At 54.2% G+C, this 56,471-nt stretch carries 50 protein-coding genes (1 of these 50 only partly in view); 32 read left to right on the top strand and 18 right to left on the bottom strand.

Annotation, left to right across the window (positions count from 1 at the left end; all coding sequences use genetic code 11):
• Positions 1-1,294, bottom strand: the 5' portion of a protein-coding gene (locus tag BM323_RS12765; protein WP_008108507.1) for a bifunctional cytidylyltransferase/SDR family oxidoreductase. The gene continues 92 nt to the left of window position 1, outside the view; the window shows 1,294 of its 1,386 coding nt (coding positions 1-1,294); the start codon lies at positions 1,292-1,294; its stop codon lies off the left edge, out of view.
• Between the two features lie 4 nt (positions 1,295-1,298).
• On the bottom strand, positions 1,299-3,125 hold the full coding sequence (locus tag BM323_RS12770) for a glycosyltransferase family 25 protein (RefSeq protein ID WP_008108506.1): 1,827 nt from the start codon (positions 3,123-3,125) through the stop codon (positions 1,299-1,301).
• Between the two features lie 334 nt (positions 3,126-3,459).
• On the opposite strand from BM323_RS12770, the gene fhuA reads away from it, so the two are divergent.
• Genes fhuA through fhuB form a run of 4 tightly spaced genes read left to right on the top strand, consistent with a single transcriptional unit; the run spans position 3,460 to position 9,378 of the window.
• Positions 3,460-5,664, top strand: coding sequence for a ferrichrome porin FhuA (gene fhuA, locus BM323_RS12775; RefSeq protein WP_008108503.1), 2,205 nt, complete (start codon positions 3,460-3,462; stop codon positions 5,662-5,664).
• Between the two features lie 55 nt (positions 5,665-5,719).
• A complete protein-coding gene (fhuC, locus tag BM323_RS12780) occupies positions 5,720-6,514 on the top strand; it encodes a Fe3+-hydroxamate ABC transporter ATP-binding protein FhuC (protein ID WP_008108501.1) in 795 nt (264 codons plus the stop codon).
• A 9-nt stretch (positions 6,515-6,523) separates the two neighbouring features.
• Positions 6,524-7,402 (top strand): Fe(3+)-hydroxamate ABC transporter substrate-binding protein FhuD, encoded by an 879-nt coding sequence (gene fhuD / locus BM323_RS12785; RefSeq protein WP_008108500.1) that lies wholly within the window; start codon positions 6,524-6,526, stop codon positions 7,400-7,402.
• Positions 7,402-9,378, top strand: coding sequence for a Fe(3+)-hydroxamate ABC transporter permease FhuB (gene fhuB, locus BM323_RS12790; RefSeq protein WP_008108499.1), 1,977 nt, complete (start codon positions 7,402-7,404; stop codon positions 9,376-9,378). Before fhuD ends, fhuB begins: the two co-directional genes overlap by 1 nt.
• A 59-nt stretch (positions 9,379-9,437) precedes the next feature.
• On the opposite strand, the gene hemL is transcribed toward fhuB, so the two are convergent.
• Positions 9,438-10,718, bottom strand: a complete 1,281-nt coding sequence (gene hemL, locus BM323_RS12795) for a glutamate-1-semialdehyde 2,1-aminomutase (protein WP_008108498.1) — start codon at positions 10,716-10,718, stop codon at positions 9,438-9,440.
• 200 nt (positions 10,719-10,918) lie between these two features.
• Between hemL and erpA the strand changes: the two genes are divergently transcribed.
• Complete coding sequence (gene erpA, locus BM323_RS12800) at positions 10,919-11,266, top strand: iron-sulfur cluster insertion protein ErpA (RefSeq protein WP_007893884.1); 348 nt, start codon at positions 10,919-10,921, stop codon at positions 11,264-11,266.
• A gap of 35 nt (positions 11,267-11,301) precedes the next feature.
• Here the strand turns inward: erpA and BM323_RS12805 are convergent, their stop codons facing one another.
• From BM323_RS12805 to mtnN, 3 genes are all read right to left on the bottom strand, one after another.
• Positions 11,302-11,553, bottom strand: a complete 252-nt coding sequence (locus BM323_RS12805) for a hypothetical protein (RefSeq protein ID WP_008108497.1) — start codon at positions 11,551-11,553, stop codon at positions 11,302-11,304.
• 108 nt (positions 11,554-11,661) lie between these two features.
• Positions 11,662-12,471, bottom strand: coding sequence for a vitamin B12 ABC transporter substrate-binding protein BtuF (btuF, locus tag BM323_RS12810; RefSeq protein ID WP_008108496.1), 810 nt, complete (start codon positions 12,469-12,471; stop codon positions 11,662-11,664).
• Positions 12,464-13,162 carry a 5'-methylthioadenosine/S-adenosylhomocysteine nucleosidase gene (gene mtnN / locus BM323_RS12815; protein ID WP_008108495.1) on the bottom strand — a complete coding sequence of 233 codons (699 nt, stop codon included), beginning with the start codon at positions 13,160-13,162 and terminating at the stop codon, positions 12,464-12,466. Before mtnN ends, btuF begins: the two co-directional genes overlap by 8 nt.
• 97 nt (positions 13,163-13,259) lie before the next feature.
• On the opposite strand from mtnN, the gene dgt reads away from it, so the two are divergent.
• The 4 genes from dgt (at position 13,260) to BM323_RS12835 (ending at position 18,909) form a co-directional block, all read left to right on the top strand.
• Positions 13,260-14,753 (top strand): dGTPase, encoded by a 1,494-nt coding sequence (gene dgt / locus BM323_RS12820; RefSeq protein ID WP_008108494.1) that lies wholly within the window; start codon positions 13,260-13,262, stop codon positions 14,751-14,753.
• Between the two features lie 136 nt (positions 14,754-14,889).
• The gene (gene degP / locus BM323_RS12825) at positions 14,890-16,338 is read left to right on the top strand and encodes a serine endoprotease DegP (RefSeq protein WP_008108493.1); all 1,449 of its coding nucleotides are present in this window, start codon (positions 14,890-14,892) and stop codon (positions 16,336-16,338) included.
• Positions 16,339-16,522: 184 nt separating this feature from the next.
• The gene (locus BM323_RS12830) at positions 16,523-17,680 is read left to right on the top strand and encodes a CdaR family transcriptional regulator (protein ID WP_008108492.1); all 1,158 of its coding nucleotides are present in this window, start codon (positions 16,523-16,525) and stop codon (positions 17,678-17,680) included.
• Positions 17,680-18,909: an alginate lyase family protein gene (locus tag BM323_RS12835; protein WP_008108491.1), complete on the top strand. Its 1,230-nt coding sequence runs from the start codon at positions 17,680-17,682 to the stop codon at positions 18,907-18,909. The genes BM323_RS12830 and BM323_RS12835 overlap by 1 nt, the downstream gene beginning before the upstream one ends.
• Positions 18,910-18,950: 41 nt before the next feature.
• On the opposite strand, the gene BM323_RS12840 is transcribed toward BM323_RS12835, so the two are convergent.
• The 4 genes from BM323_RS12840 to map all read right to left on the bottom strand — a co-directional run bounded on the left by BM323_RS12840 (position 18,951) and on the right by map (position 24,101).
• A complete protein-coding gene (locus tag BM323_RS12840; protein ID WP_008108490.1) occupies positions 18,951-19,340 on the bottom strand; it encodes a DUF3461 family protein in 390 nt (129 codons plus the stop codon).
• Between the two features lie 293 nt (positions 19,341-19,633).
• On the bottom strand, positions 19,634-20,458 hold the full coding sequence (dapD, locus tag BM323_RS12845) for a 2,3,4,5-tetrahydropyridine-2,6-dicarboxylate N-succinyltransferase (protein ID WP_008108489.1): 825 nt from the start codon (positions 20,456-20,458) through the stop codon (positions 19,634-19,636).
• A gap of 123 nt (positions 20,459-20,581) precedes the next feature.
• On the bottom strand, positions 20,582-23,236 hold the full coding sequence (gene glnD, locus BM323_RS12850; protein ID WP_008108488.1) for a bifunctional uridylyltransferase/uridylyl-removing protein GlnD: 2,655 nt from the start codon (positions 23,234-23,236) through the stop codon (positions 20,582-20,584).
• Positions 23,237-23,306: 70 nt separating this feature from the next.
• Entirely contained in the window at positions 23,307-24,101 is a 795-nt protein-coding gene (gene map, locus BM323_RS12855) for a type I methionyl aminopeptidase (RefSeq protein WP_008108487.1), read from the bottom strand.
• A gap of 318 nt (positions 24,102-24,419) precedes the next feature.
• On the opposite strand from map, the gene rpsB reads away from it, so the two are divergent.
• From rpsB to BM323_RS12965, 21 genes are all read left to right on the top strand, one after another.
• Positions 24,420-25,139, top strand: a complete 720-nt coding sequence (gene rpsB, locus BM323_RS12860; protein WP_007893898.1) for a 30S ribosomal protein S2 — start codon at positions 24,420-24,422, stop codon at positions 25,137-25,139.
• 182 nt (positions 25,140-25,321) lie between these two features.
• Entirely contained in the window at positions 25,322-26,173 is an 852-nt protein-coding gene (gene tsf / locus BM323_RS12865) for a translation elongation factor Ts (protein ID WP_008108484.1), read from the top strand.
• Between the two features lie 154 nt (positions 26,174-26,327).
• Entirely contained in the window at positions 26,328-27,053 is a 726-nt protein-coding gene (gene pyrH, locus BM323_RS12870; RefSeq protein ID WP_007893903.1) for a UMP kinase, read from the top strand.
• A gap of 142 nt (positions 27,054-27,195) precedes the next feature.
• Entirely contained in the window at positions 27,196-27,753 is a 558-nt protein-coding gene (frr, locus tag BM323_RS12875; protein ID WP_036649587.1) for a ribosome recycling factor, read from the top strand.
• 114 nt (positions 27,754-27,867) lie between these two features.
• Complete coding sequence (gene ispC / locus BM323_RS12880) at positions 27,868-29,070, top strand: 1-deoxy-D-xylulose-5-phosphate reductoisomerase (protein WP_175501704.1); 1,203 nt, start codon at positions 27,868-27,870, stop codon at positions 29,068-29,070.
• A gap of 166 nt (positions 29,071-29,236) precedes the next feature.
• Positions 29,237-29,989, top strand: a complete 753-nt coding sequence (ispU, locus tag BM323_RS12885) for a (2E,6E)-farnesyl-diphosphate-specific ditrans,polycis-undecaprenyl-diphosphate synthase (protein ID WP_007893909.1) — start codon at positions 29,237-29,239, stop codon at positions 29,987-29,989.
• Positions 29,990-30,007: 18 nt separating this feature from the next.
• Positions 30,008-30,865 (top strand): phosphatidate cytidylyltransferase, encoded by an 858-nt coding sequence (cdsA, locus tag BM323_RS12890; RefSeq protein WP_008108481.1) that lies wholly within the window; start codon positions 30,008-30,010, stop codon positions 30,863-30,865.
• A 12-nt stretch (positions 30,866-30,877) separates the two neighbouring features.
• The gene (rseP, locus tag BM323_RS12895) at positions 30,878-32,227 is read left to right on the top strand and encodes a sigma E protease regulator RseP (RefSeq protein WP_008108480.1); all 1,350 of its coding nucleotides are present in this window, start codon (positions 30,878-30,880) and stop codon (positions 32,225-32,227) included.
• A gap of 51 nt (positions 32,228-32,278) precedes the next feature.
• The gene (gene bamA / locus BM323_RS12905) at positions 32,279-34,690 is read left to right on the top strand and encodes an outer membrane protein assembly factor BamA (protein WP_008108479.1); all 2,412 of its coding nucleotides are present in this window, start codon (positions 32,279-32,281) and stop codon (positions 34,688-34,690) included.
• 95 nt (positions 34,691-34,785) lie between these two features.
• Positions 34,786-35,286 (top strand): OmpH family outer membrane protein, encoded by a 501-nt coding sequence (locus BM323_RS12910; RefSeq protein WP_008108478.1) that lies wholly within the window; start codon positions 34,786-34,788, stop codon positions 35,284-35,286.
• A gap of 3 nt (positions 35,287-35,289) precedes the next feature.
• Entirely contained in the window at positions 35,290-36,315 is a 1,026-nt protein-coding gene (gene lpxD, locus BM323_RS12915) for a UDP-3-O-(3-hydroxymyristoyl)glucosamine N-acyltransferase (RefSeq protein ID WP_008108477.1), read from the top strand.
• A 190-nt stretch (positions 36,316-36,505) separates the two neighbouring features.
• Entirely contained in the window at positions 36,506-36,961 is a 456-nt protein-coding gene (fabZ, locus tag BM323_RS12920) for a 3-hydroxyacyl-ACP dehydratase FabZ (RefSeq protein WP_007893924.1), read from the top strand.
• Positions 36,962-36,964: 3 nt separating this feature from the next.
• A complete protein-coding gene (gene lpxA, locus BM323_RS12925) occupies positions 36,965-37,753 on the top strand; it encodes an acyl-ACP--UDP-N-acetylglucosamine O-acyltransferase (protein ID WP_008108476.1) in 789 nt (262 codons plus the stop codon).
• A 3-nt stretch (positions 37,754-37,756) separates the two neighbouring features.
• The gene (gene lpxB, locus BM323_RS12930; RefSeq protein ID WP_008108475.1) at positions 37,757-38,905 is read left to right on the top strand and encodes a lipid-A-disaccharide synthase; all 1,149 of its coding nucleotides are present in this window, start codon (positions 37,757-37,759) and stop codon (positions 38,903-38,905) included.
• Positions 38,898-39,524, top strand: a complete 627-nt coding sequence (gene rnhB / locus BM323_RS12935) for a ribonuclease HII (RefSeq protein ID WP_008108474.1) — start codon at positions 38,898-38,900, stop codon at positions 39,522-39,524. Before lpxB ends, rnhB begins: the two co-directional genes overlap by 8 nt.
• A gap of 31 nt (positions 39,525-39,555) precedes the next feature.
• Positions 39,556-43,038 (top strand): DNA polymerase III subunit alpha, encoded by a 3,483-nt coding sequence (gene dnaE, locus BM323_RS12940; protein WP_008108473.1) that lies wholly within the window; start codon positions 39,556-39,558, stop codon positions 43,036-43,038.
• Positions 43,039-43,050: 12 nt separating this feature from the next.
• Positions 43,051-44,010 (top strand): acetyl-CoA carboxylase carboxyl transferase subunit alpha, encoded by a 960-nt coding sequence (accA, locus tag BM323_RS12945; RefSeq protein ID WP_008108472.1) that lies wholly within the window; start codon positions 43,051-43,053, stop codon positions 44,008-44,010.
• Between the two features lie 374 nt (positions 44,011-44,384).
• Positions 44,385-46,532 carry a lysine decarboxylase LdcC gene (locus BM323_RS12950; protein ID WP_008108471.1) on the top strand — a complete coding sequence of 716 codons (2,148 nt, stop codon included), beginning with the start codon at positions 44,385-44,387 and terminating at the stop codon, positions 46,530-46,532.
• A 65-nt stretch (positions 46,533-46,597) separates the two neighbouring features.
• Complete coding sequence (locus BM323_RS12955; protein ID WP_008108470.1) at positions 46,598-46,987, top strand: VOC family protein; 390 nt, start codon at positions 46,598-46,600, stop codon at positions 46,985-46,987.
• A gap of 54 nt (positions 46,988-47,041) precedes the next feature.
• Positions 47,042-48,343: a tRNA lysidine(34) synthetase TilS gene (tilS, locus tag BM323_RS12960; RefSeq protein WP_008108468.1), complete on the top strand. Its 1,302-nt coding sequence runs from the start codon at positions 47,042-47,044 to the stop codon at positions 48,341-48,343.
• A 14-nt stretch (positions 48,344-48,357) separates the two neighbouring features.
• Positions 48,358-48,666, top strand: a complete 309-nt coding sequence (locus tag BM323_RS12965) for a c-type cytochrome (RefSeq protein ID WP_008108466.1) — start codon at positions 48,358-48,360, stop codon at positions 48,664-48,666.
• A 39-nt stretch (positions 48,667-48,705) separates the two neighbouring features.
• Here the strand turns inward: BM323_RS12965 and rof are convergent, their stop codons facing one another.
• A complete protein-coding gene (gene rof, locus BM323_RS12970) occupies positions 48,706-48,969 on the bottom strand; it encodes a Rho-binding antiterminator (RefSeq protein WP_008108461.1) in 264 nt (87 codons plus the stop codon).
• A complete protein-coding gene (locus BM323_RS12975) occupies positions 48,956-49,156 on the bottom strand; it encodes a YaeP family protein (protein ID WP_036622231.1) in 201 nt (66 codons plus the stop codon). The genes rof and BM323_RS12975 overlap by 14 nt, the downstream gene beginning before the upstream one ends.
• A gap of 214 nt (positions 49,157-49,370) precedes the next feature.
• Here BM323_RS12975 and arfB point away from each other — a divergent pair, with 214 nt between their 5' ends.
• Complete coding sequence (arfB, locus tag BM323_RS12980) at positions 49,371-49,781, top strand: alternative ribosome rescue aminoacyl-tRNA hydrolase ArfB (protein ID WP_008108459.1); 411 nt, start codon at positions 49,371-49,373, stop codon at positions 49,779-49,781.
• 30 nt (positions 49,782-49,811) lie between these two features.
• On the opposite strand, the gene proS is transcribed toward arfB, so the two are convergent.
• From proS to metN, 6 genes are all read right to left on the bottom strand, one after another.
• Positions 49,812-51,530 carry a proline--tRNA ligase gene (proS, locus tag BM323_RS12985; RefSeq protein ID WP_008108458.1) on the bottom strand — a complete coding sequence of 573 codons (1,719 nt, stop codon included), beginning with the start codon at positions 51,528-51,530 and terminating at the stop codon, positions 49,812-49,814.
• 89 nt (positions 51,531-51,619) lie between these two features.
• Entirely contained in the window at positions 51,620-52,327 is a 708-nt protein-coding gene (gene tsaA / locus BM323_RS12990) for a tRNA (N6-threonylcarbamoyladenosine(37)-N6)-methyltransferase TrmO (RefSeq protein WP_008108455.1), read from the bottom strand.
• Entirely contained in the window at positions 52,324-52,725 is a 402-nt protein-coding gene (gene rcsF, locus BM323_RS12995) for an Rcs stress response system protein RcsF (protein ID WP_008108453.1), read from the bottom strand. Before rcsF ends, tsaA begins: the two co-directional genes overlap by 4 nt.
• Positions 52,726-52,853: 128 nt before the next feature.
• Positions 52,854-53,669 carry a MetQ/NlpA family lipoprotein gene (locus BM323_RS13000; protein WP_008108451.1) on the bottom strand — a complete coding sequence of 272 codons (816 nt, stop codon included), beginning with the start codon at positions 53,667-53,669 and terminating at the stop codon, positions 52,854-52,856.
• Between the two features lie 37 nt (positions 53,670-53,706).
• Positions 53,707-54,360 (bottom strand): methionine ABC transporter permease MetI, encoded by a 654-nt coding sequence (locus BM323_RS13005; RefSeq protein WP_008108449.1) that lies wholly within the window; start codon positions 54,358-54,360, stop codon positions 53,707-53,709.
• Positions 54,353-55,384, bottom strand: a complete 1,032-nt coding sequence (metN, locus tag BM323_RS13010; RefSeq protein WP_008108447.1) for a methionine ABC transporter ATP-binding protein MetN — start codon at positions 55,382-55,384, stop codon at positions 54,353-54,355. The genes BM323_RS13005 and metN overlap by 8 nt, the downstream gene beginning before the upstream one ends.
• 187 nt (positions 55,385-55,571) lie before the next feature.
• Here metN and gmhB point away from each other — a divergent pair, with 187 nt between their 5' ends.
• Positions 55,572-56,132 (top strand): D-glycero-beta-D-manno-heptose 1,7-bisphosphate 7-phosphatase, encoded by a 561-nt coding sequence (gene gmhB, locus BM323_RS13015; protein WP_008108445.1) that lies wholly within the window; start codon positions 55,572-55,574, stop codon positions 56,130-56,132.
• The last annotated feature ends 339 nt before the right edge of the window (positions 56,133-56,471 follow it).

Here is a 56,471-nt window from a genome sequence, read left to right on the forward strand (position 1 = left end):
CGTCTCGTGCATGTAGCAGTGAGTCTGCCGGTTCCTCACCAAAATTAACGGTTCTCATCGGCGTTGCGGTTCGCTCAGGATTAATGCAGTTCACTTTGACTTTATCCTCAATCCACTCTTCTGCCAGCGCCTGAGTCAAATTGACTACCGCAGCTTTTGCAGAGGAGTAAAGGGCATAAAAGGCCCGTCCGCGCGTATAGGAACTGGATGTAAAATTCAATAACATGCCGGAATTACAGGTTAAGCACTCTTTTGCCGCAATCGCCACGTTTACGGCCCCGAGATAATTAATGTTAATCAGCGCCATAACTTCATGCTGAGTCAGCGTGGAGAGCGGTTTCTTAATTAATACACCTGCAGTGTTGACGATATAATCAATATTGCCATGCTCGGCAATGATGTTATTTAAATAGTTTTTAATGCTGTCGAGCTGAGTGATATCGATATCATTATGTGAACGGCTGGCAATATGCACTTTTGCCCCGCACAGCGTGGCAACTTTCATCATCTCCAAACCAATTCCACTACCGCCACCAAAAATAACCATATGCTTATCGCGCAGGAAATCGAGATTTGCGATATTCAGCGAGTGTGAACTTCTTTCCTGCAGCAATTTCTCTGCGATATAGAGATCAAGTGGATGGGTGATTTTGACATTGTCCTCATCGCCCTCGACGGTAATTACACGCGTTTCAGGCAACATATTACGCAGCACGCCGCAGTCGCAGGTAAACGTAAACTTACCCATGGCCGCCGCTTTCTCATAGGCCTGACGAATTTTATCGAGACGAAATGCCTGAGGTGTCTGGCCACGGCGCATGCTGGCACGATGAGGAATATTGGCAATGCAGCCATCATCGTGCACTTCTACTAAGGTATCTGCTGAGGGGATCACCACATCAACGGCATCAAAGGATTCCAGAGCATCTACACAATTGCGAATTATTGCGTCGCTAATTAATGGCCGCACGGCATCATGCAGTAAGATTTTGCATTGACCGTCATAGTTGATAAGGGTTTTCAGTGCGGAATATGTCGAGTCAAAACGTTCTTTACCGCCGTTCACCACTTTACTAACTTTATGCCACTGATTTTTAGCCACCAGTTCCCACACATAATCGATGTACTCATTTTGCGAGACAATAATAATCTCATCAATGTCGACCGAAGTTTCAAAACGCTCGATGGTGTATTCGATCACCGCACGACCCGCCAACTTAGCAAATTGTTTCGGCTTGTCACTGCCAAAGCGGGTGCCTGTACCGCCAGAAAGTATTATGGCTACATTTTTCATTTTTTTATTCCGCCGCTTGCGGTCTGAGTGATGAACAAATAATTTCAGCGATCTTCTCGCCCGCCGTTTTCTTTTCTATCTGCAGTTCCTCATGCAGCACCTGTTCCCGGCGAATTTTCATTGCATCGCGCCCCGAGACAATATTGTCAACAAAGTTGAAAATATCCTCCTCACACCAGGCCACGTCGTAGGCGTCATAAATGAAATCTGCAGTGCGATTCAAACCGTGGCATGTTTCGTGAGTGAGATAGAGGATGGGTTTTTTTGACGGCAGATATTCCAGCAGGAAGGAACCGGCGTCCGCGATGAGTGCATCGGAACGTGCAAAAGTAAGCGTGTAATCATGCCCGTGATCCCACTCGAGATTGGCGTGTTGCTGTGCTACGCGCAGTAACTGCTGATAAAGGCTTTGTGCCGTTGGGCTGGCTTCGCCTATCCATTGGCTTAGCAGCGGATGAGGGCGAATAATCAGATGAATATCCTGACGCTCAATCAGCTTCAGGAACGCGCTGCCGTAAAGGTTGAAAGTGGTGTACATCTTCTGGTCGCCCGGCAACACGAAATGCGGTGTCCACAGGAAAGTGGTTACTGTGCGTGGCTGCGGCTTGTCTGAAAGAGGGAAACGACGCTGGTAGTGGTCAAATTTGGGATGGCCGGTAACGTGCACATGGCGATTTCCTGCCTGGCACTGCAGCGCAAACTCTGCTTTATGTTTTTCTGAACGGGCGAATATCCACGTCGCCAGATTCTGACAGAGCAAATTATATTGATACACCATACTTTCAGCGCCAATTCCGGTGTCGAGCGCGTAAGGGATGTAGGCGATTTTCACGCCGCGTTCATGCAGGTAGTCGCTGCGAAAGGCTTCGGGTCGCGCTTCGTCGTAAGGGTTTTGCAGGAACACCACATCCGGCTGACGCTCCTCCAATTGATAATCTTCAAAACCTGTGTAATCGAGCCCTCTTTCGCGCAGAATCTCACGCTGAATATCGCCATTAACATCGCTGGCTTTCCAGTTCAGGTAAGGCACAACTACGATGCGGCAATCGAAGGCGGGATTAGCCTGCATCGCCTCAATCACCGATTCAAAGTTTGTCCACCCCGGCGGCCACTGAAAGTAAAAATCGACCTTAATTGGACCGGTAATGGAGGGCGTGAATTTGGCGGGCGCAACGATTTGACTCAACGGCTTTCTGAAGAGGGCGCGGTAATCTACCGTTCTATTTTCGATATCGCTTTTGTCGAGCCGTTGTGCACCGGCGTTGGGGAACATGCCCAGCCACAGATCCTGCTGCATCAGGCTATTCCAGTGCACATCAAGGGCATATTGTGCCTGCGCGCCACCTTGCAATTGTGCCTGCAGCGCTGCGCGAAAGTTATCAATCAGCGTGGCGTAATAGCGGTGATTAACGATATACGCGCAGGCGCACCACGCGAAGTTAGCGCGCACGATATAGTCCACGCTTTTCAGCGGCGTCACGCGACGATAATTGGCCGCCAGAAAAGCCACTTGCCAGTTGATTTGCGGCAGGGCGGCAAAGTAGCGGTTGAGATTGTCATAATTCGCCTGGTTTTCATCAAAGCTGAAGTCATCTTCCAGAATCAGCACCCGCTCCCAGCCGTTATCGCGTGCCATCTCCAGCGCGGCAATATGCGATTGCGTGCAGCCGATGTAGCCCTTTTCATGCTTGATCGCATCCAGACGAACGATTTTTTCAGGGGTTAGACCCAACTTTTTAAGTTGTTTAGTGATGCGGGTTAATCGGTCTTTGCGTTTCTTCAAATTGATGAAAATAACGCGATCAACAATGTTCCAGTTTATAACTGCCATGACGGTTTCTGTAGGAAGGAGAGTGCATGACATAAGCAATTAGCGGGCCAGATTTTAACTTAATGATTTTATTCATTATTGTTAATTGTGAGCTCTATCCGGATGAAATGAATTTCCGCTTTGCGGCAGTGCAATTTCCCGATTGCTGGCCTCAGTTCCCTTCATCGCTAATTTATTATTTGCGATCATGAATATGCGCGATCTGGCTGTAAACGCCGCGCTAACGGGCATTAGTCGTTGCGAATGTGGCGTTATTTCGCCTAAAATCCGTGCGTCATAATAATCATTCTCGTTTGTATTCACCTGCATCGACTTTTTTCGAGAGACCTCATTTATGAATACGCGAAACACCAATCCTTGTTTTTTACGCCCGCGTTCGCTGGCTTGGCTTATTTCACTGACTCTGGGTACGTTCAGCGTGCAGGCGTTGGCAGAAGATACCGTGGTTGTCAGCGCCGATGGCGGCAGCGGCGTGGCGCAAGAGAATGCATGGGGCCCGTCGCCAACCATCGCGGCCAAACGCAGCGCCACCGGCACCAAAACCGATACACCGATTGAAAAGAACCCGCAGTCGATCTCTGTAGTCACGCAAGAAGAGATGGCGATGAAAAACGTCACCAGCGTGAAAGGGGCTTTCAACTATACGCCTGGCGTATTGACCGGTAACCGCGGCAGCTCCAATGTTATCGATGCACTCTCCATTCGCGGCTTCAGCGAAACCAACACCAATCAATATCTTGATGGACTTAAGCTGCAGGGCGATAACTACTCTGAGTTTGCTATCGATCCCTATTTCCTCGAGCGCGCTGAGCTGTTGCGCGGTCCTGTTTCGGTGCTGTACGGCAAGAGCAATCCGGGCGGCGTCGTTTCGCTGGTGAGTAAGCGTCCGACGCAGGAGACGCTGCGTGAAGTGCAGTTCCAGATGGGCACCAATAATCAGTTCTCCACCGGTTTCGACTTCGGCGGCTCGCTGGATGATGACGGCGTTTACAGCTATCGCCTGACCGGCCTCGCGCGCAGCGCCGATGCGCAGCAGGAGATGAACAAAGAGAAGCGCTACACCATTGCGCCATCGTTCAGCTGGCGTCCGGATGAGAACACGCGTTTTGATCTGCTGACCTACTTCCAGAACGAACCAGAAACCGGCTATTACGGCTGGTTGCCGCGTCAGGGCACAGTGGTGGGCATCACGCGTCCTGACGGCAGCAGTTACAAGCTGCCGACCAACTTTGATGAAGGCGAAGACAGCAACAAGATTTCGCGCAACACCAAGATGGTGGGCTACAACTTCGAGCACAGCTTCAACGATACCTGGACGGTGCGACAGAATCTGCGCTATGCGGATTTGAGAACGGATTATCGCAGTATTTATGGCAATGGTTTTAATGCCATAACACAGCAAATCACGCGCGGTTCAGCGGTTTCTGATGAAAAGCTTAATCAGTTTGCCGTTGATAACCAGGCGCAGGCTAAATTTGCGACAGGGCAGGTTGATCACACGCTGTTGCTGGGTGTGGATTTCCAGCGCACCCGCAATGATATTGATGCGCAATTTGGTACCGCATCACCGCTGAATGCTGTTAATCCGCAATATGGCGATGACAGCGTGACGCCGTTTGCGACGCCTTATCAGCATCTCAATAAGCAGCGCCAAACCGGTCTATACGCACAGGATCAGATGGAGTGGAATCGCTGGGTGTTAACCCTCGGCGGTCGCTACGATTACGCGATGAACTCGGTATACGATCGCGTGGCCGATAGCGTTGATCGCCAGAACGATCAGGCTTTCACCTGGCGTGGCGGTCTGAACTATGTGTTTGATAACGGTATCGCGCCTTACTTCAGCTACAGCGAAGCCTTTATCCCGAATGCGGGTGCGACTTTTGGCGGTGAAGCCTTTGATCCTTCGCGCGCCAAGCAGTATGAAGCCGGTGTGAAATACGTTCCTAAAGATCGTCCGGTGGTACTGACGGCTGCGGTATATCAGCTGACCAAAACCAAAAACCTGACGGCCGATCCGGATACGGTTAACCATCCATTTGCCAGCATTCAGAGCGGTGAAATCCGTTCACGTGGCGTTGAACTGGAAGCTAAAGCGGCGCTGAATGCCAACATCAACATGACCGCGTCTTATACCTACACTGATGCGGAATATACCGAAGACACCAATCTGAAAGGTAAAACGCCGAATCAGGTGCCGAAGCATATGGCATCGCTGTGGGGCGATTATACCTTCCATGAAACTGCGCTTTCAGGCGTGACGCTTGGTGCAGGTGTACGTTATGTCGGCGAAAGCAAAGGTATTTACAGCGCCAATGACCCGGCGAACGAGAACCAAAACTTCGACGTCGCCGGTTACACCACGGTTGATGCCGCGCTGAAATACGATCTCGCACGCTTTGGCATGCCGGGATCAAGCATCGGCGTTAACGTCAATAACCTGTTCGATCGTGAATACGTCGCTAGCTGCTACCGCGATTACGCCTGTTACTGGGGCGCTGAGCGCCAGATCGTCGGTACTGCGACTTTCCGTTTCTAATCGTGTTACGTAGGTCGCCATAAATGGCGATCCTACAGATTAACCAGGGATTATCATGCAGCATCCGCACCACGCAGAAACCACCTTCAGGCTGGATAACGTCAGTTTTCGTGTGCCGGGCCGCACGCTGCTTCATCCGCTGTCGCTTACGTTTGCACCGGGTAAAGTCACCGCGCTGATTGGTCATAACGGTTCCGGCAAATCCACGCTGTTGAAAATGCTTGGTCGTCACCATGCGGCGAGTGAAGGGCGCGTATTGCTGAATGAGGACGCGGTCGATAACTGGGGCAGCAAAGATTTTGCGCGCCAGGTAGCGTATCTGCCGCAGCAGCTGCCAGCGGCGGAAGGCATGACGGTGCGCGAGCTGGTGGCGATTGGCCGCTATCCGTGGCACGGCGCGCTGGGCCGTTATGGTCAGGAAGATCGCGATCGGGTGGATGAAGCAATTACGTTAGTGGGATTAAAACCTTTTGCTGGTCGTCTGGTGGATAGCCTTTCCGGCGGCGAGCGCCAGCGTGCCTGGCTGGCGATGCTGGTGGCGCAGAACAGTCGCTGCCTGCTGCTGGATGAACCGACGTCGGCGCTGGATATCGCCCATCAGGTTGATGTGCTGGCGCTGATTCAGCGTCTCAGCCGCGAACGTGGACTGACGGTGATTGCGGTGCTACACGATCTCAACATGGCGGCGCGCTATTGCGATCGTTTGGTGGCGCTGCGCGGTGGCGAAGTGATTGCCGAAGGCGGCCCTGAGGTGATCATGCAGGCCGATGTGCTGGGCAACATTTACGGTATTCCGATGGGCATTTTGCCGCATCCGCTGGGCGGCGCGCCCGTCAGTTTCGTTTATTAAGGCCTCGCCATGTTCGACATTTCTCGCCGCCGTCTGCTGACGGCGCTGGCGCTTTCCCCGTTGATGTCCGCGTTGCCGCTGCGTGCTGCCGTGCCCGATGCGCAGCGCATTCTGGCGCTGGAGTGGCTGCCAGTGGAGCTGCTGATGGCGCTTGGCGTGACGCCACTCGGCGTGGCCGACATGCACAACTACAACATTTGGGTCGGCGATCCGCAGCTGCCGCCCGGCGTTATCGATCTCGGTCTGCGCACCGAACCCAATCTGGAGCTGATGACGCAGCTCGAACCTTCGCTCATTCTGCACTCCAATGGTTACGGCCCGGCGCTGGATAAGCTGCAGCGCATCGCGCCGACCATGGGTTTTGACCTGAATAGCGGCGACGGCAAACCGCTCAGCACCGCGCGTCACTCGCTGCAGGCGCTCGGCGCACGTCTTGGCCGTAAAGCGCAGGCCGTGCAGCATCTGCAATTTGTGGATGAGCAGCTGGCGGCGGCGCGTGAACGCCTCAAACCGTGGGCCGATCGTCCGGTGCTGCTGATGTCGCTGATGGACAGCCGCCATGCGATTACCTTCGGCAAAAACAGCCTGTTCCTCGAGGTGATGGAGATCCTCGGCTTGAGCAACGCGTGGCAGGGCGAAACCAACTTCTGGGGCAGCGCGGTGGTTGGGCTGGAGCGGCTGGCGGAAGTGGGCGATGTGCAGGTGATCTGCTTCGATCACGATAACGATCGCGATATGCAGCAAGTGATGGCTACCGCGCTGTGGCAGGCGCTGCCGTTTGTGCGCGCGCAGCGTTTCCAGCGCGTGCCGGCGGTGTGGTATTACGGCGCGACCTATTCGGCGCTGAAATTTGTCCGCGTGCTGGAACACGCGCTGGAGTCGCACTGATGCGCAATCGTCTCTTTCCCGTCGCGCTGCTGAGTGCGGTCTTTTTGCTGGCGCTGGCCTTAACCTTGATCAATCTGCGCCAGGCGCTGCCGAGCGAGCAGTGGTCACAGGCGTTTTTCGCGCCTGACATCAACAATATTCAGCAAGTGGTGTTTCATCACAGTTTGCTGTCGCGACTGGCGCTGTCGCTGCTGGTTGGCGCGGGCCTTGGCCTCGCTGGTTTGCTGTTTCAACAGGTGCTGCGCAATCCGCTGGCGGAACCCACCACGCTTGGCGTGTCGTCGGGCGCTCAGCTGGGGATTACCGTCGCGACCTTATGGCATTTGCCGGGTGGCGAGCTCACGCAGCAGTTTGCGGCGATGGGCGGCGCGGTGCTGGTCGGCATTCTGGTATTCGGCGTTGCCTGGGGCAAACGTCTGTCGCCAGTAACGCTGATCCTGGCTGGGCTGGTATTGAGTTTGTACGCCGGTTCAGTGAATCAAATCTTCGCTATCTTCAATCACGATCAGCTGCAAAACATGTTCCTGTGGAGCACCGGCGCGCTCAACCAGCTGGATGGACACAACGTGGCCCAACTGTGGCCGCGTCTGCTGCTGGCGTTTGTGGTGGCGCTGGCGCTGCTGCGCCCGCTGACGTTGATGGGGCTCGACGATGACGTAGCGAAAAACCTCGGTCTGGCGCTGTCGGCGGCGCGTATTGCCGCGCTGGCGCTGGCGATTTTGCTTAGCGCGCAGTTGGTCAATGTTGCGGGCATCATCGGCTTTATTGGCCTGTTTGCGCCGCTGCTGGCGAAGATGCTCGGCGGACGTCGCCTGATGAGCCGCATGATGCTGGCCCCGTTGATTGGTGCGCTGCTGCTGTGGCTGGCCGATCAGTGCGTTCTGTGGCTCACCAGCCACTGGCGCGAAGTCTCTACCGGCACGGCGACCGCGCTGATCGGCGTGCCGATTCTGCTGTGGCTGTTGCCGCGCTTGCGTACCGGATCGGTGCCACCGGCGCTCAATCAGGGCGATAGCGTGCCGGCTGAGCGGCAGAACGTCTTGCGCTGGTGTCTGATTGGATTACTGGTTCTGGGCATATTCAGCTGGGTTGGCATTACCTTTGGTCGCGATGCGCACGGCTTTACGTGGGTGGGCGGCGATATACTGCAGCAGCTGCTGCCGTGGCGCGCACCGCGCGTATTGGCCGCGCTGATTGTCGGCATGATGCTCGGCGTGGCAGGTGCGCTGATCCAGCGTCTCACCGGCAATCCGATGGCGAGCCCGGAAGTGCTGGGCATTAGCTCGGGTGCGGCGTGCGGCGTGGTGGTGATGATGTTCTTTGTGCCGGGCGATGCGGTGGCGTGGCTGTTGCCTGCCGGTGCGCTGGGCGCAGCATTGACGTTGATGATTATTATGCTGGTGGCGAGTCGCGGCGGCTTCTCGCCGGAACGTATGTTGCTGGCGGGTATGGCGCTCAACAGCGCGTTCGTCACTATTCTGATGGTACTGCTGGCCAGCGGCGATCCGCGCATGGGCGGCTTGCTGAGCTGGATTTCCGGTTCAACCTACAACATCAATATGCAGCAAGCGGTGCAAAGCGCGGTGGTGGGTTTGGTGCTGATTGCGCTGGCGCCGCTGGCGAGTCGCTGGTTAACATTGTTGCCGCTCGGCAGCGCCACTGCGCGTTCGGCGGGCATGGCGTTGACCACTTCTCGCCTTAGCTTGCTGTTGCTGGCGGCGGCATTGACCGCCACGGCAACCTTAACCATCGGGCCGCTGAGCTTTATCGGCCTGATGGCGCCGCATATCGTGCGTATGCTTGGGTTCCGCCGTGCGTTACCGCAGGTGTTGATGGCCGGTTTGTTAGGCGGCGGTTTGATGATTTTCGCCGACTGGTGCGGCAGGATGCTGGCGTTCCCGGATCAAATTCCAGCCGGGTTGATGGCGACCTTCTTTGGTGCGCCGTATTTTATCTGGTTGTTGCGGCGGGCGTAGTGTTGGTCGCCATTAATGGCGACCCTACAAGGTCTGTAGAGTGCGCCATTGAGGGGATTTTATAGCTTAGCGAAGCTGCGACGTGCGGCATCGATGGTGCGCTGAATATCTTCTTTGCTGTGCGCCAGCGACATAAAGCCGGCTTCGAAAGCGGATGGCGCGAGGTAAACGCCTTCTTCCAGCATCAGGTGGAAGAAGCGCTTGAAGCGTTCAACGTCACACTGAGTCACGTCCTGGTAGCAGGTGACTTCATCGGCGTCGGTGAAGAAAATCCCGAACATGCCGCCCACGTGGTTGATCACCAGCGGAATGTTTTCGGCTTTCGCTGCGGCCAGCAAGCCTTGCGCTAACTGCGTGGTCAGATCGGTCAGCGTGCTGTGCGTACCTGGCTGCGCAATCTGCGACAGACATGCAAAGCCCGCCGCCATGGCAATCGGGTTACCGGACAAAGTACCGGCCTGATAAACCGGACCGGTTGGCGCCAGCGCATCCATCACATCGCGACGACCACCAAACGCACCAACCGGCATGCCGCCGCCGATGATTTTACCCAGGCAGGTCAGATCGGGCGTCACGTCGTAATAGGCCTGAGCACCGCCCAGCGCGACACGGAAGCCGGTCATCACTTCGTCGATGATCAGCAGCGCGCCGAATTCGTCACACAGCGCACGCAGGCCCGGCAGGAAGTCCGGCTGCGGTGGAATGCAGTTCATGTTACCCGCGACCGGCTCAACGATGATGCAGGCGATATCCTCAGGATATTGCTCGAAAGCCGCGCGCACGGTGCTGAGATCGTTGTAGGTGCAGGTCAGCGTGTGTTTTGCGAAATCTGCCGGTACGCCCGGCGAGTTTGGCTGGCCGAGCGTCAGCGCGCCGGAGCCGGCTTTTACCAGCAGGCAGTCGGCGTGGCCGTGATAGCAGCCTTCAAATTTGATGATTTTGTCGCGATGGGTGAAGCCGCGCGCCAGGCGAATGGCGCTCATGGTGGCTTCGGTGCCGGAGTTAACCATGCGCACCATGTCCATGCTAGGCACCAGCTCGCACACCAGCTCGGCCATTTTCACTTCCATCTCGGTCGGCGCGCCGAAGCTCAGACCGCGCGCGGCGGCTTCAATCACTGCATTACGGATGTTGGCGTTGTTGTGACCCAGCACCATCGGGCCCCACGAACCGACATAATCGATATAGCCTTTGCCGTCGGCGTCATACAGATACGCACCGTCAGCGCGTTCGATGAACAGCGGCACACCGCCCACACCGGTAAATGCACGTACCGGGGAGTTCACACCGCCAGGGATCAGGCGTTGCGCTGCGGCATACAGGTTTTCTGACTTACTCATTGTTCTGCTCCTGCTGTTCGGGAAAAAATCTGGCGCCATTCTACGGGAATAACGGCTTGCGCTAAAGTTTAGGGTATATACTTTCCTGCGCATGCGGCGGCACGCAGTGTCAAGCTTGAGACTTGATTGCACTGGACGGCTGGCAGATAATAGCGAGATTAAGGTCGTTTTCTGACCTCGACGTTTACCCGGAGTAAAAGATGAGTGACGACTTAGCAGCGCTGCCTTTGCAATTCACTGATGCAGCAGCAAAAAAAGTGAAAAACCTGATTTCTGATGAAGAGAATCCCGAGCTGAAATTGCGCGTCTATATTACCGGCGGCGGTTGCAGCGGTTTCCAGTACGGCTTCACCTTTGACGATCAAATGAATGACGGCGACATGACCATCGAGAAACAAGGCGTGGCGCTGGTGGTGGATCCGATGAGCCTGCAATATCTGGTGGGCGGTTCCGTGGATTACACAGAAGGCCTGGAGGGTTCACGTTTTATCGTGACCAATCCGAATGCCAAAACCACCTGCGGTTGCGGTTCTTCCTTCAGCATCTAATGCTGCTTCTGGCTGCCGTTCTGGTAGCCAGATTCCTACCACTCAATTGTTACCAGGCGCGCAGATTCACGGCGCGTGGCATCGCGTTTTAACACACGTTCGGTAATGCGCGGCTGTGCGCTGAAATGGCGTCCACAATCCACGGTGGGCAGAGTGTGTTCATTCTGGCGTGAGATATCGCAACGCGAGAATAACGTCAAGGTGACGGCGATAGAGCCGGTCGACGTGGCCGCACTCAATGGTGCAGCGATCACGAGCCCTATGGCCAGCAGCAGTGCTCTGGTCATGAATAGTTCCTGGTGAAGACAAAATTGCGCTAAGCGCTAAAAATGGGCACAGAGCATACGTGGCCGCTGCGCCTTGTATTATGATTTACGACAATTTCTGCCGGATCTTTAATCTTTATTGGTGCTTTTTTTCGTCGGATGTAAATCTGCACACAGCTGTTTCGCCGCCAGCAGCATGCGAGGCCCCGGACGGCTCAGCCAGTCGTCATTGATGGCGATCACCGGCACATCCAGCTGCGGCTGCCAGAATTTGGCAATGCTGGCGGCGTGTGCGGCGTTACCGCCAATCACAATCGCCTGCGGATGGCGCATCAGTACTTGTTCACGGCTCACCTGCGGCCAACTGACGCTGCTATCGGCAAAAATATTCCTGCCCCCGCACAGCTCAATCACCTGGTTTTGCATGGTGTTACGCGAAGCGGTAAACAGCGGTTGCTGACCAAACTGCAAAAACAGCGGGATCGGCGTGCTTTGCTGATACTGCTGGCGCAGCGCCGCTTCCTGCGCACGTAATGTCTGCGCTGCGTCAATCGCTTGCTGTGGCTGCGGGCTCCAGCGCTGTAACGCCGCCAGCGCATCGATCATTTGATCAATGGTTTGTGGATCGATCCACTCAACCCTAATCCCGAAACGTTGCAGCTGTTCGATTTGTCGCTGCGGATTACCGCCACGCCACGCCAGCACCACATCCGGCTTGAGTTGCAGAATGCGTTCTACTTTGATGCCTTGCCAGTTCGCGACCTGTTCCAGCGCGTTAGCCTGCGCGGGATAGTCGGAGAAGGCGCTGACGGCCAGCGGCGTGATGCCTGCGGCGAAAGCCAGTTCGGTCAGATGGGGCGAAAGCGTAATAACGCGCGGCGCGGCGGCGAACAGGCTGTTGCACAGCAGCAACAGCCCAAGCAGCAGGATTTTAGCCACGCGCCAGCTGAACCAGCAGGTTTTCAACCATCAGCGAAGACTGTTTTGCCGCAACGCTGAGGAACTCGTCAAAGCTCAGGTGTGATTCCTGATCGGCGACGTCAGAAATCGCGCGCACCACCACAAAAGGCACCTTGAACTGATGGCAAACGTGACCGATCGCGGTCGCTTCCATCTCCACCGCAATCGCCTGCGGGAAGGTGGTGCGGATACGCGCCAGCGGTGCCGCGCCGTTGATAAAAGCATCGCCGCTCACGACCAAACCGCGTACCGCGTTGAGGTCGAGCTGCTTGATAACCCGCTCAGCGGCGGCAATCAGTTTGTCATCTGCCACGAAAGCCGCGGGGCAACCGGCCATCTGGCCTGGCTCGTAACCGAAGGCAGTGACGTCTGCGTCGTGATAGCGCACTTCATCGGACACCACGATATCGCCCACTTTCAGCGTTGGCGCCAATCCGCCAGCAGAACCGGTGTTGATCACCACATCCGGCTTGCACAGCTGGAGCAACAAGGTGGTGCCGAGCGCGGCAGCCACTTTACCGATGCCTGATTTCAGCAGCGCCACTTCAACACCGTTCAGCGTGCCGGTGTAAATTTCGCAGCCGGCCAGCGTCAGTGTCTGGCGGTTTTCGATTTTGTCACGCAGCAGAGTAACTTCCTGCTCCATCGCGCCAATAATGCCTACTTTCATAAGAATCTCGCTAATTTAATGGATGTAACCCGCATAAGTGAGGCATAGTCTAACATGGCTGATTGAGGAAGAATTCACGAAAAAATAAGGGGTAATTATGGCGACGATCAATTTCAGGAAGAAGATCAGTTTCACCCGCCCTTATACCAGCCGCAAAGATCCCGAAGGGGAATACTTTATTACCCGCCACTTTGAAAGCGATCGCGGACGTATTATTAACTCCGCCGCGATTCGTCGTCTGCAACAGAAAACCCAGGTATTCCCGCTAGAGCGCAACGCGGCGGTGCGTTCGCGTTTGACGCACTCGCTGGAAGTGCAGCAAACCGGGCGATATATCACTAAAGAGATTCTGCAAGCGCTGAAAACGCAGGGCGGCGGGCTGGCGAATTATGGGCTGGATGAGTTCGAAGGTGCCTTCGAAAGCCTGATAGAGATGGCCTGTTTGCTGCACGATGTTGGCAATCCGCCGTTTGGTCACTTTGGTGAGGCGGCGATCAATGACTGGTTCGATGATAATCTGCCTGCCGAGTTGGTCGATCCGCTGGTGGCGGGTGTTGCCGATGAATCAGAGCGATCTGCTTTTGACCAGTTAAATGCAATGATTCGTCAAGATTTATGCCATTTCGAGGGCAACGCTCAGGCGATTCGCCTGGTGCATACGCTGCTGCAACTCAATCTCAGCTATGCGCAGGTCGCCTGTATTTTGAAATATACCGCGCCGGCATGGTGGCAAGGCGATAAACCGGCTGAATTTAGCGTATTAATGAAAAAACCGGGTTTCTATTTATCTGAGCGTGAATATGTGGCTGAGTTACGCGAGGCAACGAATATAAAAGAGCACCATCGTTTTCCGCTCACCTGGATAATGGAAGCCGCCGACGATATCTCTTATTGCATTGCCGATCTGGATGACGCCGTAGAAAAAGACATCTTCCATGTTGAAACGCTGTATAAGCATTTACTCGATGCCTGGGGCACGGTAAAAACCGGCGATGTTTTCAGCCGCACCATCGGCGATGCCTGGAAAGAGGCTAATCAGAAAAAACGCCGCAGTATCAGCGATCAATTCTTTATGTCGCTGCGGGTTAACGTGCAAAACGTCTTAGTTAGCCATGCGGTTAAGCGTTTCATCGACAACTTACCGGCTATTTTCGAAGGCGATTTTAATCATGCTTTGCTGGAAGATGATGGCGAAGAAGGGCGCTTGCTGAAACTGTTTAAAACGGTGGCGCGTCAGCAGGTGTTTAATCATCCTGAAGTTGAACAACTGGAATTACAGGGTTATCGGGTGATTAAAGGTCTGCTCGAAATATATCAGTCATTGCTGTTGCTGGATTACGAGCAATTTACCACTTTGATGAACGAGGATTTTCTGGCAAAGCATCCAATTGAAACCCGGCTGTTTCACAAGCTTTCCGGCAAACATCGCAAAGCCTATCAGCAACACATGCGTTCATTAATTGTTGAGCATAAATATCAGCGCCTGTTGTGGGAACGTTATTATCGTGCGCGTCTGATTCAGGACTACATTAGCGGGATGACGGACAATTATGCCTGGGATGAATATCGTCGTTTAATGGCGGTTGAATAAGCGCAGAATTGTAAAGACGAAGAACAATTTTTTACCTTTGCCTAAAACTTTATTAGGAACTTCGCGCTAAAAACTTAATCTCACCATCACGACCACAGCAATGGTCTGGCCGTAATTCTTAGAGAGACACAGATAAATGAAAAAAAACACAATTATGCTGGCGTTGGCGCTGAGTTTCGGCGCGACGGCGTTGAGCCCTGTGAGTGTATTTGCCGCAGAGACCGCTTCTTCTTCCAGCCAGCAGTTGCCAAGCCTGGCACCGATGCTGGAAAAAGTCATGCCGTCCGTGGTGAGTATCAGCGTGGAAGGCACGACGACGGTTAAAACACCGCGTATGCCACAGCAATTCCAGCAATTCTTTGGTGATAATTCTCCGTTCTGTCAGGACGGTTCACCGTTCCAGAGTTCGCCAATGTGCCAAAACGGCGCGGGCGGTGACGGCGGCGGCGCGGATGGCGGTGCTAACGCGCAGAAACAGCAGTTCCGTGCGCTCGGTTCTGGCGTGGTGATTAACGCGGATAAAGGCTATGTGGTGACTAACAACCACGTGGTGGATAACGCGACCAAAATTCAGGTTCAGCTCAGCGATGGCCGTCGCTACGATGCCAAAGTAATTGGTAAAGATCCGCAGTCAGATATCGCGCTGATTCAGCTGCAGGATGCGAAAAACCTCACCGCAATCAAAATTGCCGATTCTGACAACCTGCGCGTTGGTGATTACACCGTGGCGATCGGTAACCCGTACGGCCTCGGCGAAACCGTGACCTCGGGGATTGTTTCAGCGCTGGGTCGCAGCGGCCTGAACGTTGAAAACTATGAAAACTTCATCCAGACCGATGCGGCGATCAACCGGGGTAACTCCGGCGGCGCGTTGGTTAACCTTAACGGTGAGCTGATCGGGATTAATACCGCGATTCTGGCACCGGACGGCGGCAACATCGGTATCGGCTTTGCGATCCCAAGCTCAATGGTGAAAAACCTGACTGCACAGATGGTTGAGTACGGCCAGGTGAAACGCGGCGAGCTGGGCATTATGGGCACCGAGCTGAACTCTGAGCTGGCGAAAGCGATGAAAGTCGATGCGCAGCGCGGCGCCTTTGTTAGCCAGGTACTGCCGAATTCCGCCGCGGCGAAAGCCGGCGTGAAAGCCGGTGACGTGGTGGTGTCAATGAACGGTAAAGCGCTGACCAGCTTCGCGGCGCTGCGTGCCGAAGTCGGCTCGCTGCCGGTCGGCACCAAGCTGCAGCTGGGTCTGCTACGCGAAGGCAAACCGGTGAACGTCACGGTTGAACTGCAGCAGAGCTCGCAGGATAAAGTGCAGTCCGCCACCATCTACACCGGCATTGAAGGTGCCGATCTCAGCAATATCGATACAAATGGCCAGAAAGGCGTGCGTGTCGATAGCGTTAAGCCGGGCAGCGCAGCGGCGCGTATCGGTCTGAAGAAAGGTGACGTGATTCTCGGCGTGAACCAGCAAGCCGTGGCTAACCTTGGCGAGCTGCGCAAAGTGCTCGATACCAAACCTTCGGTGCTGGCACTGAACGTACAGCGCGGTGACAGCAGTTTGTATTTGCTGATGCAGTAAGTTTCAGGTTGTTGATAACAGGCGAGCTTCGGCTCGCCTTTTTTGTGTCTGTGCAAATGTCCGGTACTGAATGTGACGCTTACCGCAAATCCCGCATAATCCCCACGGCTATGTGCAGTTGCACAATGTCAGCGCCTTATCGGATGCGTATTCTGTCTGTTCGTCCTTATCTCCGGAGTGTTTGATGGCCACCTATCATCTCGATGCGCGACTGGCTCAGGATATTGTTGCCCGCACCATGCAAATTATTGATAGCAATGTCAACGTGATGGATGCGCGCGGCCGCATCATCGGCAGTGGCGATCGTGAACGTATTGGCGAATTGCACGAAGGCGCGCTGCTGGTGCTGTCACAAGGCCGCGTGGTGGACATCGACGAAGCGGTGGCAAAACATCTGCACGGCGTGCGTCCCGGCATCAATTTACCGCTGCGTATTGATGGCGACATCGTCGGCGTAATCGGTTTGACCGGCCAGCCAGCAACGCTGCGTCACTACGGCGAGTTAGTGTGTATGACCGCTGAAATGATGCTGGAGCAGGCGCGTTTGCTGCATATGCTGGCGCAGGACAGCCGCTTGCGTGAAGAATTGGTGCTGAATCTGGTGCGCAGCGAAACCTTATCGCCAGCGCTGAGCGAATGGGCGCAGCGGCTCGGCATCGATCTCAATCAGCCGCGTGTGGTGGCGGTGGTGGAAGTGGACAGCGGCCAGCTTGGCGTCGATAGCGCCATGTCCGAACTACAGCAGCTGCAAACGCTGCTGACCACGCCGGAGCGCGACAACCTGATTGCGATTGTTTCACTCACCGAAATGGTGGTGCTGAAACCGGCACTGAATGCGCATGGCCGCTACGATCAGGACGATCATCGCCGTCGCGTGGATCAACTGCTGCAACGCATGAAAGAGAGCGGACAGGTGCGGATGCGTATCGCGCTCGGCAACTACTTTACCGGTCCCGGCAGCATCGCGCGTTCGTACCGTACCGCGCGCACCACCATGATGGTGGGCAAACAGCGCATGCCGGAACAGCGCAGCTATTTTTATCAGGATCTGGTGCTGCCGGTGCTGCTCGACAGTTTACGCGGCGGCTGGCAGGCCAACGAACTGGCGCGCCCGCTGGCGAAGCTGAAAAGTATGGATAACAATGGTTTGCTGCGGCGTACATTGGTGTCGTGGTTTAGCCATAATGTGCAACCCAGCGCTACGGCGCGCGCGCTGTTTATTCACCGCAACACGCTGGAGTATCGCCTCAATCGTATTTCCGAGCTTACCGGTCTCGATCTGGGCAACTTCGACGATCGCTTGCTGCTGTATGTGGCGCTACAACTGGATGAGCAAAGTTAATGAGAAACCTGTGGATTGTGCTGCTGTGGCTGTATAGCGCGCTAAGTGTGGCTAACGATCCGGCCTTTCTCTCTTTAAACGATCTTCAGCGGGTTAAGCAGCAGCTGGCACATCATCAAGCTGCGCCGCCCACGATCGATGCCTGGCATCAGTTAAAGCAGCAGGCGGATAACGCGCTGAAACACCCCAATCCCAGCGTCACCGATAAAGGTTTGCTGCCGCCGAGCGGCTCGAAGCAGGATTATTTAAGCCTGAGCGCCTATTGGTGGCCGGACGACAGCAGCGCCGACGGATTGCCGTGGCAGCGTCGCGACGGTGAAGTGAATCCCGCCAGTAAGAATGAACAAAGTGATGGTGTGCGGCTGGCGCGCTTTACTGCTGATTTTCAGGCACTGACGCTGGCCTGGTATTTCTCTGGCGATCAACGTTATGCCGATAAAGCGCTAGCGATGATGCGCCACTGGTTTATCGATCCCGCCAGCCGCATGCATCCGAATCTAAACTTTGCACAAGGCATTCCGGGCCGATCCGCAGGCCGCCATGATGGCGTGCTGGATGGACGCTACTTTGCCACGCGCGTGGTGGATGCGCTGACTTTGCTGCGTAGTGCGCCCGGTTGGCAGCCAGCCGATCAGCAGGCGATGCATTTTTGGTTTAGCGAGTATCTGCACTGGCTGCGGCACAATCCTTTAGCGCTACAAGAAGCGGCGGCGGCGAATAATCATGGCAGTTGGTATTGCACGCAGGTGGCGGGCATTGCCTGGTATCTGGGCGATCGTGAGACGGTTAAAGCGATGGTGGAATTGGCGAGCAGTAAAATTGCGCTGCAAATCCGTGCCGATGGCAGTCAGCCCGCAGAGTTAGCGCGCACGCGATCCTTCCATTACAGCTACTTCAATCTGCAGGCGCTTACTGCATTGGCGCAGTTGGCCGGTAAAGCGGGATTGGGTGATTTATGGCATAGCAGCCAACAGCAAAGCGGCACGTTGCTGGCTGCGCTGGACATGATGGCGCCGTACAGCGATGCCAGTAAAGTCTGGCCGTGGAAAAACCGCGATCGGGTGAGCCAACGCATCATTCCGCTGCTTTCAATGGCCGACAACAGTTTGCAGCAGCCACGTTATCAACAGTGGATCATGCAGACGCAATGGAAAGATCAAAACAGCGGGGCGGTGATGCAGGCACTGCGCGATACCTGGCTACTTTCGCTGCCATATCAGCAACCATAAAAAAGGCCAGCATTCGCTGGCCTGTTAGCAAAAGCGAACAATTATTTATTGCGGGTCAGCTGGTCGAGGTCTGATTCGATCTCAGCGATCTTGTTAGAGACCACGCTTTCCAGATGGCGCAGATCCGCCAGAATTTTACGCTTCAGATCCACTTCAACCTGGTCGCGCTGGCAAATCTGGTCCAGCTCATCGATCACGTAACGCAGGTTCGGGCTGATTTCCTGCACTTCTTTGTAACCCTGGCTGGTGTGATCGGCGACTACGGTTTTGCGCTGACGTGGATATTTGAATTTCACGCTTTTAGCGAAGAATTCACCTTTGTCTTTGCGGAAGTAGATTTTAAGAATGTCGTTGTTAGCTTCCTGACGCAGGCTGTAACGGTCGATGTCTTCAGGAGAGCTGATACCTAAGCTTTTCAGGTTGTCGTACATAGCGTTTATATTCCATCTAAGAGTGGGTGAGCGCGCAGGACTATCATCATCATTCGGGATGCAGCAGAAACGCGGCAACCGGAACGCTTACGGCATACTTAATCAACTGTAGACACAAAAACCGGGATGAACAGTGCGCGACCGGAGTTAACTTGGCGCGGATTATGAACTGTTTGAAAAATAAACGCACGTGTTAATTCGCGGCGCGAAACAGGTAATTCAGGCGGGAGTGTAAACAAATAATTACGGGCCTGTAGGCAGGCCCGTCGGGAAGATTTACAGGCAGGAAAAGCTTAGTCGATGCTGCGCAGCAGTTCGTTAATGCCTGTTTTGCTGAGGGTTTTAGCGTCAACTTTCTTCACGATGACCGCGCAGTACAGGCTGTAGCTACCATCTTTTGACGGCAGGTTACCTGAAACGACGACGGAACCTGCCGGTACGCGACCGTAATGCACTTCGCCGGTTTCGCGGTCAAAGATTTTGGTGCTCTGGCCGATGTAAACGCCCATTGAGATCACTGAACCTTCTTCGACGATCACGCCTTCAACGATTTCTGAACGTGCGCCGATGAAGCAGTTATCTTCGATGATGGTTGGATTGGCCTGCAGCGGCTCCAGCACGCCACCGATTCCCACGCCGCCTGACAGGTGGACGTTTTTACCGATCTGCGCGCAAGAACCCACGGTCGCCCAGGTATCAACCATGGTGCCTTCATCAACGTAAGCGCCGATGTTGACGTAAGAAGGCATCAGCACGGTGTTACGCGCGATGAATGCGCCCTGACGCACGGCAGCCGGTGGCACTACGCGGAAACCGGCGTTTTTGAAACGCGCTTCATCCCAGCCAGCAAACTTCATTGGCACTTTGTCGTAGAAGCGGGTTTCAGAACCTTCCATTACCTGGTTGTCGTTGATGCGGAACGACAACAGCACCGCTTTCTTCAGCCACTGATGCGTTACCCACTCACCGTTGATCTTTTCAGACACGCGCAGTTCACCGCTATCCAGCAGGCCGATAACCTGGGTGATAGCATCGCGGGTCGCGCTGTCTACGCTAGAAGGCGTGATGTCGGCGCGTCGCTCAAAGGCAGATTCGATAACGCTCTGTAACTGTTGCATATTTATTTCCTGATTCTGTCATGACGGATGTCCGTAAATTCGGACATGATTAATATGTCTACCCTAAATCCTTCACGTTGTAGGAAAGCCAACGCACCTGCAACGTGAAGGATGAAAGCCAGGTCACAGTTTATCGTTTGGATTAAGGGCTTCTGTCAACCTCTGTTGCAACACATTGCGCATTTCCACCCCAAGTGCACGCCGCTCACTATCGGCGAGGATGAAAAGATCCTCAACCCGCTCACCAATCGTACTAATGCGTGCGCCATGCAGCGAAACCCCCAAATCAGCGAACACTTCACCCACGCGCGCCAGCAAGCCGGGCTGATCGAGCGCGACCAATTCCAGATAGCTGCGGCGGTCGGTGTGCGTTGGCAGGAAGTTGACTTCGGTATCGACACTGAAATGTTTGAGGCGCGCGGACTGGCGGCGCGTACGCGGCGGCACCCATTCGTTCTGCGTGATGGCTTGTTCCAGCGCCTGAATGATCAGCGGATGGCGATCGGCGGCCAGCGGGCTGCCATCTGGCTCCAGCACAATAAAGGTGTCCATCGCCATGCCATCGCGGCTGGTAAAGATCTGCGCATCATGCACGCTGAGATTACGGCGATCCAACTCACCGGCCACCGCTGCAAACAGGTGCGGACGATCCGGGCTCCAGATAAAGATTTCGGTACCGCCGCGCGTGGCCTGCGGGCTGACCAGCACCAGCGGTTTGTTGAGATCGTGGTGAATCAAATGACGCGCATGCCAGGCGAGCTGATTCGGCGTGTGGCGCAGGAAATAGTCGGCGCGGCAACGGCTCCAGATATGGTGCAAACGCTCTTCGTCGAGGTTTTCCATGCGCAGCAGCGCCAGTGCTTGCAAGCGATGATGACGTACGCGTTCGCGCAGATCCGGGCTGTTTTCCATGCCGCGGCGCAGCTGTTTTTCGGTGGCGAAGAACAGCTCACGCAACAGGCTCTGCTTCCAGCTGTTCCACAAGCTTTCATTGGTGGCGCAGATATCGGAAACCGTCAGGCACGCTAAATAGCGCAGGCGGTTTTCGTTCTGCATCACTTCGGCGAACTGCTGAATTACCGTGGGATCCTGAATGTCGCGGCGCTGCGCGGTCACTGACATCAATAAATGATGGCGAACCAGCCAGGCAACCAGCTGGGTTTCACGGGAGTTGAGGCCGTGTAATTCGGCAAAGTCGAGCGCATCCTGCGCGCCGAGAATCGAGTGATCGCCGTTGCGGCCCTTGGCGATATCGTGCAGCAGCGCGGCCATCAGCAAAAGTTCCGGTTGCGGCAGACGCGGCCAGAGTTCAACGCACAGCGGATGCATCGGGCGCGTGGCTTCGTCGGCAAAACTCTCCAGTTTTTGCAGCACGCGAATGGTGTGCTCATCCACCGTGTAAGCGTGGAACAGATCGAACTGCATCTGGCCGACGATGTTGCCCCACAGCGGCGTATACGCCCACAACACGCTGTGACGATGCATTGGCACCAGCGCGCGCTTTACCGCGCCCGGATGACGCAGAATCGCCATAAAGGTTTCACGCGCTTCAGGAATCTGGCACAGCGGCTGTTTCAAATGACGGCGCGCATAGCGCAACTGCCGCAGCGTGGTGGAGTAAATGCCTTTGATGTTTTCGTTGCGCACCATCACGTAGAACATACGCAGGATGGCTTGCGGCTCACGCTCAAACAGCGTGAGATCGCGCAGGTCGATCAGGTCACCGCGAATCTGGAAGTCATCATCAATATTGCGCGGCTTTTCAGTGGTCGACAGCGCCAGAATCGCTTCATCGAACAGCTGCAGCAGCATCTGATTGAGTTCGCCGATGCGGCGCGTAACGCGGTAGAAGTCCTTCATCATGCGCTCAACCGGCTCGTTGACCTCGCCCAAATAGTTGAGGCGTTGAGCGACGGTCAGCTGGCGATCGAACAGCAGGCGGTTGTCATAACGCGTCAGCGTTAAGTGCAGCGCAAAACGAATGCGCCACAAAAATTCCTGACACTCATTGATTTCATTGCGTTCCGCTTCGGTGATAAAGCCGAAACCGACCATTTCATCCATGGTGGTGGCGCCAAAGTGACGGCGCGCCACCCATTGCAGCGTGTGAATGTCGCGCAGGCCGCCGGGGCTGCTTTTGATATCCGGTTCGAGGTTGTAGCTGGTGCCGTGATAGCGCTGGTGGCGCTCCTGCTGCTCTTCAATTTTGGCGGCGAAGAAGCGCGACGACGGCCAGAAGCCATCGCTGAAGATGTTCTTTTGCAGTTCGAGAAACAGCGCTACATCGCCGGTGAGCATGCGCGATTCGATTAGATTGGTGGCGACCGTGAGATCGGATAAGCCTTCCAGCAGGCACTCTTCCAGCGTACGTACGCTGTGACCGACTTCCAGCTTCAAATCCCACATCAGCGTTAGCAGCTCGCTGGTGCGCTGCGCGGCCGCGTCATCCAGCGGCTGGCGGCTGAGGATCAGTACATCAATATCGGAAAGCGGATGCAGTTCGCCGCGACCATAGCCGCCAACGGCAACCAGCGCGATCTCTTTCATCTGGTCGAAACCAAAGAAGCGCCACAGGCGACGCAATAAGCGGTCGATAAACAGCGTGCGCGCATCGATCAGCGATTCGATATCGGTGCCCGCATCAAATGCGATGCCAAGATGCTGCTGGAATTGCTCAAGATACTGTTTGAGCTTGTCGCGCGTCAGGGCGTCATCGGGCCAGCTGGCGGGGGAATCGGTCAGGCCTTTGTGTACTGCTTCGGTCACGCTACCACTCATCAACATGCCTCTTCATTACGCACATAAAAAAGGCCAGCTATAAGCCGGCCTGGTACTGTCAGCGAGATGATTACGCGACGTTTTCGAGCACCGCTGGAATGGTGTCATCTTCACGCAGCGTCAGAATCTCACAGCCGTTTTCTGTCACCACAATAGTATGCTCATACTGCGCGGACAAGCTGCGATCTTTGGTTTTCACGGTCCAGCCATCCTTCATGGTGCGGATGCGGTAATCACCGGCATTCACCATCGGTTCGATGGTGAAGGTCATGCCTGCTTGCAATACCACGCCGCTGTCATCCGCATCATAATGCAGGACCTGCGGCTCTTCGTGGAAGCCTTTGCCGATGCCATGACCGCAATACTCGCGCACCACTGAAAAATCCTGGGCTTCGACATACTGCTGAATCGCACGGCCCAACTCACGCAGACGAATCCCCGGCTTCACCAGACGCAGCGCGATATAGAGACTTTCCTGGGTAACGCGACACAGGCGCTCACCCTGAATGGTCGCTTTACCGACGATGAACATTTTTGAGGTATCGCCGTGATACTCATCTTTGATCACCGTGACATCGACGTTAACCACGTCGCCATCTTTCAGCACACGATCGTCGCTCGGAATACCGTGACATACCACTTCATTCACCGAAATACACACCGACTTCGGGAAGCCGTGATAGCCGAGGCAGGCGGAAATCGCCTGCTGCTTCTGCGTGATGTGTTCGTGGCAGAGACGATCCAGTTCACCAGTGGTGACGCCAGGCACCACGTGCGGTGCAATCATCTCCAGCACTTCAGCCGCAAGACGGCCCGCCACGCGCATTTTTTCGATTTCTTCAGGGGTTTTAATTGAAATAGCCATTAAATTAATCCGCAATCGTCGAAATTTTCGACAATAATGAGTTCTGTGGCAGTCATGTTAGCAGCCAGCAAAAGGGCTGCCAAATGGCGATTGTCTGCGCCTGCGGCGCTCAACTACTATTGGCGTATTCCTGCGCATTGTGGTATAAAGCGCGCCGACGATTCTCTGTCACCGACGTTTGGCTGGCAGGAAACGCATAAAACTCATTATGTGTACTAAAACACACATGTATCGACACATACGCCGGGGTGCCTTGAAAGAGGTCGGTCGTATGGGATACATGGAGGCCCAACCCCAAATCAAACTTTAGAGGTAATCATGGCAACTGTTTCAATGCGCGACATGCTCAAGGCTGGTGTTCACTTTGGTCACCAGACCCGTTACTGGAACCCGAAAATGAAGCCATTCATCTTCGGCGCACGTAACAAGGTTCACATCATCAACCTCGAGCAGACTGTGCCAATGTTCAACGACGCTCTGGCTGAGTTGAAAAAGATCTCTTCCCGTAAAGGTAAGATTCTGATCGTTGGTACTAAGCGCGCTGCTGCCGAAGCGGTAAAAGAGTCAGCTCTGAGCTGCGACCAGTTCTTCGTAAACCACCGCTGGTTGGGTGGCATGCTGACTAACTGGAAAACCGTTCGTCAGTCAATCAAACGCCTGAAAGATCTTGAGTCTCAGTCTCAGGACGGTACTTTCGACAAACTGACCAAGAAAGAAGCGCTGATGCGCACTCGCGAACTGGCCAAGCTGGAAAACAGCCTGGGCGGTATCAAAGATATGGGCGGTCTGCCGGATGCACTGTTCGTTGTTGACGCTGATCACGAGCACATCGCTATCAAAGAAGCAAACAACCTGGGTATCCCAGTATTTGCTATCGTTGATACCAACTCTGATCCAGACGGCGTTGACTTCGTTATCCCAGGTAACGACGATGCGATCCGTGCTGTAAGCCTGTACCTGACTGCCGTTGCGACTACCGTACGCGAAGGCCGTTCACAGGATCTGGCTGAGCAGGCTGAAGAAGCTGCTGAAGCTTAATAAGGTTCGCTCTTTCTAAGAGCCCTTAGACATCAGATGTTATCTGTTAAGGGGGCCGTTCAGGCCCCTTTATTTTATCTAAGTCTGTCACGCTCACTGCAGAGCGAGCGGGGCAGAGTAAATTTTCCGCAACAAGTTTCTGACAGTGTGTGAGCACACAGAGACGAATCGAGGATTCTGGAATGGCTGATATTACCGCTGCATTGGTAAAAGAACTGCGTGAGCGTACTGGCGCAGGCATGATGGACTGCAAAAAAGCGCTGACCGAAGCGAACGGCGACATCGAGCTGGCGATTGAGAACATGCGCAAATCTGGCGCAATCAAAGCCGCTAAGAAAGCAGGCAACGTTGCTGCTGATGGCGTGATCAAAACCAAAATCGCTGACGGCTTCGCGGCGATCCTGGAAGTAAACTGCCAGACCGACTTCGTTGCTAAAGATGGCGGTTTCCAGGCGTTTGCTGACAAGGTTCTGGATGCAGCTGTCGCTGGCAAAGTTACCGATGTGGAAGTTCTGAAAGCGCAGTTCGAAGAAGAACGCGTAGCGCTGGTTACGAAAATCGGTGAGAACATCAACATCCGTCGTGTTGCTATCCTGGAAGGCGCTGAGCTGAACAGCTATCAGCATGGCGCACGTATCGGTGTGGTTGTTTCTACCACCGGTGCTGACGAAGAACTGAGCAAGCAAGTTGCTATGCACATTGCTGCAAGCAAGCCAGAGTTTGTTAAGCCAGAAGACGTGTCTGCAGACGTGGTTGAGAAAGAGTACCAGGTTCAGCTGGACATCGCCATGCAGTCTGGCAAGCCAAAAGAAATCGCAGAGAAAATGGTTGAAGGCCGCATGAAGAAATTCACCGGCGAAGTTTCTCTGACCGGTCAGGCTTTCGTTATCGATCCAAGCAAAACCGTTGGCCAGGCGTTGAAAGAGAAAAACGCTGACGTCATCAACTTCATCCGCTTCGAAGTGGGTGAAGGCATTGAGAAAGTTGAAGCTGACTTCGCAGCAGAAGTTGCTGCAATGTCCAAACAGTCTTAATGGTCCGAAAGAACCGCCACAAGGCGGTTCTTTTTTGTCTGCGATTTAGTGCAGCACTTTCAGTCTCATCCCAATAGCTTTTCTCGCGGGCTTTGCGGATGATCGACCAGATTTTACTTCTCCTTTTCATCATATCTTCCAGGAAGAACTGACCATGGCGACCAACGCAAAACCTGTATATCAACGTATCCTGCTAAAACTGAGTGGCGAAGCACTGCAAGGTGCCGAAGGTTTTGGCATCGACGCGAGCGTGCTTGACCGCATGGCGCAAGAGGTTAAAGAGCTGGTTGAATTGGGCATTCAGGTGGGTGTGGTTATTGGTGGCGGTAACCTGTTCCGCGGCGCAGGTCTGGCTCAGGCGGGCATGAACCGTGTGGTCGGCGACCATATGGGCATGCTGGCAACAGTAATGAATGGCCTGGCAATGCGTGATGCGTTGCACCGTGCGTATGTCAATGCGCGTTTGATGTCAGCGATTCCGCTGAACGGTGTGTGTGACAACTACAGCTGGGCAGAAGCGATCAGCCTGCTGCGCAATAACCGTGTCGTGATCTTTGCGGCCGGTACTGGCAACCCGTTCTTTACCACTGACTCTGCAGCTTGTCTGCGCGGCATCGAAATCGAAGCCGACGTGGTACTGAAAGCCACCAAAGTAGACGGCGTCTACTCTGAAGATCCGGTGAAAAACCCGGATGCCACGCTGTATGACCAACTGAGCTATGCAGAAGTGTTGGATAAAGAGCTCAAAGTGATGGATCTCGCCGCCTTTACGCTGGCGCGTGATCACAAACTGCCTATCCGCGTCTTCAACATGAACAAGCCTGGCGCGTTGCGTCGCGTCGTGATGGGTGAAAAAGAAGGCACCCTGATTACGCATTAATACCCGACGCACGTTAAAATAAGGTATATTCTTTTGCCGCGATGCTCCGGCATCGCGCAGCAATTAGGATGATCGATGTTTATCGATACCGCTTCCGGTTAGCCCGGAAATGGCCAGGTCAACCGAATTCAAGGGTTTCAACGTGATTAACGACATTAAAAAAGATGCAGACACGCGCATGGAAAAATGTGTGGATGCATTTAAAAACAACATCAGCAAAATCCGCACCGGCCGTGCTTCACCTTCACTGCTCGACGGCATTGTGGTTCCTTATTACGGTACACCTACGCCGCTGCGTCAGCTGGCTAGCGTGACAGTAGAGGATTCACGTACGTTGAAAATCAACGTATTTGATCGCTCGCTGAGCGCTGCTGTTGAGAAAGCGATTATGACGTCTGATTTGGGTCTGAACCCAAGCTCAGCCGGTAGCGATATTCGTGTGCCGCTGCCAGCGCTGACCGAAGAGCGTCGTAAAGATCTGATCAAGATCGTACGTGGCGAAGCTGAGCAGGGCCGTGTCTCTGTACGTAACGTCCGTCGTGACGCGAACGACAAGATCAAAGCGCTGCTGAAAGACAAAGAGATCAGCGAAGACGACGAACGTCGTACGCAGGATGAGATCCAGAAAATGACCGATGCGCACATCAAGAGTGTTGATGCGGCATTGGCCGATAAAGAAAAGGAACTGATGGACTTCTAATTCCATCAACTGCTTTTCAAAACGCCGTTCAGAGACGTGTTCGACTCTGGCGGCGTTTTACATTGTGTCCGGCGCCGTTGCGGGCACCCTCCACGACTTCACAGGGATAGCATGATGAAGCGATTAACTCTGCTGGGTTCGACCGGCTCCATTGGTACCAGCACGCTGGCGGTGATTACCGCAAATCCTGAACTTTATCAGGTGACCGCGCTGGTGGCCGGCCAGAATGTGGCGTTGATGGCTGAGCAATGCCTGCAATTCCAACCTCGCTATGCTGCGATGTCCGACGAGAAATCTGCACAAGCGCTGCGTGAGCGACTGAAAGCACTCAACGTTAATACCGAAGTGCTCTCCGGCGTTCAGGCAGCCTGCGAACTGGCCGCGCTGGATGATGTGGATCAGGTGATGGCGGCGATTGTTGGCGCCTCAGGTTTACAGCCTACCATGGCCGCAATTCGTGCCGGCAAAACCGTGCTGCTGGCCAACAAAGAATCGCTTGTCACATGCGGCCGTCTGTTTATGGAGGCGGTACGCCAACATCAGGTGCAATTGCTACCCGTCGATAGTGAGCACAACGCCATTTTTCAGAGTTTACCCGCTTCCATACAGCATCAGTTGGGGTACGCTGATCTGCGGGGGAACGGCATCGAGTCGATTCTCCTTACGGGATCGGGTGGTCCTTTTCGTGACACGCCATTAGCCGATTTAGCCGGTATGTCGCCGGATCAGGCTTGTGCGCATCCGAACTGGTCAATGGGGCGTAAAATCTCCGTTGATTCGGCCACCATGATGAATAAAGGTCTTGAATACATTGAAGCCCGCTGGCTGTTTAATGCGACTGACGCGCAGATGGAGGTGATCCTGCATCCGCAGTCTGTTATCCATTCGATGGTGCGTTATTGCGACGGCAGCGTGCTGGCGCAACTGGGCTCTCCGGATATGCGGACGCCTATCGCGCACAGCATGGCATGGCCAGCACGTATCTCTGCGGGCGTAACGCCGCTCGACTTCACTCGCATGAAGTCGTTGACGTTTGCCGAGCCGGACTACGAGCGCTATCCCTGCCTGAAGCTTGCGATTGATGCCTGTGCCACAGGCCAGGCCGCTACGACATCGTTGAACGCAGCGAATGAAGTGGCGGTGGCAGCTTTTCTGCAGCACCAGATTCGTTTTACCGATATCGCCGCCATCAACAGCGAAGTGCTGGCGACCCTGAGTTGTCAGGAGCCGGGCAGCATTGACGAGGTGATGGAGATCGATCGGTTAGCGCGCGTGCGTGCCAATGAATTGTTGCCGCGCTTTCGTTTAGCAGGTTGATAGTTCCCGCTATTTGTTCGCTCTGGGTGAAAATGGTATAGTCGCTCGCTCGCGTTTCACAGCCCGACATTGTTTCGATGTCATCTGGCGTGTTTGCCGGAGTTTGCTGCAGGCGCAATGTATTCAGAAACCACAGCATTTCTGATGAAAGGAATTATTACGCGTTATGTCGTCCAACAATCACAACACAATCGATGACGAGTCGTACTGCACGCCACGTCACGTGGCCATCATTATGGATGGTAATGGTCGCTGGGCAAAAAATCAGGGCAAACTGCGTATTTCAGGCCACAAAGCCGGGGTAAAATCAGTACGCCGGGCTGTCAGCTTTGCGGTTAGCCATAAACTGGAGGCGCTCACGCTTTATGCGTTCAGTAGTGAAAACTGGAGCCGTCCGATTCAGGAAGTGACAGCATTAATGGAGTTGTTTGTCTGGGCGCTCGACAGCGAAGTTAAAAGCCTGCACAAGCACAATGTGCGTCTGCGCATTATTGGTGATATCAGCCGTTTCAATAACCGTATTCAGGAACGCATTCGCCGCGCCGAGGAACTGACTCAGCAAAATAATGGACTGACCCTTAACATTGCTGCCAACTATGGCGGCCGTTGGGATATTATCCAGGGTGCCAGAAAATTGGCCGAACAGGTTCAGGAAGGTTTATTGCGTCCTGACCAGATTACCGAAGAAAGCCTGGCTCCGTATCTGTGTATGCAGGAGCTGGCGCCAGTGGATTTAGTGATAAGGACCGGGGGAGAGCATCGGATTAGCAACTTCCTGCTGTGGCAAATCGCCTATGCTGAGTTTTGGTTTACCGATGTTCTTTGGCCTGATTTTGATGAAAACGTTTTTGAAGGTGCACTGAATGCATTCTCTACGCGGGAGCGACGCTATGGCGGTACTGCACCAGGCGGCGCCTAAGCAATTTGGGGGTAACCTTTGCTGAAGTCTCGTCTGATTACCGCGTTAATTTTGATTCCGCTGGTGATCGCTGCACTGTTCTGGTTACCCCTGTCCGGTTTTGCGATTATCACTATCATCATCTGCATGCTTGCCGCCTGGGAATGGGGGCAGTTTGCCGGCATGAAAACGCGTCAGCAACGTATCTGGCTCGCCGTGCTATGCGGTCTGTTGCTGTCCGCGATGCTTTTCACTCTTGAACCCTATCAACGCAATCTGCACCAATTCCAGATGGAAGGCTCGCTTTGGGCATCGCTGGGATGGTGGATTGTCGCGCTCATCTTAGTGCTGTTCTATCCGGCTTCTGCTGCATTATGGCGTCATTCACGTGCGCTGCGCCTGTTGTTTGGCGTGCTCACCTTGATTCCGTTCTTCTGGGGCATGATGGCGCTGCGTCAGTATCATTACGATACCGATCATTTCGCCGGCGCATGGTGGCTGCTGTTCGTGATGTTCCTCGTCTGGGGCGCAGATTCCGGTGCTTACATGTTTGGTCGTCTGTTTGGCAAACATAAGCTGGCACCGAAAGTTTCTCCGGGTAAAACCTGGGAAGGTTTCTTTGGTGGCCTGTTGTCATCTGCCATCATCGCCTGGCTGTTTGCGCTGCTGGCACCGCTTTCGGTGGCGCCGGGCACGCTGATCATCTGTGCGGTGATTGCCACGCTGGCATCGGTATTGGGTGACCTGACTGAAAGTATGTTTAAGCGTGAAGCGGGCATTAAAGACAGCGGTAACTTGATTCCGGGGCACGGTGGTATTCTCGATCGTATTGATAGCCTAACTGCTGCGGTGCCGGTGTTTGCCTGCCTGCTGCTGTTGGTGTTCCGCACCCTCTGAGGATAGCCGACGATGTTGAGTATACTCTGGAGTTTTGCCGCCTTTATCGTGGCGCTTGGCGTGCTGATTACCGTGCACGAGTTTGGCCATTTCTGGGTGGCGCGCCGCTGCGGTGTCAAAGTCGAACGTTTCTCGATTGGCTTTGGTAAAGCGCTGTGGCGTCGCAGCGATCGTCAGGGCACCGAATATGTCATCGCGCTGATTCCTCTCGGCGGCTACGTCAAAATGCTCGACGAACGCGTTGAGAGCGTTCCCGCCGAACTGCGTCATCAAGCCTTCAATAATAAAACCGTGCTGCAGCGTGCTTCGATCATCGCAGCCGGCCCTATCGCCAACTTCATCTTTGCCATCTTCGCTTACTGGGTCGTGTTTATTCACGGCGTGCCGGGTGTGCGTCCCGTAGTTGGTGAAATTCTGAACGGTTCCGTCGCTGCCGAAGCGCAAATTACCTCCGGTATGGAACTTAAAGCGGTAGATGGTATCGAAACGCCTGATTGGGATGCTGTGCGTATGGCGCTGATCGGTAAAATCGGCGACAGCGATGCCACGCTTACCGTCTCGCAATTTGGCGAAGAAGCCACGCAGCAAAAGCAATTAAATTTGCGCGATTGGCAATTTGAGCCTGATAAACAGGATCCGGTGGTCGCTTTAGGTATTCGTCCACGTGGGCCGCAGATTGAAACGACCTTAGCTGAAGTTCAGGCAAACTCACCGGCAAGCAATGCTGGTTTGCAAGCGGGCGATAGGATCGTTAAAGTCGATGGTCAGCCATTGTCTCAGTGGCAAGCTTTTGCGGCACAGGTGCGGGATAATCCGGGCAAAAACATGGCGCTAGATATCGAGCGCAACGGCGAACCTGTGGCGTTGACGTTAACGCCGGAAGCGAAACCGGGCAAGGAAGCGGAAGGCTTCGCGGGTGTAATACCGCGTGTGATTCCGCTGCCTGATGAGTACAAAACGGTAAGGCAGTATGGGCCTTTTGCGGCGATCGGCGAAGCCAGTGTAAAAACCTGGCAGCTGATGAAGCTAACAGTCTCCATGCTGGGCAAGTTGATAATCGGGGATGTGAAGCTGAATAATCTGAGCGGGCCGATTTCGATCGCGCAGGGTGCCGGGTTATCAGCAGAGTACGGGGTGATTTATTACCTGATGTTCCTGGCGCTTATCAGCGTCAACCTGGGCATCATTAACCTGTTCCCTCTGCCGGTTTTAGATGGTGGTCATCTGCTCTTTCTGGCGATCGAAAAGATCAAAGGTGGACCGGTGTCCGAGCGAGTTCAGGACTTTAGTTATCGCATTGGCTCAATCTTGCTAGTGCTGTTAATGGGGCTTGCACTTTTCAATGATTTCTCTCGTCTGTAATAGCTGGAACGCATACAGACGCGGGATGTGTTAGGAAAACGCATAACAACGATGGCGATGAAAAAGTTGCTCATAGCGTCGCTGCTGTTTAGCAGCGCCACCGTTTACGGTGCAGACGATTTCGTAGTGAAGGACATTCATTTCGAAGGTCTCCAGCGAGTCGCCGTCGGCGCGGCTCTGCTCAGCATGCCGGTACGTGTCGGTGATACGGTGAATGACGATGATGTCAGAAACACCATTCGCTCACTGTTCGCCACCGGTAACTTTGAAGATGTGCAGGTTCTGCGTGACGGTACAACCCTGATTGTTCAGGTGAAAGAGCGTCCGACCATTGCCAACATCACTTTCTCCGGCAACAAAGCGGTGAAAGAAGATCAGCTGAAACAGAACCTCGAAGCTTCTGGCGTGCGCGTTGGCGAAGCGCTGGACCGCACCACGCTCTCTTCAATCGAGAAGGGCCTGGAAGACTTCTACTACAGCGTCGGTAAATACACCGCCAGCGTCAAAGCCATTGCTACGCCGCTGCCGCGCAACCGTGTGGATCTGAAATTCGTCTTTCAGGAAGGCGTTTCAGCACAGATCCAGCAGATCAACATCGTCGGCAATAAAGCGTTTAGCTCTGACGAACTGATCTCGCGCTTCTCACTGCGTGATGAAGTGCCATGGTGGAACGTGGTGGGCGATCGCAAATACCAGAAGCAGAAGTTAGCGGGCGATCTCGAAACCCTGCGCAGCTTCTATCTGGACCGCGGTTATGCGCGTTTCAACATCGATTCAACGCAGGTGAGCCTGACGCCAGATAAGAAAGGCATCTACATCACCGTGAACATCAACGAAGGCGATCAGTACAAGATTGCCGGCGTGATCGTGAACGGCAGCATGGCGGGCCATTCTGCTGAAATCGAAAAGATGACCAGAATTCCAGCGGGTGAGCTATATAACGGCACCAAAGTCACCCAAATGGAAGATGACATCAAGAAATTGCTGGGCCGCTACGGTTACGCCTATCCGCGCGTAATGACGCAGCCAGAAATTAATGATGCTGATAAAACCGTCAAGCTGCATATCAACGTAGATGCGGGCAACCGTTACTACGTGCGTAAAGTGCGCTTTGAAGGTAACGACACCTCAAAAGATTCAGTGCTGCGCCGTGAAATGCGTCAGATGGAAGGTGCCTGGTTGGGCAGCGACCTCGTCGATCAGGGTAAAGAGCGTCTGAATCGTACCGGTTACTTCGAAACCGTGGATGTGGATACGCAGCGCGTTCCAGGTGCACCAGACCAGGTTGATGTGGTCTACAAGGTTAAAGAGCGTAACACCGGTACCTTCAACTTTGGTGTCGGTTACGGTACTGAAAGTGGCGTGAGCTTCCAGGTGGGTGTGACCCAGGAAAACTGGCTCGGCACCGGTAACACCGTTGGCATCAGCGGTACCAAAAACGATTACCAGACCTATGCTGAGTTCTCACTGACCGATCCGTACTTCACGGTCGACGGTGTGAGCCTTGGTGGTCGTTTGTTCTATAACGACTTTAAAGCCGATGACGCGGATCTGTCTGACTATACCAACAAAAGTTATGGTCTCGACGGTACGCTGGGCTTCCCGGTCAACGAAAACAACACCCTGCGTGTTGGTTTAGGTTACGTGCATAACGACCTGTCCAACATGCGTCCACAGGTGGCGATGTGGCGTTATCTGGATTCAGTCGGTCGTCATCAGGGCTTGAATGATGATGGTGATTTCTCTGCAGATGATTTCACCTTCAACTACGGTTGGACCTATAACACCTTAGACCGCGGCTTCTTCCCAACGCGCGGTAACCGTACCAACCTGAACGGTAAAGTGACGATTCCAGGCTCTGATAACGCGTTCTACAAAGCGACATTGGATAGCCAGCAATATGTACCGCTGAACCGCGATGGTACGTGGGTAGTATTAGGCCGTGGCCGTGTTGGATATGGTGACGGACTTAATGGTAAAGAGATGCCGTTCTATGAGAACTTCTACGGCGGTGGTTCGAGCACAGTTCGTGGCTTCCAGTCCAATACCATTGGTCCTAAAGCTGCGTATCTGAACGATGGCTCGTCAACCTGTAATCTCTCTGATCCGAACGGCGTCTGTAAGTCGGATGATGCGGTTGGTGGTAACGCCATGGCGATTGCCAGCCTTGAGCTGATCACGCCAACGCCGTTCTTGAGCGAGAAGTATGCGAATTCCGTTCGTACTTCGGTGTTTATGGATGCCGGTACCGTTTGGGATACCAAATGGCAGAACACCGCGGAAACACGCGCGGCTGGTGTGCCAGATTACAGCGATCCTAATAACATTCGCGTCTCTGCCGGTGTGGCACTGCAGTGGATGTCACCATTGGGACCGCTGGTATTCTCATACGCCCAGCCGATGAAGAAAGTCGAGGGAGACAAGTCAGAGCAATTCCAGTTTAACATTGGTAAAACCTGGTAAGGCTCTGAGCAGGGAAGTGAAAATACCGTCTTGCACGCGTGCTGCCTGATAATGCGGCACGCTGCAAACACACACGTTGAGGTAAGGAGTTTATAGTGAAAAAGTTGTTCTGTGCTGCTGCTCTGGGTGTTGCGTTAGCTGCTTCTGCGGGTGCCCAAGCGGCTGATAAAGTTGCCGTCGTTAACCTGAGCCAGGTTTTCCAGCAGTCTCCGCAGCGTGCTGCTGTTGCTAAACAGCTTGAAGGTGAATTCCAGAGCCGCGCCTCTGACCTCCAGTCTCAGCAGCAGAAGATCCAGCAAGAAATTCAGGATCTGCAGCGTAATGCATCGACCATGAAAGCGAGCGACCGCACCAAGAAAGAGAAGCAAATCTCTACTGAGCGTGCTGCCTTTGAACAAAAAGCACAGGCTTTTGACAAAGACAACCAAACTCGTCAGATGCAGGAGCGTAACAAGCTGCTGGCTAAAATCCAGACCGCTGTTCAGTCTGTAGCGAAAAGCGAAGGTTACGATCTGGTTCTGGACTCTCAGGCCGTGCTGTACTCTTCTTCTGATGCTAAAGACATCACTGCTGACGTTGTAAAACAGGTTAAATAATTGATGTCATCAATTCGACTGGCTGATTTAGCCCAGCAGTTGGATGCAGAATTGCACGGAGATGGCGATATCGTCATCTCCGGCATTGCTTCTATGCAATCCGCCACAACTGGCCAAATCACTTTTCTTGCAAACAGCCGCTACCGCGAGCAGCTCGCTACTATCCAGGCTTCAGCCGTGGTGCTGACGGAAGCGGATCTGGAGTGGTGTAAAACGGCCGCCCTGGTGGTGAAAAATCCTTACTTAACTTATGCCCGCATGGCACAACTGCTGGACACCACGCCGCAGCCCGCGCAGAATATTGCGCCCAGCGCGGTGATCGATGCAACGGCTAAGCTGGGTAAGAATGTTTCGGTAGGCGCAAATGCGGTGATCGAGTCCGGCGTAGAGCTGGGTGACGACGTCGTTATTGGCGCAGGATGTTTTGTTGGTAAGCAGACGCGCATTGGTCGCGGCTCACGTTTGTGGGCTAACGTCACGATTTATCACGAAATCCAGATTGGTCAGGATTGTCTGATTCAGTCCGGCACCGTTATTGGTGCTGATGGTTTCGGCTATGCTAACGATCGCGGCAATTGGGTGAAAATCCCGCAGCTGGGTACCGTAGTGATTGGTGATCGGGTAGAAATTGGTGCCTGTACCACCATCGATCGCGGCGCGCTGGATAACACTCTGATCGGCAATGGTGTTATCATAGATAACCAGTGTCAGATTGCGCACAACGTCGTGATTGGTGATAACACCGCAGTTGCGGGTGGTGTGATCATGGCGGGTAGTCTGAAGATTGGACGTTACTGTATGATTGGCGGCGCCAGCGTCATTAACGGCCATATGGAAATCTGTGACAAAGTGACCGTAACGGGCATGGGCATGGTAATGCGCCCCATCACAGAGCCAGGCGTGTATTCGTCGGGAATTCCACTGCAACCCAACAAAACCTGGCGTAAAACAGCAGCGCTGGTGATGAACATCGATGAAATAAGCAAACGCTTAAAAGCCATCGAACGTAAGGTCGGCAAAGACGACTAAACGCATCCCACGCTACTCGCTTTCATAACAAGAAGTGTATTTTCTGCCACCTTGGCTAACCCGAGAATGGCAGCAGGTATCGTAAGAAAGCGAAACGCCCCGAACTAATTTGCGGCCTGCGGAAGATCATTTTGATCGGTGCAGGCCGTGTTATTGTTGCCATCAGATTTTTTAGGACAGGAAGAGTATTTTGACTACTGAAACGCATACTCTGAAAATTGAAGAGATTTTAGAACTGCTGCCACACCGCTATCCTTTCTTGCTGGTTGATCGTGTGCTGGATTTTGAAGAGCATAAATATCTGCGCGCGGTGAAGAACGTTTCTGTTAACGAACCGTTTTTCCAGGGACATTTCCCTGGTAAGCCGATTTTCCCAGGCGTTCTGATTCTGGAAGCGATGGCGCAAGCGACCGGCATTCTGGCGTTCAAAAGCGTTGGAAAACTGGAACCAGGCGAACTCTATTACTTCGCTGGTATCGATGAAGCACGTTTCAAACGTCCGGTTGTGCCGGGCGATCAGATGATCATGGAAGTGACCTTCGAGAAAACCCGTCGTGGCTTGACGCGTTTTAAAGGCGTGGCGACCGTGGACGGCAAAATTGTCTGTGAAGCGACCATGATGTGTGCCCGTAGCCGGGAGGCATAATAAGTGATTGATTCAACCGCCAATATCCATCCCAGTTCTGTCATTGAAGAGGGTGCCGTTATCGGCGCCAATGTTCACATCGGTCCGTTCTGTTTTGTCGGTGCCAATGTGGAAATTGGTGAAGGAACGGTTCTCAAATCGCACGTGGTGGTGAACGGCCATACGCGTATCGGCAAAGACAATCAGATCTACCAGTTCGCTTCCATTGGTGAAGTGAACCAGGACCTGAAATATGCGGGCGAACCGACGCGCGTTGAAATTGGCGATCGTAACCGCATCCGCGAGAGCGTGACCATTCATCGTGGCACCACGCAGGGCGGCAATGTGACCAAAGTCGGCAGCGATAACCTGCTGATGGTGAATGCTCACATCGCGCATGACTGCGTGATCGGCAATCGCTGCATCTTTGCTAACAATGCCACGCTGGGCGGTCATGTCACCGTTGATGATTTTGCAATTATCGGCGGCATGACGGCGGTACATCAGTGGTGCACTATTGGTGCTCACGTGATGGTTGGCGGTTGTTCAGGCGTCGCGCAGGATGTGCCGCCATATGTCATTGCGCAGGGCAACCACGCAACGCCATACGGTATCAACATCGAAGGTCTGAAGCGTCGCGGCTTTAGCAAAGAAGCGCTGCATGCCATTCGCAACGCGTACAAACTGCTGTACCGCAGCGGCAAAACGCTTGATGAAGTGAAACCAGAGATTGAAGAGCTGGCGAAACAACACAGCGAAGTGCAGCCTTTCTATGACTTCTTTGCCCGATCTACGCGTGGATTGATTCGTTAATCCATGTCAGCGCGTCCCCTAACGATTGCCCTGGTCGCCGGAGAAACCTCCGGCGATATTCTTGGTGCAGGTCTCATCCGTGCGTTAAAAGCGCGCCATCCTGATGCGCGCTTTGTTGGCGTGGCCGGTCCGCTGATGCAGGCCGAAGGCTGCGAAGCCTGGTATGAGATGGAAGAGCTGGCGGTGATGGGCATCGTCGAAGTGCTGGGACGCCTGCGGCGTCTGCTGAAAATTCGTCGTGACCTGACGCAGCGCTTCACCGAACTCAAGCCGGATGTGTTTGTCGGCATTGATGCGCCGGATTTCAACATTACGTTGGAAGGGAGCCTCAAGCGCGCGGGCATTCGCACAATTCATTACGTCAGCCCTTCCGTTTGGGCGTGGCGTCAAAAGCGCGTATTCAAAATCGGCCGCAACACTAATCTGGTGCTGGCATTCCTGCCGTTTGAAAAAGCGTTTTACGATCGTTTTAACGTGCCATGCCGCTTTATCGGCCACACCATGGCTGATGCGATGCCGCTACAGCCCGATAAGTTGGCGGCGCGCCGCGAGTTAGGTATTGCTGAAGAGGCGATTTGCCTTGGCTTGTTGCCGGGCAGTCGTGGTGCGGAAGTGGAAATGCTCAGCGCCGATTTCCTGCGCGCCGCGCAGCTGCTGCGTCAGCGCTATCCAACGCTGGAAATCGTGGTGCCGCTGGTGAACGCCAAACGCCGCGAGCAGTTTGAGCAGATCAAAGCGCAAGTTGCGCCTGAACTGCCGATGCATTTGCTGGATGGCAAAGGTCGTCAGGCGATGCTGGCCAGCGATGCCGCTATTCTTGCATCTGGCACCGCCGCGCTGGAGTGCATGCTGGCGAAATGCCCGATGGTGGTTGGCTATCGTATGAAGCCGTCGACCTTCTGGCTGGCAAAACGTTTGGTAAAAACGCCGTACGTTTCCCTGCCAAATCTGTTAGCCGGTCGCGAGCTGGTAAAAGAGTTGCTGCAGGACGAGTGTCAGCCCGAAGCATTAGCCGCAGCGCTGGAGCCGCTACTGCACGCGGGCCCTGAGCGCGAAGCGCTGCTGAAAACCTTCACCGAGCTGCATCAACAGATTCGCTGGAATGCCGATGAGCAGGCGGCGGATGCGGTACTGGAGATCATCAATGGCTGAATTTATCTATCCCAACGCGCAACTGATTGCTGGCGTTGATGAAGTCGGGCGCGGTCCGCTGGTTGGCGCAGTGGTGACGGCGGCGGTGATCCTTGATCCCGCCAACCCGATTGTCGGACTGGCCGACTCGAAAAAGCTCTCCGAGAAGCGTCGTCTGGCGCTGTATGACGAGATCAAAGAGAAGGCGCTGGCCTGGAGTCTTGGCCGAGCCGAGCCAGAAGAGATCGATCAGCTCAATATTTTGCATGCCACCATGCTGGCGATGCAGCGCGCGGTCGCGGGTTTGCATATTGCGCCAGACTTCGTCCTGATCGATGGTAACCGTTGTCCCGCGCTACCGATGCCCTCGCAGGCGGTGGTGAAGGGCGATAGCCTGGTGAAAGAGATCAGTGCTGCTTCGATCATTGCCAAAGTCACGCGCGATCGTGAAATGGCCGAGCTGGATCTGCTGTTCCCGCAATATGGCTTTGCGCAACACAAAGGTTATCCAACCGCGCTGCATATGGAAAAGCTGACGCAGCACGGCGCCACACCTCATCATCGTCGCAGCTTTGCGCCGGTGCGTAACGCCTTGATTGATGCTGACGTGCTGGCAGCCCGCCAGCCAACTACGCTTTAATAGCCTGACGCTGTTTTAACCGGAAACTGATATGGCTGAACCTCGTTTTATACATCTGCGCGTCCACAGTGATTACTCCATGGTTGATGGTCTGGCGAAAACCGGACCTTTAGTCAAGAAGGCGGCTGCGCTGGGCATGCCGGCGATCGCCATTACCGACTACATCAACCTGTGCGGGCTGGTGCGTTTTTACGGTAGTGCGCACGGCGCGGGGATCAAGCCGATTGTTGGTGCTGATTTTCAGGTTGCCAGTGAATTAATGGGCGATGAGCTGACGCAGTTAACTCTGCTGGCGGCCAATAACACCGGTTATCAAAACCTGACCTTGTTGATTTCGCGTGCGTATCAGCGTGGTTACGGCATTGCGGGCCCCATCATCGATCGTGACTGGCTGCTGGAGCTGGGCGAAGGCCTGATTCTGCTGTCTGGCGGACGTCGTGGCGATGTGGGCCGCAGTCTGCTGCGCGGCAATAGCGCGATGGTCGCGCAGTGTTTGAGCTTCTATCAGCAACACTTCCCGAATCGCTATTATCTCGAATTGATGCGCACCGGTCGCGCCGATGAAGAGGCCTATCTGCATGCTGCCGTCGAACTGGCAATTGCCGAAGGTATTCCTGTCGTTGCCACCAACGAAGTGTGCTTCCTCAATGAAGAAGATTTTGATGCGCATGAAATCCGCGTCGCGATTCATGACGGCTACACGCTGGACGATCCCAAGCGTCCGCGCAATTACAGTCCTCAGCAATATATGCGCAGTGAAGAGGAGATGTGCGAGCTGTTCTCGGACATCCCGGAAGCGCTGGAAAATAGCGTAGAGATTGCTAAGCGCTGTAACGTGACGGTGCGCCTTGGCGAGTATTTCCTGCCGCAGTTCCCCACCGGTGATATGAGCACCGAAGACTTCCTCGTGGCAAAGTCGCGCGAAGGTCTGGAAGAGCGTATGGAATTCCTCTTCCCGGATCCGGCTGTGCGCGCTGAAAAACGCGTGGAATATGATGAACGTCTGGAGATTGAACTCACCGTTATCAACCAGATGGGCTTCCCCGGCTACTTCCTGATCGTGATGGAGTTTATCCAGTGGTCGAAGGACAACGGTATTCCCGTGGGTCCAGGCCGTGGTTCGGGTGCCGGTTCATTAGTGGCGTATGCGCTGAAAATTACCGATATCGATCCGCTGGAATTTGACCTGCTGTTCGAGCGCTTCCTGAACCCGGAACGTGTCTCGATGCCCGACTTCGACGTCGACTTCTGCATGGAGAAACGCGATCAGGTGATCGATCACGTGGCCGATATGTATGGACGTGATGCGGTATCGCAGATCATTACGTTCGGTACCATGGCAGCGAAAGCGGTTATTCGCGATGTGGGACGCGTACTCGGCCATCCGTACGGTTTTGTTGATCGTATCTCTAAGCTGATCCCGCCGGATCCAGGTATGACGCTGGAGAAAGCCTTTTTGGCTGAACCGCAACTGCCGGAGATCTACGAGGCAGATGAAGAGGTGAAAGCGCTGATCGACATGGCGCGTAAACTGGAAGGTGTCACGCGTAATGCCGGTAAACACGCCGGTGGTGTGGTGATCTCGCCGACCAAAATCACCGATTTTGCGCCGCTGTACTGCGATGAAAACGGGCAATTCCCGGTTACCCAGTTTGATAAGAATGACGTGGAATATGCCGGGCTGGTGAAGTTTGACTTCCTCGGCCTGCGTACGCTTACCATCATCGACTGGGCGCTGAAGATGATTAACCCGCGCCGTGAAAAGCAGGGTTTGCCACCGATTGATATCGCCGCCATTCCGCTGGAAGACAAAAAAAGCTTCGATATGCTGCAGCGATCGGAAACCACTGCGGTGTTCCAGCTTGAATCGCGCGGCATGAAAGATCTGATCAAACGTCTGAAGCCTGACTGCTTCGAAGATATGATCGCACTGGTGGCGCTGTTTCGTCCGGGACCGCTGCAATCGGGCATGGTAGATAACTTCATCGACCGTAAGCACGGCCGCGAAGAGATTTCTTATCCGGATATTCAGTGGCAGCACGAAACCCTGAAACCGGTGCTGGAGCCAACCTACGGCATCATTCTGTATCAGGAACAGGTGATGCAGATCGCGCAGGTGCTGTCGGGTTACACGCTGGGCGGCGCGGACATGTTGCGTCGTGCGATGGGTAAAAAGAAACCTGAAGAGATGGCGAAGCAGCGTTCGGTGTTCCAGGACGGTGCGGAGAAGATGGGGGTCGACGGCGAACTGTCGATGAAAATCTTCGATCTGGTAGAGAAGTTCGCGGGTTATGGCTTTAACAAGTCGCACTCCGCTGCTTACGCATTGGTTTCCTATCAAACGCTGTGGCTGAAAGCGCACTATCCGGCAGAGTTCATGGCGGCCGTAATGACCGCCGATATGGACAACACCGAGAAAGTGGTTGGCCTGGTTGACGAATGCTGGCGCATGGGCCTCAAAGTGCTGCCGCCGGATATCAATTCAGGACTCTACCCGTTTCACGTTAACGATGAAGGTGAGATCGTGTACGGCATCGGCGCGATCAAAGGCGTGGGTGAAGGTCCGATCGAAGCGATCATTGAAGCGCGTAATGAAGGCGGTTACTTCAAAGAGCTGTTTGATCTCTGCGCGCGCACCGACACCAAAAAGATCAACCGTCGCGTGATGGAAAAACTGATCATGTCGGGCGCGTTCGATCGTCTCGGCCCGCATCGCGCGGCCTTGATGAGTGCGCTTGGCGATGCCTTAAAAGCGGCCGATCAGCATGCCAAAGCCGAAGCCATCGGCCAGGCCGATATGTTTGGCGTGCTGGCGGAAGAGCCGGAGCAGGTGGAGAAATCCTACGCCAGCATCACGCCGTGGCCGGAACAAATTCAACTGGATGGCGAACGTGAGACCTTGGGTCTCTATCTCACCGGCCATCCAATTAATCAGTATTTGAAAGAAATTGAGCGTTACGTCGGCGGCATGCGCCTGAAAGACATGCATCCGACAGATCGTGGTAAAGTAACCGTCGCGGCGGGGCTGGTGATTGCCGCCCGCGTGATGGTCACTAAACGCGGCAACCGAATTGGTATTTGTACGATTGACGATCGTTCTGGTCGTCTTGAAGTGATGTTATTTACCGATGCGTTAGATAAATACCAGCAGTTGCTGGAGAAGGACCGTATCCTGATCGTCAGTGGACAGGTCAGCTTTGATGACTTTAGCGGTGGCCTTAAAATGACCGCTCGGGAAGTTATGGACATCGACGAAGCGCGGGAAAAATACGCGCGCGGACTTGCTATCTCGCTGACGGACAGGCAAATTGATGACCAGCTTTTAAACCGTCTCCGCCAGTCTCTGGAGCCTCATCGCTCCGGGACCATTCCGGTGCATCTCTACTATCAGAGAGCCGATGCGCGAGCGAAGCTACGCTTTGGTGCAGCGTGGCGTATTTCGCCCAGCGATCGTTTACTCAACGATTTGCGGTCGTTAGTAGGATCGGAGCAGGTGGAACTGGAGTTTGACTAAAACAGGAACATTATGAGTCTTAATTACCTGGATTTTGAACAGCCAATCGCAGAGCTTGAAGCGAAAATCGACTCGTTAAAATCGATTGGCCGTTCGGATGAGAAACACGATATTAATTTGGATGAGGAAGTGCAGCGTCTGCGCGAAAAAAGCGTTGAGCTGACCCGTAAAATCTTCTCCGATTTAGGCGCATGGCAAGTGGCGCAACTCGCGCGTCATCCGCTGCGTCCTTATACACTGGACTATATCCGCAACGCGTTTGATGATTTCGACGAACTGGCTGGCGATCGTGCTTATGCCGATGATAAAGCGATTGTCGGCGGTATTGCCCGTCTTGACGGTCGTCCAGTGATGATCATTGGTCATCAGAAAGGTCGCGAAACCAAAGAGAAAATCCGTCGTAACTTCGGTATGCCGGCACCAGAAGGCTACCGCAAAGCGCTGCGTCTGATGGAAATGGCTGAACGTTTTAAGATGCCGCTGATCACCTTCATCGACACGCCGGGTGCTTATCCAGGCGTGGGTGCAGAAGAGCGCGGTCAATCTGAAGCGATCGCCCGCAACCTGCGTGAAATGTCTGGCCTGAAAATTCCGGTGATTTGTACCGTAATCGGCGAAGGCGGTTCCGGTGGTGCGCTGGCAATCGGTGTGGGCGACAAAGTCAACATGCTGCAGTACAGCACCTATTCGGTAATTTCACCGGAAGGTTGTGCGTCGATTCTATGGAAAAGCGCCGACAAAGCACCGCTGGCTGCGGAAGCGATGGGTATCACAGCTGAGCGTCTGAAAGAGCTGAAGCTGATCGATTCCATCATTCCTGAGCCGCTGGGTGGCGCACATCGTCATCCAGTGGATATCGCTGCCAGCTTGAAAAAGCAGCTGTTAGCGGATCTGGCCGATCTCGATGTGCTGAGCACCGAAGAGTTGCTCAACCGTCGCTATCAGCGCCTGATGAACTACGGCTACGCTTGATAAGCGCCTAAGCTGAAGAAGCGGACTCCGGTCCGCTTTTTTTATGTCGAACGAACACCATCCTGACCGGCCATCCGTAGGGTAGCCATTCATGGCTACCTGGTTCGACGATTTCGCTGTGACTTCGGTGCAAGGTCCAGAAAAGACCAGCCCGATCGCAAAGAATAACTGCATCCATGCAGATCGGCCTCGCCATCCATGGCTCGGACGCTTTGCTCTTCGGGCTGGTCTTTCCTGTCCCCTCAGGCTTTATCATGGCTTTTCTGGAACATTAGCATTCGGTTGCAATTACTCAACAGCAGAGCATTCCAGGTTTATCCGCTCGCGCTTTTCGCTATCCTTATTCAGTGCCACAACACCACAGGAGGTGAGCATTGAATATTATTGCGATCATGGGACCGCACGGCGCTTTCTACAAAGATGAGCCTATTCGCGAACTGGATGCTGCCCTTAAGCTGCAAGGCTTCCAAACCGTTTACCCCAATAATGCCAGCGACCTGCTGAAGTTGATTGAACACAATCCGCGTATCTGCGGGGTGATTTTTGACTGGGACGATTACAGTCTGGCGCTGTGTAGCGACATCAATCAGCTCAATGAATATCTGCCGCTGTATGCCTTCATCAACACCCATTCGCAAATGGATGTCAGCATCAACGAGATGCGCATGGCGCTGCACTTCTTCGAATATGCCTTGAGCGCCGCCGATGATATCGCGCTGCATATTCGTCAGTACACCGATGAGTACATCGACAACATCACGCCGCCGCTGACCAAAGCGTTGTTCACCTACGTCAAAGAGGGCAAATACACCTTCTGTACGCCAGGTCACATGGGCGGCAGCGCGTTCCAGAAAAGCCCGGTGGGCAGCCTGTTTTATGACTTCTTCGGCTCGAACACCTTAAAAGCGGATGTCTCGATCTCGGTAACGGAATTAGGTTCGTTGCTCGATCACACCGGCCCGCATCTGGAAGCGGAGGAGTACGTCGCGCGCACCTTTGGCGCCGAGCAAAGCTATATGGTCACTAATGGCACGTCGACCTCGAACAAAATCGTCGGCATGTATGCGGCGCCAGCGGGCAGCACGGTGCTGATAGACCGTAACTGCCATAAATCGCTGACCCATTTGCTGATGATGAGCGACATCATCCCGATCTGGCTCAAGCCGACGCGTAACGCGCTGGGCATTTTGGGCGGCATTCCGCAGCGTGAGTTCACACGTGACAGTATCCAGCAAAAGGTCAATGCCACGCCGCGCGCCAGCTGGCCGGTGCATGCGGTGATCACCAACTCAACCTACGATGGCCTGCTGTATAACACGCAGTTCATCAAACAGACGCTGGATGTGCCATCGATCCACTTCGATTCTGCGTGGGTGCCGTACACCAATTTCCATCCAATTTATGCCGGCAAAAGCGGCATGAGTGGCGACCGTGTTCCCGGCAAAGTGATCTATGAAACGCAATCGACGCACAAACTGCTGGCGGCGTTCTCTCAGGCTTCGCTGATTCATATCAAAGGTGATTACGACGAGCACACCTTTAACGAAGCCTACATGATGCACACCACCACCTCGCCGAGCTACGCGATTGTCTCGTCGATTGAAACTGCAGCGGCGATGCTGCGCGGTAATCCGGGTAAGCGATTGATCAACCGCTCGGTTGAACGTGCGCTGCATTTCCGTCGTGAAATTCAGCGCTTACGGGAAGAGTGCGAAGGCTGGTTCTTTGATATCTGGCAGCCGGAGCAGGTCGATCAAGCCGAATGCTGGCCGATCCAGCCGGGCGAAGAAGATTGGCACGGTTTCACTCATGCCGACCGCGATCATATGTATCTCGATCCGATCAAAGTCACCATTCTGACGCCGGGCATGAGCGAGCTGGGCAAGATGGCGGAGGAGGGCATTCCAGCTGCGCTGGTGGCTAAGTTCCTCGATCAGCGCGGTATCGTGGTGGAGAAAACCGGGCCGTACAATTTGCTGTTTCTGTTCAGCATCGGCATTGATAAAACTAAAGCGATGAGCGTGCTGCGTGGGCTAACGGAATTTAAGCGGGCTTACGATCTCAACCTGCGGGTGAAAAACATGCTGCCGGATCTCTACGCTGAAGATCCCGACTTCTATCGCAACATGCGCATTCAGACGCTGGCGCAGGGCATCCATCAGTTGATCCTGCAACACGATCTGCCGCGCCTGATGTTGAAAGCGTTCGACGTGCTGCCGGAGATGAAGATGACGCCGCATCAGGCGTTTCAGCGCCAGGTGAAAGGTCAGGTGGAAACGGTGGATATTCGCGAGCTGGTGGGGCGCATTTCTGCCAACATGATTCTGCCTTATCCTCCTGGCGTGCCGGTGGTGATGCCGGGCGAGATGATTACGGAAGAGAGCCGTTCCGTGCTCGATTTTCTGCTGATGCTCTGCACTATTGGTCGACACTATCCCGGCTTCGAAACCGATATTCACGGTGCAACGCTGACGGAAGATGGCCGCTATCTGGTGCGCGTATTGCGTGAAGAAGTCGGATAATCACCTCTTTCCAACGCCGCTTTTGCCACGTAGGGTAAGCGGCTTATGTGAAAACCGGAGTCGCTATGCTGCAGATAAAACAGATCCACCACATCGCCATTATTGCTACCGATTATCAGCGCAGTAAGGCGTTTTATTGTGATGTGCTGGGTTTTGAATTGTTGGGTGAATATTACCGCGCCGAGCGCGACTCGTGGAAAGGCGATCTTGGTCTGAACGGGGTTTACACCATCGAGCTGTTCTCTTTCCCATCGCCGCCGCCACGCGTCAGTGGCCCAGAAGCCTGCGGTCTGCGTCATCTGGCGTTTTGCGTTGAGGATGTTGAGCAGTCAATTGCGGCGCTGGCGGAGAAGGGCGTGACGTGCGAGCCGATTCGAATTGATGCGTTAACCGGCAAAGCCTGCACTTTCTTCCCCGATCCGGACGGTTTGCCGCTGGAGCTGTATCAGGCGTAAACTAGCGTCCGCCGCGAGCCGCAATTCGGTGGCTCGCCCGGACGGAACGCGCTCATGTCTTTATCTCATCTTGCTTCGCTGCTGACACCCGACGCTGGCTATGTGCTGGCGTTCAGCGGCGGACTCGATTCCACCGTGCTGCTGCATCAATTGGTCTGCTGGCAACGTCAGCAGCCAGCATTGCGTGTGCGCGCGTTACACGTTCATCATGGTCTGAGCCCGAATGCCGATAGCTGGGCGCTGCATTGTCAGCATGTTTGCCAGCAGTGGCAGATTCCCTGTGAAGTACTGCGCGTGCAGGTTGATGGCCGCGCCAATGGCATTGAAGCGGCCGCCCGCGAGGCGCGCTATCAGGCGCTGTTTCAGCAGCTGCAACCCGGTGAGCACTTACTTACCGCTCAGCACCTCGACGACCAGGCGGAAACGCTGCTACTGGCGTTAAAACGCGGCAGCGGACCCGCGGGTTTGGCCGCGATGCCGCCGCAGCGCAGCGTTGGTGAACATCGGCATCTGCGTCCGTTGCTCGACGTTAGCCGTCAGCAACTGGAAAACTACGCTGCCGATCATCAGCTGCGCTGGATTGAAGATGAAAGCAACGCCGATAGCCGCTATGACCGCAACTTCCTGCGTCAGCAGGTTCTGCCGTTGCTGCAAGCGCGCTGGCCGCACTTCAGCGCCGCCAGTGCACGCAGCGCCGCACTGTGTGGCGAGCAGGAGCAACTGCTCGACGAGTTGCTGGCGGAACAGCTGGCGCAGCTTAGTGATGCGCAGGGCGCGCTGCACTTCCCACCGTTAATGAACATGAGTGAAGCGCGGCGTCATGCGCTGTTACGCCGCTGGATTGCCCAACAGGGCGGCGCGATGCCTTCGCGCGAGGCGCTGAAACGCATCACCGATGAAGTCATCAACAGCCGTGAAGATGCTAAACCCTGTTTGCGCTTCAGCGCTTTTGAGCTGCGCCGCTATCGCCAGAAACTCTATTGGTTAACGCCACAGCCTTCACTTAGTCAGCACTCGCTAACCTGGCAAGACCGCACACAGCCGCTCGATTTACCGGCCGGTTTAGGTTCGCTGCAGGCGAATGCGTGGATTGCCGAGCTGCGTCAGCCTGCAGCGGATGAAACGATCACGGTCCGCTTCCAGGCGCAGGGTTATTATCACTTGCAGGGGCGCGCAGGTGGCCGCGAGATGAAGAAGCTATGGCAAGAGTTGGGCGTTGCGCCCTGGCTGCGCGAACGTATCCCGTTGATTTACTTTAACCAGACGCTAATTAGCGCGCCGGGGTTGTTTATTACCTGTGAAGGCGCTGCCAGCAATGAGCAAGGCTGGCAGGCGATCTGGTCACCACAACAATAAAATGGAGAGCAATGATGAAACTTTGGATGGCAGTGACGTTATTCGCTGCGGCGCTGCCGGCGTTGGCCGATGGCGATGTGAATGCAGGCGCGCAAAAAGCGGCAAGCTGCATGGCGTGTCACGGTGCCGAGGGCAAAAGCGCGGTGCCGCTCTATCCTAATTTGGCCGGGCAGCATGCGCCTTATCTGCTGCATTCACTGCAAGCTTATAAAAAAGGCGAGCGTAGCGGTGGCCAGGCGGAAGTGATGAAAGCGTTTGTGGCAGGATTGAGCGATCAGGATATGGCAGATTTATCGGCGTATTACAGTTCGTTAAAGCCTTAAGCGAGGTGGGCGGGATGTGATTCCCGCCCGAGAGAGGTTTTACTCGTCTTCGCTAACGACGACGGTGCCCAGCTCCGGATGGGTGAAGCTGGCGATGTGGTCGAGCCGCACTTCGCGGGTCTCGCCTGAGAGATCGACGGCAAGGTACTCAACGTTTTTACGTGAGACCATGTCCACGGCTTTCGCCTTGAGCTGATCGCCGTTTTTTAACTCCAACGACAGCGTCCAGTTTTTTTGGCAGGCGAGTTCGAGGTTGTCGTAATCATCGCAGTTGATGGGTTTATAGGCTTCATTCGTCAACATAGTCGCTCACCAATAAGTTTGCAGCGGCATACGCTGCTTGTTCCCTGAGAGAAGAGTTTAGCGCAGAATCAGCGGCAATATCGTTGAGAGCCTTCAACGCACAACCTATGGCGTCTGGCACATACCCAAGGTCGCCGCTACCAATTTCGGCATACTTCTGGCGAACTAACTCACAATACTTTTGCACATACACCTCCTCAGCAGAGTTGATACTCTGGATGATAGGCGACTATATCACAGGAATTTCATGGAAATCAGCCCGGTCGTCACGGGAATGATGCAAGGAAATGGGCAAAAGTGACATTTCGCGCTGGTCTCATGCACGCAGCGTGCGCACAAAAGGTTAAGTTGATGAACAGGTTATTACACGACGCAACGTCGAGCCAAACGGTAGGTGACAGATGATTGTGCTGTCTCGATCGGTTTCACTTGCAGATAATGAAGTGGAACTCAGTGCCATCCGTGCGCAAGGTGCCGGTGGCCAGCATGTGAATAAAACCTCCACGGCGATTCACCTGCGGTTTGATATCCATGCATCGTCGCTGCCGCCGTTCTACAAAGAGCGACTGCTGGCGGCGAGCCATCATTTGATCACCGCAGAGGGTGTGGTGATTATCAAAGCGCAGGAGCATCGCAGCCAGGAAATGAATCGGGAAGCGGCCGTGCAGCGGCTGATTAATCTGATTCAGGAGTTAACCACGGTGGAAAAGGTTCGGCGTGCAACCAAACCCACGCACGGCTCCAAAGTGAGGCGGCTGGAAGGTAAAACCCGGCGCAGTAACGTGAAGGCCATGCGCGGAAAGGTGCAATAAAAAACGCCTCCAGTTGGAGGCGTTTTAGTGTTACTTGTTCAGGGCTTTCACCAGGAAGTCGACGATGTCATGTTGCTTAATCATCTGCTTCTCGCTGGCGGTACGCGCCTTGTACTCAATCTCTTCGTTATCGAGATTACGATCGCCAATCACGATGGTGTGCGGCACGCCAATCAGCTCCATATCCGCGAACATCACGCCTGGACGCTCTTTACGGTCATCCAGAATCACGTCAATACCTTTGGCACGCAGCGTGTTGTACAGCTCTTCAGCCAACTGCTGCACACGGAAAGATTTGTGCATGTTCATTGGCAGAATCGCCACTTCAAACGGTGCTAATGCTGCAGGCCAGATGATGCCGCGCTCATCGTTGTTCTGCTCAATCGCAGCCGCTACAACGCGCGTGATACCGATACCGTAGCAGCCCATGGTCATCACCTGGTTACGACCATCTTCGCCTTGTACTGCCGCTTTCATCGCTTCGGAGTACTTGGTACCCAACTGGAAGATGTGGCCCACTTCGATACCGCGTTTAATCTGCAGCGTACCTTTGCCGTCTGGGCTTGGATCGCCTTCCACTACGTTACGGATATCTTCCACACGTGGTTCTGGCAGATCGCGTCCCCAGTTGATGCCGCTCAAATGCTTGCCATCAATGTTAGCGCCGGCGCAGAAGTCGCTGGTTTTCGCCACGGTACGATCGGCGATCACTGGCATGGTTAAACCGACCGGGCCGAGTGAGCCTGGACCGGCACCGAGCAGCGCGCGAATTTGTTCTTCGCTCGCCATCTCCAGCGGTTCAGCGACGATATCCAGCTTCTCGGCTTTGATTTCGTTCAACTGATGATCGCCGCGCAGCAGCAGGGCAACCAGCGTATGGCCGCTCTCTTCGCTGGCTTTGACGAACAGCGTCTTAACGGTTTTTTCAATCGGCAGCTGATGTTGCTCGACCAGCTCAGCGATAGTCTTAGCGTTTGGCGTATCGAACTGCGTCATGGCGGCTGTTGCCTGCGGACGCTCGCCAGCCGGCGCTAAGGCTTCGGCTTTCTCAATGTTGGCCGCGTAATCGGATTCGCTGGAGAAGATCACGTCATCTTCACCGCTCAGCGCCAGCACCTGGAATTCATGTGATGCGCTGCCGCCGATAGAACCGGTGTCAGCTTGTACGGCGCGGAAATCCAGGCCCATACGGCTGAAGCTTTGGCTATAAGCGCGGTACATCGCGTCATAGGTTTCCTGCAGCGATTCCTGCGTGGTATGGAACGAGTAAGCATCTTTCATGATGAACTCGCGTGAACGCATCACACCAAAACGCGGGCGTACTTCATCGCGGAATTTGGTCTGGATCTGATACAGATTGATCGGCAACTGCTTGTAAGAGCTCAGCTCGTTGCGGATCAGATCGGTGACCACTTCTTCGTGGGTTGGACCCAGCACGAAGGGACGTTCGTGACGATCTTTAACGCGCAGCAGTTCCGGGCCGTACTGCTCCCAACGGCCACTCTCTTCCCACAGATCGGCAGGCTGAACCACCGGCATGGAGATCTCAATCGCACCGGCGTTGTTCATCTCTTCACGCACGATGTTTTCAACTTTTCGCAGCACGCGAATACCGGTCGGCAACCAGGTATAGAGACCGGAAGCCAGTTTGCGGATCATGCCGGCGCGCAGCATCAGCTGGTGGCTGATCACTTCTGCATCGGAAGGTGTCTCCTTCAGAGTGGAGAGCAGATATTGAGTAGTACGCATTGATTACGATTCCATTTATACGGAAGGAGACTGACAAAATTTTTCTGGCGGCTAGTGTACCAGCGAGAACAATCACTCAAAAGCGCGTTTTAACGGGGATCGAGGGCGATCACCTCGGTTCCTGCCGCATCAATGCGCCAGCGCACGTTAAAGTCGAGTAGCCAGGCGGCATATTCACGATCTTCGGTCTCACCTTTACGGTAAGCCGGACGTGGATCCTGCGCCAGCACCTCAATGATGAAACGCGCTAACTGTGGATAGGTTTTCTGCTGCTGTTGAAGCTGGCTCTGCGCCAGCGGCGAAAAGCGTACCGGCATGCTGGCATCAGGTGCCGCCTGCGCAAATCCGGCGCGGGCATCTGGCAGCGCTTCGGCAAATGGCAGATAAGGTTTGATATCCACCACAGGCGTGCCATCGACTAAATCGAGGCTGCCGAGCTGCAAGATCACCTGCTGCTTCTCGCAGCGAATGCCTTTTAACTCAACCAGCGACATGCCGACAGGATTGGGGCGGAAGGTTGAACGGGTGGCAAAAACGCCCATACGCGCATTGCCGCCGAGGCGCGGTGGACGTACGGTCGGACGCCAGCCACCTTCCATGGTTTGGTGAAACACAAACAGCACCCACAAATGACTGAATTCTTCGAGCCCGCGCACCGCTTCCGGCTGATTATAAGGCGTCAGCAAATGCAGCTCGCCGCCGCCGTCCTGCACCAGACCGGGCTGGCGCGGGACGGCAAACTTCTCTTTCCACGGCGAACGAATCACGCCGATTTGCGCGAAGGCAAAGTCACTCATTGATTCGAGACTTTCAGTGCAGAGCCTTGACAAACGGCCTGGCGATAGCATCCCGGCGTGCTGGTGACAATTTCGCACTTATGCAGCAGGACAGCATTGGCTTTCATGCCAGCCGCTCGGATCTGCAGGCGCTTACGCGCAGTGTTGATGTTAGGAGGCGAATCCTGGCTGCTGCTCTGGCAATCTTCAGCGGACACTTCGCCCAAATCGCGGAACGGGTTGCTGACCAGATCGGCCGCATCGGTGTAGATCTTCACCGGCGCAGGACGTGGAGTCGGTTTGCGTTCTGGCTCGCTGGATGCCTGTTGCGGGCGAGAAGGAGCACTGCTTATCGGGTGATATTCACGCACACACCCGGTTAGCATCAATGCCAACAAGCAGAGCGGTAAAAAACGCATGGCAACATCCTCAAGTAATAAAAAGTGGCGTTATTGAAACAAGGACGACAATAAATAACAAGTCAGGTGCAATTTATGGCAAAAGAAAGGGCGGCCGAAGCCGCCCTGCAAGGCATGAAAGGTGAAAATTACCAGCCTTTCACTGCACCGCCGTTGAAGATCTTGTTGGCCGCTTCAGACACTTCGTCTGACTGGTAAGCCTCAACAAACTTCTTCACGTTCTCAGCGTCTTTGTTGTCTTCACGGGTCACGATCAGGTTCACGTAAGGTGAATCTTTGTCTTCCACGAAGATGCCATCTTTCGCCGGCGTCAGACCAATCTGGCTAGCGTAAGTGGTGTTGATCACCGCCAGAGCGATCTGCTGATCGTCAAGTGAACGTGGCAGCTGCGGCGCTTCCAGCTCAACAATCTTCAGTTTTTTCGGGTTCTCAGTGATATCCAGTGAAGTTGGCAGCAGACCAACGCCATCTTTCAGTTTGATCAGGCCCACTTTCTGCAGCAGCAGTAGAGAACGTCCCAGGTTGGTTGGATCGTTTGGAATGGCGATCTGTGAACCGTCCTGCAGCTCATCCAGTGATTTGATTTTCTTCGAGTAACCCGCAATTGGGTAAACGAAGGTGTTCGCCACAGCAGTCAGCTTGTAGCCGCGATCTTTGATCTGCTGATCCAGATACGGTTTGTGCTGGAAGGCGTTAGCGTCGATATCACCTTTGCTCAGCGCTTCGTTTGGCAACACGTAATCGTTAAAGGTCACCAGCTCAACGTCGAGGCCATATTTCTCTTTCGCCACTTTTACTGCAGTTTCAGCAACCTGCTGCTCAGCACCGACGATCACACCCACTTTAATGTGGTTTGGATCTTTTGCTTTCTGATCGCATCCTGCCAGCGCAATTGCGCCAATCAGAGCACCCACAGCGGCAATCTTTTTAAATGTAAAAGACATATCCCTTCCTTAATAGAGGACTATTGATGTTGCTTGCTTACTTATGGGACACAGCACGTACGATGCGGTCGCCACAGAATTGGATTAAATAGACCAGCACAACCAGCAGAACCAGTACGGTGTTCATTACAGTCGCGTTATAGCCGATGTAACCGTATTGGTAGCCAATCTGACCCAAACCGCCAGCGCCAACCGCTCCGCCCATTGCGGAGTAGCCAACCAGCGTAATCAGGGTAATTGTAGCGGCATTCACCAGACCTGGCAGCGCTTCCGGCAGCAGAACTTTACGCACGATTTGCAGCGGCGTGGCGCCCATAGCGCGTGATGCTTCGATCAAACCGGTTGGCAGCTCCAGCAGGGCGTTTTCCACCATACGTGCAATAAACGGCGCGGCGCCCACGGTCAGCGGCACGATAGCGGCTTGCAGGCCAATCGAGGTTCCGACGATGGCGCGGGTGAACGGAATCATCCACACCAGCAGGATAATGAACGGAATCGAACGGAAGATATTCACCAGCGCCGACAGCACGCGATAAAGTGCATTGTTGGCCAGAATCTGGCCGGGACGCGTCACATACAGCAGCACGCCAACCGGAAGACCGAGGACAAAACCAAAGAAACCAGAGACAAAGGTCATCATCAGCGTTTCCCAGACGCCGCGCGTCAGTAACCACATCATCGCTTCAGACATAACCCAACACCTCTACTTTCACATGATTTTCTTTCAGCCAGGCAATGGCGGCTTGTGTATCTGTTTCACTGCCATCCATTTCAGCCAGCATGATGCCGAACTTCACGCCACCGGCGTAATCCATCTGCGCACTGATAATGTTGTTATTGACGTTGAAGCGACGGGCCGCTTCAGACAGCAGCGGAGCATCAACCGATTTGCCGGTGAATTCCAGACGCAGCAGCGGCACGCTTTCGGCCGTTGCCTGTGGTGCCATGCGTTGCTGGTAATCGTCGGGGATATCCAGATGCAGCGTTGACTGAATGAATTGCTGCGCCAGTGGCGTTTTAGGATGCGAAAACACTTCGCTCACGCTGTCTTTCTCTATTAACTCACCGTTGCTGATGACCGCAACCTGATCGCAGATGCGTTTCACCACATCCATTTCGTGAGTGATCAATAGAATGGTAATGCCGAGACGACGGTTAATGTCTTTCAGCAGCTCCAGAATCGAACGCGTGGTGGCAGGATCCAGTGCGCTGGTGGCTTCATCACACAGCAGCACTTTTGGATTGCTTGCCAGTGCGCGGGCAATCGCGACACGCTGCTTTTGTCCGCCAGAAAGATTTGCTGGCCAGCTATCATGCTTGTCAGATAATCCCACCAGATCCAGCAATTCGCTAACGCGCTTCTTTATCTGTTCGCGTGAAAGATTGCCCAACTCCAATGGCAGCGCCACGTTGCCGGAGACGGTGCGGGAGTTCATCAGGTTAAAGTGCTGGAAAATCATGCCAATCTGACGGCGTGCCAGCGTCAATTGACCAGATGAAAGGGTAGTTAATTCCTGGCCATCAACCAGCACGCGTCCAGACGTTGGGCGCTCCAGCAGATTGACGCAGCGAATCAGTGTACTTTTACCGGCACCGGATGAACCGATGACGCCATAAATCTGTCCAGCAGGCACGTGCAGGCTGACGTTTGATAGCGCCTGAATGGTGCGTGAACCTTGCTGGAACACTTTGGTGATATTCTCAAGTTTAATCATTAGTTTATTTATTATCGTGTTGCATAGTCCGTGGTGTATCGGGCTTCACTCAGCAGGGCTGTGCGAAATTTGGATGGATGTTAAGGCATCCAGACGGCTAAATCAATGGAAGTCATTCAAACTGCCATTCTCTCGCTATACGCAATCATGCGATACTTAGCGACACATTTTCAGCAGGAGTTTCTACGTGGCGAATAAAGTCCCGGCTATTTTTCTTGATCGTGATGGCACATTGAATGTCGATCACGGCTATGTTCATGAAATCGATAATTTCGAGTTCATTGATGGCACCATCGAAGCGTTACAGGCTTTGAAGAAGATGGGCTATGCGCTGGTACTGGTGACGAACCAGTCGGGCATTGCGCGTGGCATGTTTACCGAAGATCAGTTTATGCAGCTCACCGAATGGATGGATTGGTCGCTGGCCGATCGCGATGTTGATCTGGATGGCATCTATTTCTGTCCGCATCTGCCCGATGCCACAGTAGAAGCGTATCGCCAGCAGTGTGATTGCCGTAAGCCGCAGCCGGGTATGTTGCTCTCCGCGCAGCAGCATCTGGATATCGATATGGCTTCTTCTTATATGGTAGGCGACAAAATAGAAGATATGCAGGCGGCGTTAGCTGCGGGTGTAGGTACGAAAGTACTGGTACGTAGCGGTAAGCCGGTAACGCCAGAAGGCGAAGCAGCGGCAGATTGGGTGATTAATAGTCTGGCAGAGCTGCCTGCACGCATCAAAAAGGCCTAAAAACGGGCCTTTTGCGCAAATTTCAAGCGAACAGCAAAAAACTTGAAATTTGCACTTGTCAGCTCCGAATAACTCCCTATAATGCGCCACCACTGAGACGGCAAAGCGGCAACGCAGACGGCTCAGCAGGGAGTGAAGAAATTCATCCCGCCGGATGAAAACGCTGAAAAAAGTGTTTGACTCCGAAGGAGAGTAGCGTAGTATACGCCACCTCGCGACAGACGGTTCAGCCGCTGCTCGCAACGCTCTTTAACAATTTATCAGACAATCTGTGTGGGCACTCGCAGGATTGATATCAGTGTCTCCGGACGTAAAAAATATCAAAGCCTCACGAGTGAA

This window comes from Pantoea sp. YR525 (assembly GCF_900116775.1).
Lineage (GTDB): Bacteria > Pseudomonadota > Gammaproteobacteria > Enterobacterales > Enterobacteriaceae > Pantoea > Pantoea symbiotica.

Excerpts from the sequence above, each read along its gene's own strand:
- BM323_RS12770 (WP_008108506.1), bottom strand. The coding sequence starts at position 3,125 with ATGGCAGTTATAAACTGGAACATTGTTGATCGCGTTATTTTCATCAAT.
- fhuA (WP_008108503.1), top strand. The coding sequence starts at position 3,460 with ATGAATACGCGAAACACCAATCCTTGTTTTTTACGCCCGCGTTCGCTG.
- fhuC (WP_008108501.1), top strand. The coding sequence starts at position 5,720 with ATGCAGCATCCGCACCACGCAGAAACCACCTTCAGGCTGGATAACGTC.
- fhuD (WP_008108500.1), top strand. The coding sequence starts at position 6,524 with ATGTTCGACATTTCTCGCCGCCGTCTGCTGACGGCGCTGGCGCTTTCC.
- fhuB (WP_008108499.1), top strand. The coding sequence starts at position 7,402 with ATGCGCAATCGTCTCTTTCCCGTCGCGCTGCTGAGTGCGGTCTTTTTG.
- hemL (WP_008108498.1), bottom strand. The coding sequence starts at position 10,718 with ATGAGTAAGTCAGAAAACCTGTATGCCGCAGCGCAACGCCTGATCCCT.
- erpA (WP_007893884.1), top strand. The coding sequence starts at position 10,919 with ATGAGTGACGACTTAGCAGCGCTGCCTTTGCAATTCACTGATGCAGCA.
- BM323_RS12805 (WP_008108497.1), bottom strand. The coding sequence starts at position 11,553 with ATGACCAGAGCACTGCTGCTGGCCATAGGGCTCGTGATCGCTGCACCA.
- mtnN (WP_008108495.1), bottom strand. The coding sequence starts at position 13,162 with ATGAAAGTAGGCATTATTGGCGCGATGGAGCAGGAAGTTACTCTGCTG.
- dgt (WP_008108494.1), top strand. The coding sequence starts at position 13,260 with ATGGCGACGATCAATTTCAGGAAGAAGATCAGTTTCACCCGCCCTTAT.
- degP (WP_008108493.1), top strand. The coding sequence starts at position 14,890 with ATGAAAAAAAACACAATTATGCTGGCGTTGGCGCTGAGTTTCGGCGCG.
- BM323_RS12830 (WP_008108492.1), top strand. The coding sequence starts at position 16,523 with ATGGCCACCTATCATCTCGATGCGCGACTGGCTCAGGATATTGTTGCC.
- BM323_RS12835 (WP_008108491.1), top strand. The coding sequence starts at position 17,680 with ATGAGAAACCTGTGGATTGTGCTGCTGTGGCTGTATAGCGCGCTAAGT.
- BM323_RS12840 (WP_008108490.1), bottom strand. The coding sequence starts at position 19,340 with ATGTACGACAACCTGAAAAGCTTAGGTATCAGCTCTCCTGAAGACATC.
- dapD (WP_008108489.1), bottom strand. The coding sequence starts at position 20,458 with ATGCAACAGTTACAGAGCGTTATCGAATCTGCCTTTGAGCGACGCGCC.
- glnD (WP_008108488.1), bottom strand. The coding sequence starts at position 23,236 with ATGAGTGGTAGCGTGACCGAAGCAGTACACAAAGGCCTGACCGATTCC.
- map (WP_008108487.1), bottom strand. The coding sequence starts at position 24,101 with ATGGCTATTTCAATTAAAACCCCTGAAGAAATCGAAAAAATGCGCGTG.
- rpsB (WP_007893898.1), top strand. The coding sequence starts at position 24,420 with ATGGCAACTGTTTCAATGCGCGACATGCTCAAGGCTGGTGTTCACTTT.
- tsf (WP_008108484.1), top strand. The coding sequence starts at position 25,322 with ATGGCTGATATTACCGCTGCATTGGTAAAAGAACTGCGTGAGCGTACT.
- pyrH (WP_007893903.1), top strand. The coding sequence starts at position 26,328 with ATGGCGACCAACGCAAAACCTGTATATCAACGTATCCTGCTAAAACTG.
- ispC (WP_175501704.1), top strand. The coding sequence starts at position 27,868 with ATGAAGCGATTAACTCTGCTGGGTTCGACCGGCTCCATTGGTACCAGC.
- ispU (WP_007893909.1), top strand. The coding sequence starts at position 29,237 with ATGTCGTCCAACAATCACAACACAATCGATGACGAGTCGTACTGCACG.
- rseP (WP_008108480.1), top strand. The coding sequence starts at position 30,878 with ATGTTGAGTATACTCTGGAGTTTTGCCGCCTTTATCGTGGCGCTTGGC.
- bamA (WP_008108479.1), top strand. The coding sequence starts at position 32,279 with ATGGCGATGAAAAAGTTGCTCATAGCGTCGCTGCTGTTTAGCAGCGCC.
- lpxD (WP_008108477.1), top strand. The coding sequence starts at position 35,290 with ATGTCATCAATTCGACTGGCTGATTTAGCCCAGCAGTTGGATGCAGAA.
- lpxB (WP_008108475.1), top strand. The coding sequence starts at position 37,757 with ATGTCAGCGCGTCCCCTAACGATTGCCCTGGTCGCCGGAGAAACCTCC.
- rnhB (WP_008108474.1), top strand. The coding sequence starts at position 38,898 with ATGGCTGAATTTATCTATCCCAACGCGCAACTGATTGCTGGCGTTGAT.
- dnaE (WP_008108473.1), top strand. The coding sequence starts at position 39,556 with ATGGCTGAACCTCGTTTTATACATCTGCGCGTCCACAGTGATTACTCC.
- accA (WP_008108472.1), top strand. The coding sequence starts at position 43,051 with ATGAGTCTTAATTACCTGGATTTTGAACAGCCAATCGCAGAGCTTGAA.
- BM323_RS12955 (WP_008108470.1), top strand. The coding sequence starts at position 46,598 with ATGCTGCAGATAAAACAGATCCACCACATCGCCATTATTGCTACCGAT.
- tilS (WP_008108468.1), top strand. The coding sequence starts at position 47,042 with ATGTCTTTATCTCATCTTGCTTCGCTGCTGACACCCGACGCTGGCTAT.
- BM323_RS12965 (WP_008108466.1), top strand. The coding sequence starts at position 48,358 with ATGAAACTTTGGATGGCAGTGACGTTATTCGCTGCGGCGCTGCCGGCG.
- rof (WP_008108461.1), bottom strand. The coding sequence starts at position 48,969 with ATGTTGACGAATGAAGCCTATAAACCCATCAACTGCGATGATTACGAC.
- arfB (WP_008108459.1), top strand. The coding sequence starts at position 49,371 with ATGATTGTGCTGTCTCGATCGGTTTCACTTGCAGATAATGAAGTGGAA.
- proS (WP_008108458.1), bottom strand. The coding sequence starts at position 51,530 with ATGCGTACTACTCAATATCTGCTCTCCACTCTGAAGGAGACACCTTCC.
- tsaA (WP_008108455.1), bottom strand. The coding sequence starts at position 52,327 with ATGAGTGACTTTGCCTTCGCGCAAATCGGCGTGATTCGTTCGCCGTGG.
- rcsF (WP_008108453.1), bottom strand. The coding sequence starts at position 52,725 with ATGCGTTTTTTACCGCTCTGCTTGTTGGCATTGATGCTAACCGGGTGT.
- BM323_RS13000 (WP_008108451.1), bottom strand. The coding sequence starts at position 53,669 with ATGTCTTTTACATTTAAAAAGATTGCCGCTGTGGGTGCTCTGATTGGC.
- BM323_RS13005 (WP_008108449.1), bottom strand. The coding sequence starts at position 54,360 with ATGTCTGAAGCGATGATGTGGTTACTGACGCGCGGCGTCTGGGAAACG.
- metN (WP_008108447.1), bottom strand. The coding sequence starts at position 55,384 with ATGATTAAACTTGAGAATATCACCAAAGTGTTCCAGCAAGGTTCACGC.